47 protein-coding genes and 1 CRISPR repeat array (1 of these 48 running past the window's edge) are annotated in these 57,671 nt (G+C 61.8%); of the genes, 21 read left to right on the top strand and 26 right to left on the bottom strand.

Going from position 1 to position 57,671, the window contains the following annotated elements; all coding sequences use genetic code 11:
• The 4 genes in view from Q7J58_RS16375 to Q7J58_RS16360 are tightly spaced (at most 16 nt apart) and all read left to right on the top strand, a layout consistent with a single transcriptional unit that may run on beyond the window.
• Positions 1-1,101, top strand: partial view of a DUF5691 domain-containing protein gene (locus tag Q7J58_RS16375; protein ID WP_304830353.1) — the end only. It extends 2,127 nt beyond the left edge of the window; only the last 1,101 of its 3,228 coding nucleotides appear in the window; its start codon lies off the left edge, out of view; its stop codon occupies positions 1,099-1,101.
• 12 nt (positions 1,102-1,113) lie between these two features.
• Positions 1,114-2,229 (top strand): AAA family ATPase, encoded by a 1,116-nt coding sequence (locus tag Q7J58_RS16370; protein WP_304830351.1) that lies wholly within the window; start codon positions 1,114-1,116, stop codon positions 2,227-2,229.
• 16 nt (positions 2,230-2,245) lie between these two features.
• Positions 2,246-4,909 (top strand): DUF5682 family protein, encoded by a 2,664-nt coding sequence (locus Q7J58_RS16365; protein ID WP_304830349.1) that lies wholly within the window; start codon positions 2,246-2,248, stop codon positions 4,907-4,909.
• Complete coding sequence (locus Q7J58_RS16360; RefSeq protein WP_304830348.1) at positions 4,906-6,216, top strand: VWA domain-containing protein; 1,311 nt, start codon at positions 4,906-4,908, stop codon at positions 6,214-6,216. The genes Q7J58_RS16365 and Q7J58_RS16360 overlap by 4 nt, the downstream gene beginning before the upstream one ends.
• A 17-nt stretch (positions 6,217-6,233) precedes the next feature.
• A CRISPR array of direct repeats spans positions 6,234-8,483; the repeat unit is 28 nt; unit sequence TTTCTGAGCTGCCTATGCGGCAGTTCGG.
• Positions 8,484-8,623: 140 nt separating this feature from the next.
• Here Q7J58_RS16360 and cas6f read toward each other — a convergent pair.
• Genes cas6f through csy1 form a run of 4 tightly spaced genes read right to left on the bottom strand, consistent with a single transcriptional unit; the run spans position 8,624 to position 12,629 of the window.
• Positions 8,624-9,190, bottom strand: coding sequence for a type I-F CRISPR-associated endoribonuclease Cas6/Csy4 (cas6f, locus tag Q7J58_RS16355; RefSeq protein WP_304830346.1), 567 nt, complete (start codon positions 9,188-9,190; stop codon positions 8,624-8,626).
• 11 nt (positions 9,191-9,201) lie between these two features.
• Positions 9,202-10,251 (bottom strand): type I-F CRISPR-associated protein Csy3, encoded by a 1,050-nt coding sequence (gene csy3 / locus Q7J58_RS16350; RefSeq protein WP_304830344.1) that lies wholly within the window; start codon positions 10,249-10,251, stop codon positions 9,202-9,204.
• Positions 10,252-10,276: 25 nt separating this feature from the next.
• Positions 10,277-11,332 (bottom strand): type I-F CRISPR-associated protein Csy2, encoded by a 1,056-nt coding sequence (gene csy2 / locus Q7J58_RS16345; RefSeq protein ID WP_304830342.1) that lies wholly within the window; start codon positions 11,330-11,332, stop codon positions 10,277-10,279.
• Positions 11,322-12,629, bottom strand: a complete 1,308-nt coding sequence (gene csy1, locus Q7J58_RS16340; RefSeq protein WP_304830340.1) for a type I-F CRISPR-associated protein Csy1 — start codon at positions 12,627-12,629, stop codon at positions 11,322-11,324. Before csy1 ends, csy2 begins: the two co-directional genes overlap by 11 nt.
• A gap of 280 nt (positions 12,630-12,909) precedes the next feature.
• Here csy1 and Q7J58_RS16335 point away from each other — a divergent pair, with 280 nt between their 5' ends.
• Positions 12,910-13,155 (top strand): prevent-host-death protein, encoded by a 246-nt coding sequence (locus Q7J58_RS16335; RefSeq protein ID WP_304830338.1) that lies wholly within the window; start codon positions 12,910-12,912, stop codon positions 13,153-13,155.
• Positions 13,152-13,577, top strand: a complete 426-nt coding sequence (locus Q7J58_RS16330) for a type II toxin-antitoxin system VapC family toxin (protein WP_304830336.1) — start codon at positions 13,152-13,154, stop codon at positions 13,575-13,577. Before Q7J58_RS16335 ends, Q7J58_RS16330 begins: the two co-directional genes overlap by 4 nt.
• A 33-nt stretch (positions 13,578-13,610) precedes the next feature.
• Here Q7J58_RS16330 and cas3f read toward each other — a convergent pair whose 3' ends face one another.
• From cas3f to Q7J58_RS16315, 3 genes are all read right to left on the bottom strand, one after another.
• Positions 13,611-17,012, bottom strand: a complete 3,402-nt coding sequence (gene cas3f, locus Q7J58_RS16325; RefSeq protein WP_304830334.1) for a type I-F CRISPR-associated helicase Cas3f — start codon at positions 17,010-17,012, stop codon at positions 13,611-13,613.
• Entirely contained in the window at positions 17,009-18,019 is a 1,011-nt protein-coding gene (cas1f, locus tag Q7J58_RS16320) for a type I-F CRISPR-associated endonuclease Cas1f (RefSeq protein ID WP_304830332.1), read from the bottom strand. The genes cas3f and cas1f overlap by 4 nt, the downstream gene beginning before the upstream one ends.
• A gap of 546 nt (positions 18,020-18,565) precedes the next feature.
• Positions 18,566-19,453, bottom strand: coding sequence for a prenyltransferase (locus tag Q7J58_RS16315; RefSeq protein WP_304830330.1), 888 nt, complete (start codon positions 19,451-19,453; stop codon positions 18,566-18,568).
• A 358-nt stretch (positions 19,454-19,811) separates the two neighbouring features.
• Here Q7J58_RS16315 and minC point away from each other — a divergent pair, with 358 nt between their 5' ends.
• Genes minC through minE form a run of 3 tightly spaced genes read left to right on the top strand, consistent with a single transcriptional unit; the run spans position 19,812 to position 21,714 of the window.
• Complete coding sequence (gene minC, locus Q7J58_RS16310; protein ID WP_304830328.1) at positions 19,812-20,576, top strand: septum site-determining protein MinC; 765 nt, start codon at positions 19,812-19,814, stop codon at positions 20,574-20,576.
• Between the two features lie 58 nt (positions 20,577-20,634).
• The gene (minD, locus tag Q7J58_RS16305) at positions 20,635-21,450 is read left to right on the top strand and encodes a septum site-determining protein MinD (RefSeq protein ID WP_304830326.1); all 816 of its coding nucleotides are present in this window, start codon (positions 20,635-20,637) and stop codon (positions 21,448-21,450) included.
• A gap of 3 nt (positions 21,451-21,453) precedes the next feature.
• Positions 21,454-21,714 (top strand): cell division topological specificity factor MinE, encoded by a 261-nt coding sequence (gene minE, locus Q7J58_RS16300; RefSeq protein ID WP_304830324.1) that lies wholly within the window; start codon positions 21,454-21,456, stop codon positions 21,712-21,714.
• A gap of 143 nt (positions 21,715-21,857) precedes the next feature.
• Here the strand turns inward: minE and Q7J58_RS16295 are convergent, their stop codons facing one another.
• Entirely contained in the window at positions 21,858-22,232 is a 375-nt protein-coding gene (locus Q7J58_RS16295) for an RNA-binding protein (RefSeq protein ID WP_304830322.1), read from the bottom strand.
• 779 nt (positions 22,233-23,011) lie between these two features.
• Here Q7J58_RS16295 and Q7J58_RS16290 point away from each other — a divergent pair.
• The 3 genes from Q7J58_RS16290 (at position 23,012) to Q7J58_RS16280 (ending at position 27,236) form a co-directional block, all read left to right on the top strand.
• Complete coding sequence (locus tag Q7J58_RS16290) at positions 23,012-24,541, top strand: PAS domain S-box protein (RefSeq protein WP_304830320.1); 1,530 nt, start codon at positions 23,012-23,014, stop codon at positions 24,539-24,541.
• Between the two features lie 9 nt (positions 24,542-24,550).
• Complete coding sequence (locus tag Q7J58_RS16285) at positions 24,551-25,948, top strand: sigma 54-interacting transcriptional regulator (protein ID WP_304830319.1); 1,398 nt, start codon at positions 24,551-24,553, stop codon at positions 25,946-25,948.
• 175 nt (positions 25,949-26,123) lie between these two features.
• Positions 26,124-27,236 (top strand): prolyl oligopeptidase family serine peptidase, encoded by a 1,113-nt coding sequence (locus Q7J58_RS16280; protein WP_304830317.1) that lies wholly within the window; start codon positions 26,124-26,126, stop codon positions 27,234-27,236.
• Between the two features lie 105 nt (positions 27,237-27,341).
• Here the strand turns inward: Q7J58_RS16280 and Q7J58_RS16275 are convergent, their stop codons facing one another.
• The 3 genes from Q7J58_RS16275 to Q7J58_RS16265 all read right to left on the bottom strand — a co-directional run bounded on the left by Q7J58_RS16275 (position 27,342) and on the right by Q7J58_RS16265 (position 29,342).
• Complete coding sequence (locus Q7J58_RS16275) at positions 27,342-28,109, bottom strand: hypothetical protein (RefSeq protein WP_304830315.1); 768 nt, start codon at positions 28,107-28,109, stop codon at positions 27,342-27,344.
• A gap of 175 nt (positions 28,110-28,284) precedes the next feature.
• Entirely contained in the window at positions 28,285-28,686 is a 402-nt protein-coding gene (locus Q7J58_RS16270; RefSeq protein WP_304830313.1) for a ribbon-helix-helix domain-containing protein, read from the bottom strand.
• A gap of 77 nt (positions 28,687-28,763) precedes the next feature.
• A complete protein-coding gene (locus tag Q7J58_RS16265; RefSeq protein WP_304830311.1) occupies positions 28,764-29,342 on the bottom strand; it encodes a DJ-1/PfpI family protein in 579 nt (192 codons plus the stop codon).
• Positions 29,343-29,581: 239 nt separating this feature from the next.
• Between Q7J58_RS16265 and boxB the strand changes: the two genes are divergently transcribed.
• Positions 29,582-31,075: a benzoyl-CoA 2,3-epoxidase subunit BoxB gene (gene boxB, locus Q7J58_RS16260; protein WP_304830309.1), complete on the top strand. Its 1,494-nt coding sequence runs from the start codon at positions 29,582-29,584 to the stop codon at positions 31,073-31,075.
• Positions 31,076-31,739: 664 nt separating this feature from the next.
• Here the strand turns inward: boxB and Q7J58_RS16255 are convergent.
• The 12 genes from Q7J58_RS16255 to Q7J58_RS16200 all read right to left on the bottom strand — a co-directional run bounded on the left by Q7J58_RS16255 (position 31,740) and on the right by Q7J58_RS16200 (position 45,735).
• Complete coding sequence (locus Q7J58_RS16255; RefSeq protein WP_304830307.1) at positions 31,740-33,152, bottom strand: type III glutamate--ammonia ligase; 1,413 nt, start codon at positions 33,150-33,152, stop codon at positions 31,740-31,742.
• Positions 33,149-34,444 (bottom strand): 4-aminobutyrate--2-oxoglutarate transaminase, encoded by a 1,296-nt coding sequence (gabT, locus tag Q7J58_RS16250; protein ID WP_304830305.1) that lies wholly within the window; start codon positions 34,442-34,444, stop codon positions 33,149-33,151. The genes Q7J58_RS16255 and gabT overlap by 4 nt, the downstream gene beginning before the upstream one ends.
• A gap of 42 nt (positions 34,445-34,486) precedes the next feature.
• Entirely contained in the window at positions 34,487-35,746 is a 1,260-nt protein-coding gene (locus Q7J58_RS16245) for a type II toxin-antitoxin system HipA family toxin (protein WP_304830304.1), read from the bottom strand.
• Entirely contained in the window at positions 35,721-36,020 is a 300-nt protein-coding gene (locus tag Q7J58_RS16240) for a helix-turn-helix transcriptional regulator (RefSeq protein WP_304830302.1), read from the bottom strand. Before Q7J58_RS16240 ends, Q7J58_RS16245 begins: the two co-directional genes overlap by 26 nt.
• A gap of 48 nt (positions 36,021-36,068) precedes the next feature.
• Positions 36,069-37,550: an aldehyde dehydrogenase gene (locus Q7J58_RS16235; protein WP_304830300.1), complete on the bottom strand. Its 1,482-nt coding sequence runs from the start codon at positions 37,548-37,550 to the stop codon at positions 36,069-36,071.
• Between the two features lie 121 nt (positions 37,551-37,671).
• Positions 37,672-38,532 (bottom strand): ABC transporter permease, encoded by an 861-nt coding sequence (locus tag Q7J58_RS16230; RefSeq protein WP_304830298.1) that lies wholly within the window; start codon positions 38,530-38,532, stop codon positions 37,672-37,674.
• A complete protein-coding gene (locus Q7J58_RS16225) occupies positions 38,529-39,449 on the bottom strand; it encodes an ABC transporter permease (protein ID WP_304830296.1) in 921 nt (306 codons plus the stop codon). The genes Q7J58_RS16230 and Q7J58_RS16225 overlap by 4 nt, the downstream gene beginning before the upstream one ends.
• A gap of 133 nt (positions 39,450-39,582) precedes the next feature.
• Entirely contained in the window at positions 39,583-40,677 is a 1,095-nt protein-coding gene (gene potA, locus Q7J58_RS16220; protein WP_304830295.1) for a polyamine ABC transporter ATP-binding protein, read from the bottom strand.
• An 86-nt stretch (positions 40,678-40,763) separates the two neighbouring features.
• The gene (locus Q7J58_RS16215; protein WP_304830293.1) at positions 40,764-41,933 is read right to left on the bottom strand and encodes an extracellular solute-binding protein; all 1,170 of its coding nucleotides are present in this window, start codon (positions 41,931-41,933) and stop codon (positions 40,764-40,766) included.
• 142 nt (positions 41,934-42,075) lie between these two features.
• On the bottom strand, positions 42,076-43,515 hold the full coding sequence (locus Q7J58_RS16210) for an aspartate aminotransferase family protein (protein WP_304830291.1): 1,440 nt from the start codon (positions 43,513-43,515) through the stop codon (positions 42,076-42,078).
• Between the two features lie 22 nt (positions 43,516-43,537).
• Entirely contained in the window at positions 43,538-44,905 is a 1,368-nt protein-coding gene (locus Q7J58_RS16205) for a glutamine synthetase family protein (protein ID WP_304830289.1), read from the bottom strand.
• A 32-nt stretch (positions 44,906-44,937) separates the two neighbouring features.
• Complete coding sequence (locus Q7J58_RS16200; protein ID WP_304830287.1) at positions 44,938-45,735, bottom strand: gamma-glutamyl-gamma-aminobutyrate hydrolase family protein; 798 nt, start codon at positions 45,733-45,735, stop codon at positions 44,938-44,940.
• Positions 45,736-45,848: 113 nt separating this feature from the next.
• Here Q7J58_RS16200 and Q7J58_RS16195 point away from each other — a divergent pair, with 113 nt between their 5' ends.
• The 5 genes from Q7J58_RS16195 (at position 45,849) to Q7J58_RS16175 (ending at position 51,504) form a co-directional block, all read left to right on the top strand.
• Complete coding sequence (locus tag Q7J58_RS16195; protein WP_304830285.1) at positions 45,849-47,354, top strand: PLP-dependent aminotransferase family protein; 1,506 nt, start codon at positions 45,849-45,851, stop codon at positions 47,352-47,354.
• A 102-nt stretch (positions 47,355-47,456) separates the two neighbouring features.
• Positions 47,457-48,863: a beta/gamma crystallin-related protein gene (locus Q7J58_RS16190; protein ID WP_304830284.1), complete on the top strand. Its 1,407-nt coding sequence runs from the start codon at positions 47,457-47,459 to the stop codon at positions 48,861-48,863.
• Positions 48,864-49,110: 247 nt separating this feature from the next.
• Complete coding sequence (locus tag Q7J58_RS16185; RefSeq protein ID WP_304830282.1) at positions 49,111-49,626, top strand: transposase; 516 nt, start codon at positions 49,111-49,113, stop codon at positions 49,624-49,626.
• Positions 49,627-49,789: 163 nt separating this feature from the next.
• On the top strand, positions 49,790-50,254 hold the full coding sequence (locus Q7J58_RS16180; protein WP_304830280.1) for a hypothetical protein: 465 nt from the start codon (positions 49,790-49,792) through the stop codon (positions 50,252-50,254).
• A gap of 227 nt (positions 50,255-50,481) precedes the next feature.
• Positions 50,482-51,504 (top strand): hypothetical protein, encoded by a 1,023-nt coding sequence (locus Q7J58_RS16175; protein ID WP_304830278.1) that lies wholly within the window; start codon positions 50,482-50,484, stop codon positions 51,502-51,504.
• Between the two features lie 197 nt (positions 51,505-51,701).
• Here the strand turns inward: Q7J58_RS16175 and Q7J58_RS16170 are convergent, their stop codons facing one another.
• Entirely contained in the window at positions 51,702-51,863 is a 162-nt protein-coding gene (locus Q7J58_RS16170; RefSeq protein ID WP_304830276.1) for a hypothetical protein, read from the bottom strand.
• A gap of 575 nt (positions 51,864-52,438) precedes the next feature.
• On the opposite strand from Q7J58_RS16170, the gene Q7J58_RS16165 reads away from it, so the two are divergent.
• The 3 genes from Q7J58_RS16165 (at position 52,439) to Q7J58_RS16155 (ending at position 55,874) form a co-directional block, all read left to right on the top strand.
• The gene (locus Q7J58_RS16165) at positions 52,439-52,888 is read left to right on the top strand and encodes a hypothetical protein (protein WP_304830274.1); all 450 of its coding nucleotides are present in this window, start codon (positions 52,439-52,441) and stop codon (positions 52,886-52,888) included.
• Between the two features lie 1,501 nt (positions 52,889-54,389).
• Positions 54,390-54,821 carry a hypothetical protein gene (locus Q7J58_RS16160; RefSeq protein WP_304830273.1) on the top strand — a complete coding sequence of 144 codons (432 nt, stop codon included), beginning with the start codon at positions 54,390-54,392 and terminating at the stop codon, positions 54,819-54,821.
• 765 nt (positions 54,822-55,586) lie between these two features.
• A complete protein-coding gene (locus Q7J58_RS16155) occupies positions 55,587-55,874 on the top strand; it encodes a DUF2442 domain-containing protein (RefSeq protein ID WP_304830271.1) in 288 nt (95 codons plus the stop codon).
• Positions 55,875-55,949: 75 nt separating this feature from the next.
• Here the strand turns inward: Q7J58_RS16155 and Q7J58_RS16150 are convergent, their stop codons facing one another.
• Positions 55,950-56,867 (bottom strand): Fic family protein, encoded by a 918-nt coding sequence (locus Q7J58_RS16150; protein ID WP_304830269.1) that lies wholly within the window; start codon positions 56,865-56,867, stop codon positions 55,950-55,952.
• 183 nt (positions 56,868-57,050) lie between these two features.
• On the bottom strand, positions 57,051-57,422 hold the full coding sequence (locus Q7J58_RS16145; RefSeq protein ID WP_304830267.1) for a hypothetical protein: 372 nt from the start codon (positions 57,420-57,422) through the stop codon (positions 57,051-57,053).
• Positions 57,423-57,671: the final 249 nt, after the last annotated feature.

Genomic DNA, 57,671 nt, shown 5'->3' with positions numbered 1-57,671 from the left:
CTGAACCCCGGCGACGAAGCCTTCCTGACCCAGCAACTGCAAAAAGACCGCGCCCAGGACGTGCGCCGCACCGCCGCCGACCTGCTGGCCGCCCTGCCCGACAGCGCCTACAGCCAGCGCATGGTCGAGCGGCTGCGCCCGCTGGTGGTGGTGGAGGCGGTCGCAGCGGCCACCGGACTCAAGTCACTGCTGAAAAAAACCGCTGCGGCTCTGGGCGCAGGCCCGGCACTGCCGGTGACGCTGCACATCGACGCGCCCCCTGAGCCCCCCGCCCCGCCGGACGAAGCCGCCGCCAGCGGCACCGCAGCAGCGGCACAGGGCAGCACGCCCACCCCAGCCGACGACCCGTTCAAAACCGACTGGCCCGATGGCGAACGCCCCCGGCACGAGTCGCTGGGCCAGCGGGCCTGGCTGCTGTTTCAGATGGTGCGCCGCAGCCCCCTGGGCTGGTGGACGCAGCACACCGGCCTGACCCCTGCCGAACTGCTGGCCGCCACCCACAAAAGCGACTGGACCGAAGCCCTGGTGCGCGGCTGGGCGCATGCCGCCCTGACGCAGCACGCCCCCGACTGGCATCTGGCCCTGCTGGCCCACCCGCGCATCGCCCGCTGGGGCGATGCCACGGCCCTGCAAGCCAGACTGAGCACCGAGCAGCGCGAGCAGCACCTGCTGAACCAGTGGGATGCCAGCGTGGGCACGGGCACCGATTCGCGCACCACCTTCACCGCCCTGGCCGAGCTGCTGCGCACCAGCGGCATGGCTGCGCACGCCACCTGGGGCGATGCGGTCGCATCCCGCATGGCCAGCGTCCTCCACCAGCACTGTGCCAATGGCCATCTGGTGAAAGACATGCAGCAGGACTACAGCCTGCGCCAGCACATCACCGACCTGGCCTGCGCCCTGCCGCCCGGCGCACTCGATGCGCTGGCCACCCTGCCCCGTGTTGATGACACCAGCCCCAGCCTGAGCGAACGGCTGCACACCCTCCACACCATCGTGGCCGTGCGCCAGACGCTGCACCGCCTGCTGGCCGACACCGCCTCAGGCAGCCATACCGACCGCACCGCACCCAGTGCCCACCCCACAGCCTCCGCCTCCTGAAAGAACCCCACCATGACCGCCAGCAGCACAACAACCCCAGCCGCCCCCACCACCACCATCCTGCGCCAGCACGCCGAGCACCAATTTGCCGAAGAACTGGCCGCCCTGCAACAGGCCGACCAGCGCCAGCGCCCCACCAACTGGAAGCTCTCGCCCTGGGCCGTCGTCACCTACCTGATGGGCGGGCGGCTGGACAACGGCTTCGAGATCGTGCCCAAGTACATCGGCAGCCAGCGGCTGATGGAAATTGCCGTCTCCACCCTGGCCACCGACCGCGCCCTGCTGCTGTACGGCGTGCCGGGCACGGCCAAATCGTGGGTGTCGGAGCACCTGGCGGCGGCGGTGTCGGGCGACTCCACGCTGCTCATCCAGGGCACGGCGGGCACCAGCGAAGAGCAGCTGCGCTACGGCTGGAACTACGCCCAGCTGCTGGCCCACGGCCCGTCTGAAAAAGCCCTGGTGCCCAGCCCGCTGGTCAACGCCATGCGCCTGGGCAAGATTGCCCGCGTTGAAGAGCTGACCCGCATTCCCGCCGACGTGCAAGACACCCTCATCACCGTGCTGTCAGAAAAAACCCTGCCCATCCCCGAGCTGGGCAGCGAGGTGCAGGCCACGCGCGGCTTCTCGGTCATTGCCACCGCCAACAACCGCGACAAGGGCGTGAACGAACTCTCCAGCGCCCTGAAACGCCGCTTCAACACCGTGGTGCTGCCCGTGCCCGCCACCGAAGATGAAGAAGTCAGCATCGTCTCGCGCCGCGTGAGCGACCTGGGCCGTGCCTTGCAACTGCCCGCCGAGCCGCCCGCGCTGAAAGAAATCCGCCGGGTGGTGCAGATCTTCCGCGAGCTGCGCAACGGCCAGACCGAAGACGGCAAGACCCGCATCAAGTCGCCCAGCTCCACGCTGTCCACCGCCGAAGCCATTTCCGTCATCAACAGCGGCATGGCGCTGGCCGGGCATTTCGGCGACGGCGTGCTGCACGCGCACGACATCGCCTCGGGCCTGATGGGGGCCATCATCAAAGACCCGGTGCAAGATCAGGTGGTGTGGAAGGAATACTTGGAAACCGTGGTGAAAGAACGCGCCGACTGGAAAGAGCTGTACCGCGCCTGCCGCGAGCAACTTTGACCACCCCGAGGATGGCATGACCCTCCCCGAACACGACACCGCCCCGGTGCCAGCGCCGGACACACCGGCCAACGTGCCCGCAGACACCCGCTACTTCGGCATCCGCCACCACGGCCCGGGCTGTGCGCGCAGCCTGCAACGGGCGCTGGCGCACTGGCAGCCCGACTGCATCCTGATCGAAGGCCCGCCCGATGCCGATGCGCAACTGGGCTTTGTGACCCACGCGGGCCTGGTGCCGCCGGTGGCGCTGCTGGTCCACAGCACCGACCACCCCGACCTGGCGGCCTTCTACCCCTTCACTGTGTTCTCGCCCGAGTGGCAGGCGCTGCGCCACGGCACCACCCACGGCGTGCCCACCCGCTTCATCGACCTGCCCCAGGCCGTGCGCATGGCCCAGCAGAAGGCCCGCGACGATGCCAGGAAGGCCGAGCTGGAAGCCGCAGAGAAATCAAGCGAAGCCAACGACGGAGCCACTGAAGCCACGGAGGCCACAGAAGACGCTGAAACCGCCGCCCCACTCGACCCACCGGAATCATCAGAAAACACTGCTGACAACGCCATAGAGGGAAGCGAAGAAGCCGAAATTTCCTCTGAAACCCAAGCCCCCGACGACAACGGCACACTGCCCGCCCACATCGACCCGCTGGATGCCCTGGCCGAGGCCGCCGGGTTTGCCGATGGCGAAAGCTGGTGGAACCACCTGGTGGAGGAACGCGGCCCCGATGGCGACGGGCTGGCCCTGTTCGACGCCATCACCGAAGCCATGACGGTGCTGCGCGACACCTGGCCCCAGGCCTACCGGGGCCACAGCGAAGCAGGCCGGGCCGAAGAAGCCCTGCGCGAAGCCCACATGCGCCAGTGCGTGCGCGAGGCCCAGAAAGCCGGGCACCAACGCATTGCCGTGGTGTGCGGTGCCTGGCACGTACCGGCCCTGAAGCCCGCCACCGTGCCAGCCTTCATTCCCGCCGAAATCGACGCACAGGCCAGCGACAAAGAGCGGGCCCAAGCCGACAAGGCCGAAAAAGCCCGGCTGGCCGCCCACCTGGCTGCCGAGAAGGCGGCAGACAAAGCCGACAAGGCCCTGGCCAAAGCCGATGTGGCCTTGCTCAAGGGGCTGCCCCGGCTCAAGGTCAGCGCCACCTGGGTGCCGTGGACGTATGGCCACCTCACCCGCGCCAGCGGCTACGGCGCGGGCATCACCGCGCCCGGCTGGTACGACTTTCTGTGGCACCTGCCGCCCCAGGCCGACCGGGCCACGGGCTGGCTGTCGCGGGTGGCGCGGCTGCTGCGCGAGCACCAGATCGACTGCTCGTCGGCCCACATCATCGAGGCCATCCGGCTGTCGGACACGCTGGCCGCCCTGCGCGGCCACAGCACGCCGGGCCTGCAAGACATGGACGAAGCGGTGCGCACCACCGTGTTCATGGGCGATGCCACGCCGCTGCAACTCATCCACAGCGCCCTGACGGTGAGCCAGCGCCTGGGCCAGGTGCCGCCCGACGTGCCCGCCGTGCCCCTGCAGCGCGACCTGGAGCAGCAGCAGAAAAGCCTGCGCCTCAAACCCGAGGCGCTGGAGCGCACGCTCGAACTCGACCTGCGCAACGCCACCGACCTGGCCCGCAGCCACCTGCTGCACCGCCTGGGTCTGCTGGGCATGGCCTGGGGGCGGCTGGGCGGTGGCCGGGGCAGCCGGGGCACCTTCCGCGAGACCTGGGTGCTGCGCTGGGAGCCCGAGCTGTCCATCAAGCTGATCGAGGCCAGCCGCTACGGCTCCACCGTGGCCAACGCCGCCACCGCCTGCATCACCGAGCAGTGCCAGACGCTGGAATCGCTGCCCGCGCTGGCGGCGCTGGTCGATCAGGCGCTGCTGGCCGATCTGGAGGCGGCGGTGCATGCCGTCAGCGCCAGCTTGCAGTCGCGTGCGGCCACCACCGGCGATGCGCTGCAACTCATCGGGGCCGTGCCGCCGCTGGCGCGGGTGTTCCGCTACGGCAGCGTGCGCCAGACCGACAGTGCGCTGCTGGCCCATGTGCTTGACGGCCTGATCACGCGCGGTGCCATCGGCCTGCCCCTGGCCTGCCAGGGCCTGAACGAGAGCGCGGCCACCGAGCTGCGCGACCCGCTGCTGGCCGCCCACGAGGCCATTGGCCTGCACGCCCAGACCAAGGACAGCGACGAACAGCTGGCGCTGTGGCACAGGGCGCTGGTGCAGATGGCCCAGGGCGAGCTGCCCCACCCGCTGCTGCGCGGGCTGTGTACCCGCCTGCTGCTGGACGGCGGGCAGTGGCCCGGCGACGAAGCGGCCACCCAGCTCTCGCGCCAGCTGTCGTCGGGCGCACCGCCGCTGGATGCGGCGCACTGGCTGGAGGGTTTTCTGAACCGCAACGCCATGGTGCTGCTGCACGATGAAACCGTGTGGGGCCTGGTCGATGCCTGGCTGGAGAGCCTGACCGACGCCCACTTCATGCAGGTGGTGCCGCTGGTGCGGCGCAGCTTTGCCGCCTTCTCGGCCTCGGAGCGTCACGATCTGGGCCAGCGTGCCCGCCGGGGCCGACAGTCCGGCCTGGGCACCGCCTCTGCCGACACCGGCAGCATGGCGGGCATGGGCACCGATGTCGATGCCGAACGCGCCGCCCTGGCCATCCCCCTGCTGCGCCTGATCCTGGGAATCCCCGCATGACCACCGCTCCATCCGCTCCCGCACCCACCCCTGCATCGACATCAACGTCGGCACCCGCCAACAGCCCATCCGGCCCAGCCACCGACCCCGCTGCCGACCCGACCGCACCCCCCACCAACCGGCTGCAGCGCTGGCGGCTGGTGCTGGGCGAGCAGGCCAAAAACAGCTGCGGCCAGCCCACCACGGCGCAGGAAGCCATCGAACGCGCCCTGGCCGCGCTCTACGACCCCGACGGCCCCAACGGCCTGAACAACCGCTCGCGCCAGACGGGTGCCGGGGCCGGGCCGCGCAGCGCGGGCCGGGGCCAGTCGGCCCCCACCGTGGCCCGCTGGCTGGGCGACATCCGCACCTACTTCCCCAGCTCGGTGGTGCAGGTGATGCAGCGCGATGCCCTGGAGCGCCTGCACCTGCGCCAGATGCTGCTGGAGCCCGAGATGCTGGAAAACACCCAGCCCGACGTGCATCTGGTGGCCAGCCTGGTGGCGCTGTCGGGCGTGATCCCCGAAGAAACCAAGGCCACGGCCCGCCAGGTGGTGCGCCGGGTGGTCGATGAGCTGATGGCCAGGCTCAACGAGCCGCTGCGCAGCGCCATCAGCGGGGCGCTGGACCGCAGCCAGCGCAACCGCCGCCCGCGCCTGAATGAGATCGACTGGAACCGCACCATCCGCGCCAACCTGCGCCACTGGCAGCCCGACTACCGCACCATCGTGCCGCAGACGCTGGTGGGCTATGGCCGCAAGGCCCGCCGCCCGCAGCGCGAGGTGATTCTGTGCATCGACCAGAGCGGGTCGATGGCGGCCTCGGTGGTGTACTCCAGCATCTTCGGCGCCGTCATGGCCAGCCTGCCCGCCGTGGCCACCAAGCTGGTGGTGTTCGACACGGCGGTGGTCGATCTGACCGAGCAACTGCAAGACCCGGTGGACCTGCTGTTTGGCGTGCAGCTGGGCGGCGGCACCGACATCAACGGGGCCGTGGGCTACTGCCAGGGCCTGATTCAGGAGCCGCGCAACACCATCCTGGTGCTGATTTCCGACCTGTACGAAGGCGGTGTGGAAGCCGGGCTTCTGCGCCGCGCCAACGAACTGGTCGAGTCGGGCGTGCAGTTCATCACCCTGCTGGCGCTGAGCGACGAGGGGGCCCCCGCCTACGACCGCGCCCTGGCCGCCAAGCTGGCCGCGCTGGGCGTGCCCAGCTTTGCCTGCACACCCGATGCCTTCCCCGGCCTGATGGCCGCCGCCATCCGCCGCGACGACATCAACACCTGGGCCGCCGGGCAAGGCATCAAGACCAGCCGGGCGGCGGGGTGAACATCCACGCTCTGGCCTTTCTGAGCTGCCTATGCGGCAGTTCGGGCCACAAACTGCGGCCACGTGGGGCACTTGGTTTTCTGAGCTGCCTATGCGGCAGTTCGGGAGGCGCAGCCCATGGCAGAGGTGGCGCGCATTTTCTGAGCTGCCTATGCGGCAGTTCGGGGGTTTGTTTGTCCCAGGGTGCAAGCGGGCCAGTTTCTGAGCTGCCTATGCGGCAGTTCGGGGAGAGTGTGAGAGACATTTGATTTCCTTGGTTTTCTGAGCTGCCTATGCGGCAGTTCGGTTCGATGATCTCGGGGAGACCGTTTTTAAAACTTTCTGAGCTGCCTATGCGGCAGTTCGGCAGCGCATTGACACGCTGGACACCCGCATGGATTTCTGAGCTGCCTATGCGGCAGTTCGGGTCCCGCTGGAGCACAGAGTTATGCCCTGACGTTTCTGAGCTGCCTATGCGGCAGTTCGGACAAAGGCTGCCGCCCAGTTCATCATCCGCACTTTCTGAGCTGCCTATGCGGCAGTTCGGGATGTGCGTGGCGAGCAGCGCGCTGTCATCATTTTCTGAGCTGCCTATGCGGCAGTTCGGAACCTGGCTGCCAAGCTGCCCAACGCGGGCAATTTCTGAGCTGCCTATGCGGCAGTTCGGTGGCTTGCCGTCTCCCCGCAGGACCGCCGCAATTTCTGAGCTGCCTATGCGGCAGTTCGGCGCGCGGTGATGACTTGCACGAGCACGATGCTTTTCTGAGCTGCCTATGCGGCAGTTCGGGGTGGAAGGTGCCAGGATATTGCCTCTAAGCTTTTCTGAGCTGCCTATGCGGCAGTTCGGCCAGGTCATGCCAAACAATGAAATGGTCTTTTTTTCTGAGCTGCCTATGCGGCAGTTCGGGCGGTGCGGTATTTGCCGACGACCTTGCGGCTTTTCTGAGCTGCCTATGCGGCAGTTCGGGGCCTCACGAGCGGATATACACCCTACATCCTTTTCTGAGCTGCCTATGCGGCAGTTCGGACCGTGGGCCGCATGGACACGCAAGACGTGCATTTCTGAGCTGCCTATGCGGCAGTTCGGTCTGCAACGCCGCTGCGGCAGTGGACCGTGGTTTTCTGAGCTGCCTATGCGGCAGTTCGGACCGGTGAGCCGGTATATGTCCAGCTCAAGCATTTCTGAGCTGCCTATGCGGCAGTTCGGGCGGCGCGGCCACGGGGGCAGCGGCCACGGGATTTCTGAGCTGCCTATGCGGCAGTTCGGTCGCAGTCATCGGCACGGGCATCACGATCGATTTTCTGAGCTGCCTATGCGGCAGTTCGGGCTCAGACGTCCCGGCCGTGCCCTGCCTCAGTTTTCTGAGCTGCCTATGCGGCAGTTCGGGACCTGAGGACTCAGGATCAGGAGGCTCCAGATTTCTGAGCTGCCTATGCGGCAGTTCGGGCCGCCGCGCTTGCCGGACTTCTGTACATATTTTACTGAGCTGCCTATGCGGCAGTTCGGATGGGAGGTGTGGGCCGCGTAGTCGCCAAGATTTTCTGAGCTGCCTATGCGGCAGTTCGGGCGCACGCCACGTCGTACAGCGCGGCGGGGATTTTCTGAGCTGCCTATGCGGCAGTTCGGATAGTTCAAGGGGTCGCTTTCATAGTGCAAATTTTCTGAGCTGCCTATGCGGCAGTTCGGCTCAGCTGCTGCAGCGTGAGCGGCTTTGAGCATTTCTGAGCTGCCTATGCGGCAGTTCGGGTTTTGACAGCGTCCTTGCTGACTATGAATCTTTTCTGAGCTGCCTATGCGGCAGTTCGGCAGCTGCGGGGCTCCATCCGCAAAATCCTTCTTTTCTGAGCTGCCTATGCGGCAGTTCGGTGGCCCCAGGCCAGCACCAGAACTTTGCGCATTTTCTGAGCTGCCTATGCGGCAGTTCGGGGGGACGAGAAAACGACCGGTTGATTTGGATTTTTCTGAGCTGCCTATGCGGCAGTTCGGACCGGCAAAAAAATCAGCTGGACGACGAAGCAGTTTCTGAGCTGCCTATGCGGCAGTTCGGCAACCTCCGCCGACGGAGCGTCTTGCGGTGCATTTCTGAGCTGCCTATGCGGCAGTTCGGGCTGCACAGCGGGCGCCTTGGCAGGCGGGGGCTTTCTGAGCTGCCTATGCGGCAGTTCGGAACTACGCGCGCATGGGCTGAGTTATTCGCCTTTTCTGAGCTGCCTATGCGGCAGTTCGGTGATGATGCGTATGACAAAAAGTTTTCGACAATTTCTGAGCTGCCTATGCGGCAGTTCGGTAGACAGATAGGTTCCTAAGTCCTTGTCAGCGTTGACGAAATCGGCAAATCAAGGCCCAGCACCTATTTTCGCGCCACCGTCACAAACCGTTGATTTTTAAAGAACTTTTTCACCCCTTCCAAAAAGGGGCAAAAAAGGGTCAGAACCAGGGAATGGAAGCCCCTTGGCTCAGGCCGTAGGCGTTGAATGCGCCCGTTGCGCCCGAAATGGGCTCTTCGCTCAGCGGGCCGTGCTGAATGAACAGGCGAAACGCCTGGCCTGTGCTGCTGCTGCGCACCCACACCGAGGGCAGGGCGGCCAGTTGGGCGGCGGTGTCGGGGATGCGCTCAGCGGCTTGGGCTTCGGTCAGGTTGTGGCGTTTCATCAGGCGGCGGCGCAGGCGCTCGGGGCTGCTTTGGGTTTGCACCCGCTTCACCTGCCGGTGCCTGGCGTGGGTGGGCACGGGGCTGGCGGGGCTCAGGTCCAGGTGGTCGCGCATGCCCTTGAGCCAGTCTTGCGCCATGAGTGCGGCCAGCGCCTGCTGGCTGCCGTGCAGGCGCAGGCGGTTGCCCAGGCGTTGCGCGTTGTGCTCGGGAAAACTCACGCCGATGTCGCCCGCGCCGTGGGCCACCAGCGCCCGGTGCAGCCGAATGACCAGCGCACCCATGAGCTGGCTGGCCGGAAAGTCTTCGTCCGGCCGCACGCACATGTCGATGTAGTGGTTCATGGCCTGCCCGTTCACTCTTTGCCCGCGTCGCCAAACACGCCGCCCCGGATCAGGGTGGCGATGACGAAGTGCTGCTGCTCGGTCGCGGGGGCCTGGCCTTTGGTGACCCAGTGGTCGAACAGGGTGTAGAAGTCTTCTTTGGCCTTGGGCTGGCGGTAGGCTTTGCCCTGGGTGGTGACGGAGCCGTAGGGCTCGACGGCGATGGGGCCGTTCTCGGCTGCGCCGGTGTACCAGGTGTCGATGGTGCGGATGGCGTTGCCCAGCTTTTGCGAGTGCATGCCCGCCACGCCATTGACGGTGTACAGGGTTTTGCTTTTGCCGGCCTTGTCTTTGTCCAAGATCAGCTCTTGCGAGGGGTACACCTCTTGCCCCGCCCCCACGCGCACAAAGGCGGTCACTTGCAGCAGCACATGGCTTTGGCCTGCCAGCCCCTGGGCCAGCACATCGGCCAGCGGCTTCAGGCCAGGCGCTGCGGATTCTGGAGCATCAAAGTCCCGCAGGGAAAGCGCCAGGGCATCGAACGTCCAGGTGGTTTCGGGCTGACCCTCGACGAGGCGGGCCACCTGCACTTCAATCTGCTCGGCCCCCAGGCGGTTGCGCCACAGGAAGCGGCCATTGGCCAGGTTGGTGGCGTAGCGGCGGGCCAGCTCGGCGAAGCCGTTGGCGGCTACGTAGGTTTGCACGGCGTCTTTCAGGGCGCTTTGGTACTCGGCGTTGTTGCAGGCCGACGGGGTGCCGGTGCCGCCGAGCACGCGCAGCGTGAAGCTGACTTTGAGGGTGTCGGCCTCGGCGGGCAGCATGGCCACATCGACGGTTTGCAGGTTGGGGTTCTCAATGGCGGCATCGAGCTTGGCGGGGTCCTGGTCTTTGGTTTTGAGGCGGTTGCTGATGGTGCCGCGCACCGACTTGGCCCGCACCACCACGGGCTCCCAGGTGGCGCTGTTGCCACGGCTGGCCCAGGTGCCTGCGGCAAACAGGGCATCGGAGGGGTCAAGCTTGCGCTCGAACGCGAGCACGGAGGCGGTTTTGAGGGGGGTGGCGGTTGTGTTTTTGGTGGCCATGGGGTTGCTCCTTGGGGGTGGGTTTTCAATCTGCAATCGACAGGGGGACGTAGGTTTCAGCTGGGGTTGCCGCTGCGGCATGCTCGGCATAGGGGTTGGTGCAGCGGTACAGGCCGGTGTCGGGCGCGTAGGTGGGCTGCCACATCAGGTGGGTGCAGTCGCTCAGCCGGTGGGGGCTGATCCACTGCCCGATGGAGTACACGCTTTCCACAAACCGGAAGGGCACGCGGGGGTCGCGTGTGCCGCTCACCGTGCCCGCCGCGTGAAGTTCGGACAGGGCGGCAAAGCCCACGGGCATGGGGACCAGCCAGCCGGGCCGGGCGTCGGGCTTCCATTCCACGGCCTGGGTGTCTGGGTGGAGGCTGGCGCGGATGTTCAGGCGCGCCACGTCCAGCCAGGCATCGAGCAAGGTGGGCGCGGGTGTGCCGGGTGCGGCGCTGTTTTGCATGTCGGCCAGGCGGGCGTGCAACACGTCGTCGCGCGACACCAAGGCAAAACCCGGCAACCATTGGCGGCTGAGGCGCTTGAACTGTTTTTCTCGCTGCTCAAAACCGCTTTCCTGGCGCACCAGCTTGGCTTTGGGGCTGCGCTGGCGGGTCTGGGTCATGGATGGCATGACGCTGCCCCCAGCCAGGCGCATGCCCGCCACCTGTTGGGCAATGGCGTTGGCACAGGTTTGGCGCTGGGCATCGTCCAGCAGCGCATCGCTGATGGACGCTTGCAGCACCAGGGTGATGTCGAGGTGAACGCGCCCCTCTTCCACGATGGCCGCTGTGCTGCCATCTTGCAGCACGGGGTTGCGCGTGAGGGCAAAGCTGCGGGTGTAACCCCCTTGCGTCACTTGGGCCTCAAAGCCGTGGCAGATGATGCCGATGGCCGAGAAGCGGATGCCCGCATCCGGCCCCAGCTTGCGTTCCAGCGCCGTCATGAAGCCGGTGAAGGCGGTGACGGACGGAAACCCCCAGGTCATGGGGCTGGAAATGGCGTTGGCGTTTTGCACGCGCAGGCGCGGCAAGATGAGCCAGGCCGCGTGGGGGGTTGCGGTGGTGTCGGTGGCAACTGGGGTGGCCTCAATCGGCATGGCTGCTCTCCCGTTCAAAGGCATCAATTTCGTCGGTCATGCGCCTGCGCCAGGCCACAAACTCGGGGTCGCCCACGGGCAGTGCGGCATGCAACTGGGCGTTGAGCCACCCGGCAAAGTCCCGGCTGATGGTTTCAACCCGATCCAAGGGCGCGGAGGGCGCCGCACCCAAGGGGTCCAGCCAATGCGCTTGCGCCATGCTCAGGTCGCAATCGGCGTGCTGGCTCCAGCCGGGCTCCAGCTCGCGCAGTTCGGCGGTGAACTGGAAAAACTCGTCCAGCAGGCTGTCCACGTAACCCGCCCGCTGGTTGCGGGTGGCTTGGTTGGGGTGGGGGTCGGTTTTAAGAAAGTCCAGCAGGGCTTTCACATGCTGGCGCACCAGCGGGCGGCGGCTGTAGCGGTGAAACAGGGAGTCCGTGTTGAGCACAGGCTTGACCGCCACCGATTGCCACACCGGCGGCAGCGAGGCCAACAGGTGGTTGTTGCCCCGGCGCTCGCTGTTGAGCTGGCTGATGTTTTGCGGCTTGGTGCCGCCCAGTTGCTGCACGGCCATGTGCCGGTATTCGCGCACCGGGCGCTCGCTGAAGGTGTCGGCCCGTTTGGCCTCCCGCGCGGCTTTGGCTTCATCGCTGAAACGGTCGTCCTGCAACTGCCCGTACACCTTGTGCGCCAGTGAGCTGGCGTACAGCGGGCTGAGCACATGAAAACCGTCGTCGCGGTGCGGGTTGTCGGTAACCGGCCAATAGAGTTGCTTGGCCAGGGTGTGCGATGCCAGTTGTCCGCGCGGTGCGGTCAGGCTGGCAAAAGCGTCCATCCATGCCTGCGCCGTGGCTGCGTCATCGCTCAACGCAGCGGCAAAATCGGCATCGTTTTGAAGACACAGCGCCAGCAGAGACTGGGACGAATGCTCCAGTTTCAGGAACTTGTACACATCCAGCGCAGCGGCATTGCCCACCACATCGCCCGCAAAGTCAGCCCCCAAACAATGGCTACCCACCAGCGGCAAGCAGGCCAACTCGGCAGGCGGGCAATACAGGCTGGTGCCTTTGGCATCGGGGTGAACAGGCTTGAGCGAGTGCGTGACCGCCTGAATCTGGCTGGCCCGGCGGGCGGCATCTTCGAGCCAGGTGGCGGGTTGGAACTGCTGGTGCAATTCGGTGCGCCGTTGTTGCCGTAGCGGCTCGTCTTCGGGGTTGTCGCCCTTGATGCCGTCGAGCTTGTCGGCCAGCCGCTTGTTGAGAAATTCAACGATGACCGCACGCAGCTCGGCACTGCGTTGCGGATGGTGTTTTTGCATCCGGTTTCTCCCTGTTGTTGCACAGCACAGATTCCTTTTGTATCTGTAGGCTCATGTTATTGCGTTTTTCTGAGTTCGAAAGTTCGGCCGCCCCAACCAAATCCCATGACTCAGGCCGCCGAGGTACGGCTATGACCAACTGATCAAGTTGTGTTGTGCCAGCCTTGCCAGCACCGCTCGCAGTTCCGGCTTTGGCGCGGATCTTCTCCCGCAGAGACAAGTTGCCCGCCTGCTCCGACTGGTCTAGTATCTGGTCTACACCAACCACAAGGAGCCCATCGTGAACATCGAAGTCGGGTCTTACGAAGCCAAAACGAAACTGCCGGAGTTGCTGCGTGGCATACAGGCGGGCAGCCGTTACACCATCACGTTGCGGGGCGAGGCGGTGGCCGATCTGGTGCCAGCGCAGGGCAACAAACAATCCGCAGCGACAGCAGCTGTGGATGAGATGCACGCCTTCATGCTGTCCCGCAAACCGGTCGGTGCCCTGGACCTCAAGGCCCTCATCGATGAAGGCAGGGCATGAGGTTTGTGCTGGACGCCTCGGTGGCCTTGCTCTGGCTGGTGCCAGGCACCAACCCGGCTGGCGTCGATTACGCGGAAGCCACTCTGATGGCGCTGAAGGATTCACAGGCGGTGGTTCCCTCGCTGTGGGCGCTTGAAGTGGCCAATGTGGTGGCCAAAGTGGAAGCCAAGGGGATCGTGACCGAGGCCGAATCACAGCGCTACGTTGCCCTGCTGGGCCAGCTCAACATCGTGACCGATCCGGCCACGGCCACACACGCCCTGGGAGACACATTGAACCTGGCCCGGCGCTACCGGTTGTCTGCCTACGATGCGGCGTACCTGGAGCTTGCACTGCGCACGGGCTTGCCGCTGGCCACGCTGGATGCCGGTCTGGCCAAGGCGGCTGCAACAGCGGGCGTTCAGATGCTGGGCACCCACTGAAGGTGTTTGATGAGGTCGGGCGGCCGAAGCCGCTCACGACGGCACCTTGCTGAACCCCAAAGCCGGGTGAAACCGCCAGGGCCTGGCTTCACCCGGGGCGTACACCGGTAAGGTGACCGTGCCGAAGCGTTTGGCGCATTTGGTCAAGTCCATGGCATCCATGTCAGACGCCAATTGCGACAGGGCCTGCATGTAGTCGGTTTCTGCCCAAGGGCTGATGCGTTCGCCTTGCACTTGGCTGTCGGGAATGCGGACAACCCTTTGCTCTGCCGAAACCCACATTTCTTCGCCCCGGCGGCCCTGGGGGTTGTCGCGGCGCTCCATCACGCGGAAATCGTCTTCGTTGTCCTCGTCGGGCAACAGCACGAGTTCGATGTCGTCGTGGTTGTCCTGGCGAAAGGCTTGCTGCCGCGGAATCACGCCGGTCAACAGCGCCACGTCGGGCGGCAGGCTCCACCAGCTGGCGGCGTTGAGTTCGGCCGCCGGGTGCGCCAGCATGGTGTGTTGCATGCGGGCGTGTTCCAGATCGACCAGCGATTGGCGGGCGTTCAGGCTGGGGCGGGCCAGCAGGCGCGGGATCGCGGTGATGGGCATGCTCTGGGTTTTGGCATCCAGCTCCTGAGCCAGCAACTGTTCCATGGCGTGCGTGCTCAGCGGGAACTGCCTGCTCTCGAAGCCGGGCTGGCAAAAGGCGATGTTTTCAACGCCCCTGTTTTTGAAGTACCGCAGGTTGCTTTGGAACACCCGCACATTGGGCGCGGTGACGGCACCCTTGCGGTGGCGGCGCACGCGCCCGGCCAGTTGGATGAGCGAGCGCATGGACGAGGGCTCCACCACCGCCCAGTCGTAATCGTGGTCGCGGCCCACTTCGGTCACGGGAGAGCCCAGCACGATGAACACATGGTCGGGCTCGGGGTGGGCATCCAGGCGCTGGCGGATGTCGGGCAGGCTGAACACGGGGTCGCTGCCGTCGGGCCGAGGACGGCGGTTGAGGGCTTGATCGAGCCGCTTTTCAATGTCGGAGCGGATGAACAGCGGGTATTGCGAGTGGTACACGCACATATGCACGCGCAACCCGGCGGGCCATTCGGTGGCGGCGTACAGCGCCAGCGCCACGCTGACCAGTGGCTCGATGTTGGCCATGCGCACCAGCCCGAAACTGACGCGCTTGCCGCTGACAGGATCGGGGTTGTGGTGCCTGCCGTGCAGCGCCGCCGCCAGGGAGATGATCCGCGCGGCAAACAGGCTGGCGTGGGTGGGGTTGCCCTGGGCCTTGCCTTTGGGGAGGCTCAAGGCGGCGAGTTGGGCGATGCGCCGCACTTCTGCGCCCTTCAAGCGGCCTGCACGGCTTTGTGCAAAAGCGGTGTGCGCTGCTGAAAACGCTTCGCCATCGGCGCAGTCGCTGTGTTCGCGGTTGAATTCGTCCACCCACAGGCAGCACACCTGGGGTGCCGCGCCGGGCGCATTCCCCCGGTTGCGCTGGTGGTGCGCACGGCCATGGCGGTAGGCATCGAACAGGCCGCGCACCAGATCTGGCGGCAACGTGGCCGATGACAGCAGCACGCGAGCGCCCAGCAGCCCGGCCCAATGCACCAGCCGGGTGAGGGCAGGCAGGTCGGCCATGTCGAAGTCGTCGGGTTCGTCCAGCACCAGGTCCCCGCTCATGAGGCGCAGCATGGGGGCAATCTGGCGGCCGCCGCGCTGGCTTTCGGTGGCCGGGGTCAGGTGGTCGATGGTGCAGACCAACAATGGCGCGGCCAGCAGTTTGCTGATGGCGGGATCGTGCTGGATTTTCTTCAGCAACACATGACCGTCGGTGTTGCCCTCAAACACGACATCGCCCTCTTCGTCGAACAGGCTTTGTACCGATGCCGATCCGGTTTTTTCGGCTTCTCGTTCGTGGTGCTCGAACAGCGCCCGGCTGGCGCTACCGCCCACGCGGATGGCCAGTTCGTCGTCTCCCAGACCCAGCAGGTTTTTGAACGAACGCCCGGTTTGCAGCGTGAGGGTGCGCAACCCCATGGCAAAGGCGCAGCGCATGCCCTGTGTGGGGTCGGCCAGGGCGTACATGATGCGGGCGTTGGCCAGGGTTTTGCCGCAGCCGGTGGACGCCAGGTTGACGATGAAGGCGCCCTGGGTATGGGCCCGCTCGCGCACGCTGGCGGCCAGGTCGGCGGCCTTGTCTTGCCACCGAAAGTGTTCGTGTGCGGCCCGTTTTTTGAGGGCTTTGCAATCGCCCAGGCCGGGCAAGTGGTGCTCAAAGCCGGGCAAGGCGTGGGCAATTTCGCTGCTGTGGCGGGCCACGCCCAGCAGGTGTTCATCCAGCTGCTGATTGGGCTTGCCCGAGGGTCTGAGGGTGTTGGCATACACGGCAAAACCTTGTTGCCCTTGCACACGCCCGGCTGCGGGCTGGCCTTTGCCGTCCAGCCCCAGGCTGGAATAGTGGTGGTCGGCCAGCATCAGGCACAGGCGCGACACATGCATCACGTAGGGGTTCGACAGCCACGCGCCTTTGTCGGGTTGCTGGCACAGGGTCAGCAAGCGCTGGGCCAGGCGGGCGGCACGTTTGCGCCACAGCGCGGTGGTGGTGGGCAAATGGGCCGGTTCAATGTCCCAATACAGGGCGGTGTTGCCAGGATGGGTTGCTGTGTCGCCGCCAGAGCCACTCTCGTTCCAGTCGGCACGGATGCGTTGCAGCGCTGTGCGCAGGGTGGCCGCATTCTCTTTTGCATCTTCACCGTGAGGCGGTGGAACGGGCAGGCGGTGGTGTGTGACAACCAGCCAGCCCACGGCCTGGGCCAGTGGCGCGTGGGCCAGGCTGGCAAAGGGGGCGGGCACAGGGTCGTCCATGCCATCGCGGTGCAAACGCCCCCCTGGCCAGTCCAGCCAGGCAGCATCGTCATCAGCCGTGGGGTTGGCCAGCCGGGCCAGCCAGGTGGCATCGTCGTCGTGGCCGACAAAAGCTTCAAACAGCCGCAGCGACACCCATTCGTGCCGGACTTGGTTGCGCTCGGTCAAGTCACCACGCAGCCGCATCTGAAAAGCGCGGCTGGCTTTGCCCAGGTCGTGCAGCAGCGCGGCCAACCCGGCCAGCAGGTGGATGTCCTGGCCGGTGTGCCAGTCGTTTTCATCGTTGCCGCGCAGGATGTTGCGCTGTGTGGTGTTGGTGGGCACCGCGCCATGCGCGTTGAAGCGTTTGCGGTCGCCCACCACCCAGACCAGTTCGGAATGGTCCAGGCCGCGTATCCAGTGGCAGGCCACGGCGGTGTTCTTGCGCGCGGTCTTGCGCAGCAGGCGACGCAGCGTGTCCAGTCCGTCTTGCGTGATCGGGGTTTGCCAGGTGCGGTCGCCGCGCCGCTCGGCAAACTGGTCCAGGATGCGCCGGGTTTCGGTCAGCGCGCGTTTGTCGCATTGCGAAATGATCAGCACGTTCACAGCGGTGAGCCCTCTGTGGGGGCTGATGCTTGTTGCGCCTGGCGCCCCAGAGCGAGCGCTGTCGCTTTGAGGGTGTCGATCATGAAGTCGAGTGCTTCGGTGCGGGTCAGCGCTTCAATGCAGGCTTGGCGGAATTCCTGTTCGCTGTGGCCCTTCATGGCCGAGATGAACGCCTGCGGCAAGATGAGCGCATCCTTGATCAGGTCTGCCACATCAAACACCAACCCGCCGCGCCGGGTTTTGCCGTGCAACACCGCAAGCCCATGCGGTATGCCCAGCACCCAGGTGGCGGTGGCGCCCAATCCGTAGGCCAGGTAGTTGCCGTGGTCCAGAAACTGGTTGGCCGCGTCGGTGCTGTCGCCGCGTTTGGATCGGGTGAACTCGCCATAAGACGTGGCCCGACAAGCCAGTTTGTAAAGCTGCTTGGTCAGACGCGCTTCTTCGGTCATCAGGTTCGTGTGATCGACCGCGCGGTCCATGTTGGCGGCGGCCGAAACCAGCAGCGCATCCAAGGCGTCGGCATCGACATGGAAACCCTGTTCTTTCAAGACACGGCTGCTGCCCCAGTGCTGACGCAGGCGGGTGAGCCGCGCCTGCTGAAAAGACTTGGCTGCGGCCAGCCTCAGCGCATCGTCAAACCAGAAGCGCACCCAGTGCTGCAGGTATTCGGTGGGTCGGTATTCGCTTTGTGGCGGTATCCAGGCCACCTCAAGCACCTGTTCCATGCCCGCAAACAACGGCGTGCCACCGCCGCCGCAAAAACCCAGCATCACGCCAGCCTTGGCCAGCTCGCGCACCGCGGCTTGGGTGATGGAAGTGCCGGTGCCCAGCAGCACCGTTGTGGTGTTGGCGATGGGAATGTTCCAGTACAGCGACTGTTTCCCTTCTTCGGTGACGTATTCGACGCGGCCACCGTTGACCAGCACCCTGCAGTGTTCTAGGTAGTAAAGGTTGGCACGTTTTGAGTGCAGGATGGTTTTGAGATCACCGGCGTGTATCGAGTCCAAAGACAAACTCCCTGGTTGCTGTTGATTTGTCGTGGCCTTGTGCCTGTTCTGGTGAGTGAACAGGACGGACTTGAGCGCACAAACCCAGTTTAGGTGCGCAACGAAGCCGTGTGGTTCTCTTTGCCGTGGTTCGCGTGCGACAAGCCGCGAAAAACGCACGGCGGAACCGCGGAGGTTTTTTTAAAACCGCCCCCAAAACCGCTGATCGCGGTTCAGGACGGCGCAAAAACAGGGGGTTTCGGTTCCCGCTTTCTATCTCTCTATAGCTTTAATACAAATTAGTAGCAGTAGTAGAGGGGCCCTTTTTGTGTGGACAAGCCGATTTTTTCCAGTGCTGACAAGCACTTGGGTCCTGCAAAAGCCTGTGCAGAGGGCCCTGTTACCCGGCGACAGAAACGGGGACAACTCGAGATGCAGCCGTTCTTCTGTGGATAAGTGTGTGGTTATTAAAAAGTTATTCACAGTGTTGTGATTAACTGAAGCCGGGGGTGGCTGTAGTGCCGTCGCTTCCACAGGCCACAAGGAAAACGCCCAGCCGCGGGGGGATCAGTGCAACCTGGCCAGTTGGGCAAACCCTGCGGCCAGACCCAGGCCGTGCAGCAGCACCGCTGCCACGCTGAGCACCAGCGCTGGTTTGAGCCGTGCTGGCTGGCGCACATACCAGGCCAGCCAGGCAACCGCTGCCAGCGAAAACGGCAACGAGACCAGCCCCCACAGGGCTTGGGTGGGAGGGACCAAAAGCCAGACCCCAGCCACCAGCCACAGGTGCGCGCCCAGCACCAGCACCGCGTACAAGGCGCAGGCGCGCACCGGCCCCAGACGCACCACCAGGGTGCGTTTGCCCACCTGCGCGTCGGCATCGGCGTCCGGAAATCCGTTGATCAGCAACAGCGCGGCCACCAACTGTGCAAAACCCAGTGCCACCCAGGCGGGTATGGGGAAAAAGTGGAGCCGCTGCACATAGTCGGCGCCCACCACCACCAAAAACCAGACCAGGGCAACGGTCAGTTCACCCAAGCCGCGCGACACCAGTTTCAGTGGGGGCGCCGAATACGCCCAGGCCAGCGCCAGCCCCACCATGCCCAGCAGCAACACACCACCGCCGGCCTTCACCGCCAGCAGCAGGCCGCCCGGCACCAAAAAAACCAGCAGCGCGGTGGCCAATTCGGCGGTTTGCCGTTCGCTCACCACGCCGGTTTGTATCAAGCGGGAGCCACCCGTGAACGGGAAAATGCCTTGTTGGTTGGCCGCGTCGGCGCCGTTGCGCGCGTCGTGCAGGTCGTTCAGCACATTGCCGGCCGCATGTGCCAGCACCGCCAACGCGGTGGCGCCCAGTGCCAGCGGCACGTCCAGTCCGCAACCGCACGCTGCCGCGGTTGCAGTGCCCAGCACGCAAGCCACCACGGTCAGCAGCAAGAACGCTGGTCGGGTCATGCGCAGCCACACCAGTGCCTGCCGCCATCCCCGCGAGACGCCGGGGGCTGTTGACGGTGGGTGTTCGGGTGGACACCCAGGCTGCGTGTCGGTCAATGGTTGGGATTGAGTTTTCATGCGGTTATCAGTATGCGGCGGTGAGGCTCGGCCTGTCTTGTCCAATCGCAAGCCGATTCAGCAAGGCTGTGCCAAGACGGGTCTGAAAACGCCTATGGGGGAACACACTTGGGTACAAGTCCTTGGCGCTGGTACCGTTGCCCGCTGTTAAGATGCCGTGGCTGGTGGCGGGCTTGAAAGGGATTCGCGTCCGTTGCTTTTTCCCTTGTCGTCCTCGGTTTTTGAGTCTGTTGCCCCACCCATGTCCGTTGCCCTCGCTGCCAACGCGCCCACCACCTTCGAGATCAAGAGCGCCAACTTGCCTTTGGTGGCCCTCTTGCTCAAATCTGCTGATCTGGCCCGTCTCAGCACAGAATTTGCGAAGCAATTTGGGGGCGTACCCGATTTTTTTGACCACGATGCGCTGGTCATTGATCTTTTTTCCCTGCAAACCGTTGAGCCCGGTGCCAACCTCGATTTTGTGGCACTGATGCAGATGCTGCGCCAGTACCGGCTGACACCGTTGGCTGTGCGGGGTGGCGACGAAGCACAAATGGCCCAGGCCATGGCCGCCGGTCTGATTTCTGCCCCCGACGCTACGCTGCACCGCGGGCCAGCGACTCCTGCGGCCAGTGAGGCGGCACCCGTTGCGCAACCAACGGTGGCACCTCCGCCAGCGGCTGGGGCCCTGGTCATTGACAAACCGCTTCGTTCGGGCCAGCAAGTCTATGCCCGCGGGCGCGACCTGGTGTTGATGGCCATGGTCAATCCCGGTGCTGAAATCATGGCCGACGGTCACATCCATGTTTACGCACCGCTGCGCGGCAAGGCCATTGCAGGGGCCCGCGGCAACACCGAAGCCCGCATTTTTGCCCTCAATATGGCGCCCGAACTGGTTTCGGTGGCGGGTATTTACCGCACCAGCGAAGTCCCTTTTCCCAATGCGGTGCTGGGCAAACCAGCCCAAGTGCGCCTGGTCATTGGGGAGGACGGAGAAAAGCTTGTGATTGACCCTTTGTCTGTGTGATGCCGCAGTCCATCCGATGGGCACCACACACTACCGTGCTTCTGAAAGAATTTCCTTCATGACCAAAATTGTTGTTGTTACCTCCGGCAAAGGCGGTGTCGGCAAAACCACCACCAGCGCCAGCTTTTCTACCGGACTCGCGCTGCGCGGCCACAAGACGGCTGTGATCGATTTCGATGTTGGTTTGCGCAACCTTGACCTGGTCATGGGCTGTGAACGCCGTGTGGTCTACGATCTGATCAATGTCATCCATGGTGAAGCCAATCTGAACCAGGCGCTCATCAAAGACAAGCAGTGCGAGAACCTCTTTGTGCTGGCTGCCAGCCAGACGCGCGACAAAGACGCGTTGAACCAGGAAGGTGTTCACAACGTATTGATCGACCTGGCCGCCATGGGTTTTGAGTACATCGTGTGCGACTCGCCAGCCGGCATTGAAACCGGTGCGCTCATGGCCATGCACTACGCCGATGAAGCGCTCATTGTGACCAACCCCGAAGTTTCCAGCGTGCGCGACTCCGACCGCATTCTGGGCATGCTGGGCAGCAAGACGCAGCGCGCCATAGAGGGCAAAGAGCCCATCAAGGAGCATCTGCTGATCACGCGCTACAACCCCACGCGTGTGGCTGAAGGGCAGATGCTCTCGCTGGAAGATATTCAAGACATTTTGCGCATCAAACTTATCGGTGTCATTCCCGAGAGCGAAAGTGTGCTGACCGCGTCCAACCAGGGCACACCAGCCATCCACCTCAAGGGCACCGACGTGGCCGAGGCGTACACCGACGTGGTTGATCGCTTTCTGGGCACCGACAAGCCACTGCGCTTCATCGAAGCTGAAAAAGCCAGCTTCCTCAAGCGCATGTTCGGAAGGAAGTAAGGTATGTCGCTCCTGTCATTCCTGCTAGGCGAAAAAAAGAAAACCGCCAGTGTCGCCAAAGAGCGGCTTCAGATCATCTTGGCGCATGAGCGCGGTGGGCGAAAGACAGACGAACCGGATTATTTGCCTGCACTGCAGCGCGAGTTGATGGCTGTGATCAGCAAATACATCAAAATCAATCCAGAAGATATCAAGGTCATGCTGGAACGTGAAGACGATCTGGAAGTGCTTGAAGTCAAGATCGAGTTGCCCGAGCGGAAATAGCGCATTTGGTGTTTTTCAGCGCTGTGCGGTGCCAAAGCAAAAAGGCTTCAAAACCAAAGTTTTGAAGCCTTTTTACGACTCAACACCAAGTTGAGTCAAATGGGGTGCAACGGCATGGCTGCCGTTGACAGACGTTGCAGGGCTTAGTAGCCGCCGCGACCGCCACCACCACCGTAGCCGCCACCGCCGGAACGGTCGCCACCGTAACCACCACCACCACCACCGCCCGAACGGTCACCGCCGTAACCGCCGGTGCGGGGAGGACGTGCCTCCATGGGGCGTGCTTCGTTCACGGTGATGCTGCGGCCGCCGAGCGACTGGCCGTTCATGCCGTTGATGGCCGCTTGGGCCTGGGCGTCATTGCCCATTTCAACGAAACCAAAACCTTTGGAGCGACCCGTGTCGCGCTCCATCATGACTTTGGCGCTGCTGACAGATCCGAATTCGCTGAATGACTGTTGCAGGTCTTCGTCGCGAACGGTGTACGGCAGGTTGCCGACGTAAAGTTTATTGCCCATGGGGACTCCTCAAAAACACATAAAACAAAGCGATGGGGTCCCGAAAGCACAACAAACCAAAAAAGTACCGCCGTAGCGCGCGAAACTGACCGATCACCTAACCTGTGCGACCAGTGAAACTGATCGAACGTTCGGATTATGCGCCTTTAAAACCGGTCTGATGAAATTCCTTGTACATCGTTGCTGATGGGATAAAACCAAAAGCAGCAGTTGAACAACACAACATCCCGGTGGAGTTGTCCAAAGGCCGCCAGCGGGTAGGCGCTGTTGGTCACCAGCACCGCTGAAAGCCTTGGCCTTGCGACTCAGCGCCCACCCCGCACAGGCGAACGCTTGGCCCTTGGTTTGCACTTGTTCGTCTGAGCAATGCAGCAGATGGATAAAGGCTGTCTGACGCATGTGTCTCTGACGCATGTGTCGGGTGCGCAATTGGAGCCGGCTGCGGTTTCTTGGCTGTCCGCCGTTGTGGCATACAAGGGCCTCAACCGTTATCATTCAATCATTGATTGCTTGCGCCTGATGAGATCAGCGGATTTTTTCACTTCCGCTCTCACAAATGCGGCGGTTTTTCATGTTTTATGGCAAAACGGGTCGCCCGGGTGCCAAACAATCTGAAAAAGTCGTGTGGTGATAAGCCCCTCCTTTTCCACCCAGTTTGTCACCCGACAGAGCGCTGCCACACCCGAATCCGGAAAGTGGAAATAAGTCGATACCCATCAACCACTGGCTATCACATCACACGGATCTGTGAGTGAAGTTTTCGGCGCACCGGAACAGCCATGAATACACCCCCCCAAGCAGACCTGCTGGCTGAGATCGCACGGCTTCAGGCGCGCGAACAGCAGCTGAAGCATTTGCTCAACTCTGCGCGCGATGCGGTTCTGGGCATCACGGCACAAGGACGTGTGATCGAATGGAACCTGGGTGCCGAGCAGCTGCTTGGCTGGACTGCCGAACAGGCTCTGGGCCAGCCGCTGGCTGAGCTGATCATTCCGCAGGAATTCCGTGAGGCCCACACCCGTGGACTGAACCGTTACCTGGCCACCCAGCAGTCCACCATGCTCAATCGGATGATTGAGGTCGAAGCGCTCAGAAAAGACGGCACCCGCATGCCTGTTGAGCTCTCGGTCTGGCCCATCCTGTCGGATGAGGGGGTGAGTTTCGGGGCCATCTTGAGGGACATTTCCGAACGCAAACGGCTGGAGCAGCAACTGGCGGCGACGCTGCAAGAGCGTGAAACCATCTTGAACAGTTCGGTGGTGGGCATCGTTTTTCTGACGGCCGCCGGCCGGTTTCGCTGGGCCAACCCGGCCATGCTTGCCTTGTTCAGGAACGATCCGGCCCAACCCCTGCACAGCATGGAGCAGGTGTACACGAGCCGCGAGCAATATCTGCGCGTGGGGGGCGATGTGGCCGCCGCCATTGCGCGGGGCGAGGTTTACCGCGCCGAGTTGCCCATGCGCCGACTGGACAACCAGCCCATCTGGGTCTCGCTGTCGGGCCAGGCGGTCAGCCCGCGCGATCTGGGTGAAGGCACGGTATGGACGGTGCTGGACATCACCGAACGCAAGCAGGCCGAAGAGGACACCCGCCATGCGCTGGCGCAGCAAAAGGAGCTCAACGAAATGCGTGCCCGCTTCGTGGCCATGATCAGCCATGAGTTCCGCACGCCGCTGGCCACCATTTTTTCTTCGGCCGAACTGTTGGACGATTACGGCCACGACTTCCCCGAGCAAGAGCGCCATGAGGTGCTGGGTCTCATCAAAGGGGCGGTGGCCCGCATGAATGCCATGGTCGATCAGGTGTTGCTGACCAGCCAGTTTGATGCCGGCGGGTTTCGCTGTGGCCCAGCCCCGTTGCCGTTTTCGGAGCTGCTGACCCAGCTGGCGGAGGAAATGATTCGGCTCGATGCCCGCAGCCACGCTTTGCATTGCGAGTGCACCGGGCTGGAACAGCCCCGCCAGGCCGATGCCCAGCTGGTGCGGCACATCGTCACCAATCTGCTGGGAAACGCACTCAAGTATTCGACCCAAGGCAGCCAGGTGTGGCTGAGGGCACGGGCTGATGGTGAACATGTGCAGCTGGAGGTGCAAGACCAGGGCATCGGCATTCCGGCCACCGATCTGCCACGCCTGTTTGAGCGTTTTCACAGAGGGGCCAATGTGGGCAATGTGCGCGGCACGGGCATGGGCCTGCACATCGTGCAGGAGTGTGTGGCCCTGCACGCGGGCCGCATGGAAGTGATCAGCGAAGAAACCAAAGGCTCCACTTTCCGGCTGTGGCTGCACGCCCCGGTGGTGGCGACATAGAGACACAACATGGCACGCATTCTGATTGTTGATGACGATCCCGCCCTGTTGCGGCTGCTGGCGCTCAGGCTCAAGCACGAAGGCCATGAGGTCGTGCAGGCCGACAGTGCCGAAATGGCCCTGGCCCGCCTGGACCATGCTTTGCCGCAATTGCTCATCACCGATCTGCGCATGGGGGGCATGGACGGCCTTGCACTCTTTGAGCTGGTCCACAGGCGCAACCCGTTGCTGCCCGTGCTGATACTCACGGCCCATGGCAGCATTCCGGACGCGGTGCGTGCCACGCAACGCGGCGTGTTCGGTTATCTGACCAAGCCATTCGAGGCGCGTGAGCTGATGGCTGAAGTTGACAGGGCTTTGCACGCTGCCCAGGCTTTGGGCGTGGACCACGATGCCCACCCCGACCAGCAGGTACCCGCCGATGCATGGCGGGCGTCCATCATCACGCGCAGCCCGCGCATGGAGCAACTGCTGGCCGAGGCCCATCTGCTGGCCCAGAGTGATGCGTCTGTCCTGATCCACGGGGAAAGCGGAACAGGCAAGGAGTTGCTGGCGCAGGCCATCCATGCGGCCAGCCCGCGCCGCGCCCAACCCATGGTGGCGGTGAACTGCGGGGCCATTCCCGACAACCTGATCGAGTCCGAACTGTTTGGTCACACCAAAGGGGCCTTCACCGGCGCGGTCCGGGACCAGCCTGGTCTGTTTGTCAGTGCGCACCGGGGAACGCTGTTTCTGGACGAGATTGGCGATTTCCCGCTGGCCGTGCAAGTCACGCTGCTGCGGGCACTGCAAGAACGGGAAGTGCGGCCCGTGGGGGCCGGTCGGGCTGTGAAGGTGGATGTGAGGATCATTTCCGCGTCCCACAAGCGGCTGGAGGACGAGGTGGCTGCGGGCCGGTTCCGGGAAGACCTGTTCTATCGGTTGAACGTGGTGTCCCTGCATCTGCCCGCGTTGTCCGAGCGGCGCGAAGACATTGCGCCACTGGCGCTGCATTTCAGGCAAACCCTGGCCAGGCGCTACGGCAAAAACGTGACAGGTTTTGCACCGGGTGCTCTGGAACTGCTGAGCACGGCGCCCTGGGCGGGCAATGTGCGCCAGCTGCACAACGTGGTGGAGAAGTGCGTGGTGCTTTCCACCACACCGCAGGTTCCGCTGGCGCTGGTTCAGCGGGCTTTGTCGATGCAACAGGGGCCATTGGCCGAGATGCGCTCTTTTGACGAGGCCAGACGCGAATTTGAACGCGATTACCTCAGCCAGTTGCTCAAGATCACCCGGGGCAACGTGACCCAGGCTGCCCGGTTGGCCCAACGCAACCGGACCGATTTTTATGCGTTGCTGGGTCGCCATCAGATGGATCCGGCGAATTTCAAATCTGCCTCCGGAACTGTCGGTGAACACCGACAGTGAAAGTTGGTTGATTTTCAAGGGTTTTCCTGAAATGTGGCCAAAGGCTGTCGGCAAACGCCGACACCTTCCGCGCCGTCAAAACAAAAAGATCCTTGATTCATAAGGGTTTTCGGCTTGGCACACCCTGTGCAATAGAGAAGGCATCCAAACACTGTTCACGTCCACTGGAGCCTTCATGAATCCGACCATCCGCCCAACCGGCATGCTTGCCACCTCCGCAACCGCAAATCCCCGTCCCCATGCCCGCGCCTGTTCGCGCCGCCTTTTCACAGCGCTTGCCTGTGCGGTGGGCAGCCTGGCGTTGGCGGCCTGCGGCGGTGGCGACGACGAGACAGGCGGTGTGGCCACTGAGCAAGCCCAAGCGGTGAGCGCAACCAACGCACGGGCCACAGGCACCGGGCCAACCCTGATCACGCTCCATCCCACACCCGATACCAGCATCAGCGCCTATCTGGTGCGCAGCAGGGGCGTGATCTCCAAAAACGCCGCGGTGGTGTTGTTGCATGGTTGCGCCGGTCTGTGGTCCAACAGCAATCCCGACAGCCAGACCATGTCCCACATCCATCTGCGCTGGTCCAACCAGTTGGCCAATGCGGGCTACGACGTGCTGCTGGTGGACAGTTTCACCCTCCGCAACGTGGCCAACCAGTGCAACGCCACCGTCGCCAAATACCCGTCCAGTTTCGAGGGCACCGTCAGCAAAGTGAACGAGGTGACGGAGCGGGTCGAGGATGCGCTGGCTGCGCGCAATTACCTGGTTTCGCAAGGGGTGGCCCAAGCTGGCCGCGTGGCACTGCTGGGCTGGTCCAACGGTGCCACCACCGTGCTGTCTGCGCTGGAGAAGTCCCATGAAGGCACCTCCGGCTCACGCCCGTTTGCCGAAGGGTTTGCCTACTATCCCGGCTGCGGCATGGGCAATGCCTACAAAAACCAGAACACCAACCCCTGGAGTTCCACCTGGCTGCCGTATTCGCCCGTGACGATTTACCACGGCTCGCTGGATGGTCTTTACAAAGACGGCGAGTGCAACAAGCGCATCACCAACGCCATGGCGCTGGGCGCAGGCGCGGCCACCAGCAATGCGGTGGCCCTGGTGCTCAAGGATGGCGCCAAGCACAGTTTTGACCAGATTGACGTCAGCAAATCGCTGGCCGACATCAACAAAAACATTGCCGATGTCAACAAACAGTTCACCCAGGATGACATCGATGCCCAGAAAGAAACCGACTCCCTGGTGATGCAACGCCTGAATGCTTTGTTCCAGCCGGCACAACTGGCGCAGCAGTGATCAGCCCCGTTCATGCGCTCCAACACCTCGTTGAAGCGTTCGGGTTGTTCTGCCGGGTGCTGCACCAGCAACCGTATCGCGCCGGTCATCGGGTAAGGGTCGGATTCAGGGTTGCCCGGCCTGTTGCACAAAGGCCGCCATGCCGTCGAGCACGGTGCGCAAGCGCACCAACTCGCGCGAGCTATCCAGCCGGCTGGACCAGGCGGCCATGCGCGACACCCGCAACAAACGCGGCAACAGCCGGCGCAAGAAACCCGCCAGATCGGACGCGGGCTGCGCGCGCCCTGCCGAAGCCTGGCTCGCTGCGTGGTAGGCGTTGAGCACAGCCACCACCGATGGCGGCCCCAAGGCATCCAGGTAGCGGGCCAGCGACAACACCAGTTGCAACACGTCGTACATCTGCACCGTGGCCAGCGGCAGGCCCGGTTGCAGGCGTTCTTCAAAATCCAGCCGGGCAAAGTGCTGCCCATCCCAGGTCAGGTTGCGCGTCTGGGCGCCACCGTGCCACTGTCCCCGCGCATGAAACCCCGCCAAATCGGCGCTGGCCGCACACATCAGCGCCAGTCGCTCGGCCTCGGGCGTGCGGTGCAACACATGGTCCAGCGTGGGCCCGATGTCGCCCGTCTCCAGCGTGTAGCCGTCAAAACCCAGCACCGGCGGCACCCGTTCGCCCGCTGCGGCCAGCGCCCTCAGGCGCTCATGCTCAAAAGCCAGCAGTGCCGCGCCGTCCGTCTGCCGCACCGCGCGCCACGGCACCGGCACACCCACAAAGTGGGCGAACAACCAGATACCCAGCGACTTGGCAGCGCTGCGCAGCGGCCGGTCGGCGGTTTTGGTCCAGGTTTTGGCAGTGGTTGAGGTGGTGGAAGTCAAGCGCTGCATTATCGCGAAACCGCGTCAACCGCCCCTCCGGCGCGCATTTGCAACGCAGAGCGGATGCGATGAGCGAAAGTCTTTCAAGTCGTTCGTCCTACGTGATTGATTTTCATGAGTATTTCTGAACGACATTCGGACGATTTGCGGCGCGGGCGGGCCGATTACGTTGCTCTCAACCCTTGCGGCGCAGCGCCACCACCGTGCCGGACGCCGCGGGCGTCGGCAGCGCCCAGTGCGCCGGCAGCGCATGCAGCACGGCGCGCGCGTCGAGCGAGCGGATCGGCACCGCGTTGTCCATGGGGATGCGGTGATGGGCCTGCAGCGCCATGTAGCGCAGCGCGCTCACGCGCAGGAAGGACGCGAAGTTGCCGACCTCGCCGCGCGCGGCCACCAACTCGTCGTACAGCTTCTCGATCAGCGCGACCACCGCCATGCCGTCGCGCGCGCCGATCTCGGTGAGCACGTCCCAGTAAAGGTTCTCCAGCCGGATGCTGGTCACCACGCCGTGCAGCCGCACCGAGCGGGTGCGGCTGGCGTAGCTGTCGGGGTTGGCGCTGATGAAGACTTCACACATGGCAGCACTCCTGCGTTGGAGGACGATTTCGCGGACGAAGCCGCATTGTCGGCGGCTTCTGGCGCGGGTGATTCACATCAATGCGTGATCTTGGTGCCCAGCACCACCAGAAACTGTGCGATCCACGCCGGGTGGGCCGGCCAGGCGGGCGCGGTGACGAAGGGGCCGTCGGTCACGGCCTGGTCCACCGCGATGTTGGCGTAGGTGGCGCCCGCGAGCTCCACCTCCACCTGGCAGGCCGGGTAGGCCGAGATGGTGCGGCCCTGGATGTCGCCCGTGGCCGCCAGCAGCTGCGCGCCGTGGCAGACAGCGGCCACCGGCTTGCCACTGCTGGTGAAGTGTTTGACCAGCGCCATCACGCTGGTGTGCATGCGCAGGTACTCGGGGCCGCGCCCGCCGGGAATCACCAGGCCGTCGTAGCTCTCGGGCTTCACGTCGGCAAAAGTGGCATTGAGCGTGAAGCGGTGGCCGGGCTTTTCGCTGTAGGTCTGCGCACCCTCAAAGTCGTGGATGGCGGTGTGGATGAAGTCGCCGGCTTTCTTGTCGGGCGCGACGGCGTGCACCGTGTGGCCGACCGCCTGCAGCGCCTGGAACGGCACCATGGTTTCGTAGTCTTCGCAGTAATCGCCACAGATCATCAACAGCTTCTTGCCCATGCGTATCTCCTGGTGGTGGGGGGGTGTGGAGACGATTGTTGGAGCGCGCTCGGTGGCCGGGGTAACAGCCCGCTGCTGCAGGCATGGGGGTTTGCCCTGATCGGCGGCGGAGGCCCGGCGGTGATCTGAACGCCTTTTGATCTAGCGCAAATCGCTGCCTCAAATAAGCAAGATACTGCACTTAACCGTCCGTGACGACTTGCATTAAAGTGCATAAATCCCCACCCAGGAGACCCCCCATGAGCCAAGAAGACACCCTTGTCGAAGCCCCGGAATCCGTGAGCAACGACCGCTTTGTGGAAGTGAACTACGACGACGCCATTCCCAACAACGTGGACCTCTCCAGCGACCGCCAGCTGCTGCGCGCGCTGGAAAGCTGGCACCCGAACTACATCGACTGGTGGAAGGACATGGGCCCGGACGGTTTCCAGAACGCCGAGGTTTATCTGCGCACGGCCGTGGGCGTGGACCCGGCGGGCTGGGCCAAGTTCGGCTACGTCAAGATGCCCGAGTACCGCTGGGGCATCCTGCTGGCGCCGAAGGTGGAAGGCCGCACCATCCCGCACGGCAAGCACAAGGGCGAGCCGGCCTGGCAAGAGGTGCCCGGTGAGTACCGTTCGCTGCTCAAGCGCCTGATCGTGGTGCAGGGCGACACCGAGCCGGCCTCGGTCGAACAGCAGCGCCACCTGGGCGCCACGGCCCCCAGCCTGTACGACATGCGCAACCTGTTCCAGGTCAACGTGGAGGAAGGCCGCCACCTCTGGGCCATGGTCTACCTGCTGGTCAAGTACTTCGGCAAGGACGGGCGCGAGGAAGCGCAGGCCCTGCTGGAGCGCCGCAGCGGCCACCAGGACAACCCGCGCATCCTGGGCGCCTTCAACGAGAAGACACCCGACTGGCTGAGCTTCTTCATGTTCACCTACTTCACCGACCGCGACGGCAAGATGCAGCTCGCCGCGCTGGCCGAGAGCGGCTTCGACCCGCTCTCGCGCAGCTGCCGCTTCATGCTGACCGAAGAGGCGCACCACCTGTTCGTGGGTGAGACCGGCGTGGGCCGCACCATCGAGGCCACCTGCGCCGCCATGAACAAGGCCGGCATCACCGACCCGTACGACGTGGAACGCATCCGCGCCCTGGGCGTGGTCGACCTGCCGCTGCTGCAGCGCAAGGCCAACTTCCACATGAGCGTGACGCGCGACCTGTTTGGCTCGGAGATCTCCAGCAACGGCGCAGATGCCTTCAACACCGGCCTGAAGGGCCGCTTCAACGAGGCCAAGCTCACCGGCGACGACCACCAGCTGCAGGACGCCACCTACCAGGTGCAGCGCGTGGTGGACGGCCAACTGGTGTGGGAAGACGTACCGGCGCTGCGCGCCATCAACAGCCGCCTGCTGGACGACTACATCGCCGACTGCCAGGGCGGCATCGACCGCTGGAACAAGAGCATCGAGAAGGCCGGCATCCACTTCAAGATCACCCAGCCGCACAAAGGCTTCAACCGCAGGATCGGCGAGTTCGCCGGCCACCCCATCAGCCCGACCGGCGAGCTGCTGAGCGCCGAAGCCTTTGCCGCCGCGCAGGGCGAGTGGCTGCCCAACGATGCGGACATCGCCTTTATCCACTCGCTGATGACGCCCAACCACGCGCCCGGCCAGTACGCCAGCTGGATCGCCCCTCCCCGCATGGGCATCAACCAGCAGCCGGTGGACTACGAGTACGTGAAGATCGACTGATTGCAGGCCAGGGCGGCGCTGCGCGTGCAGCGCCGCCTGTGATCATCGGTTGCAGGCAGTGGCCGAGAGCTCGTCCCGCGTCACGTGTCCTTTGGTTTCCCGAAAACCTTGAGAAATGCGGTGTGTTTGACCTTCTGCCACGACGCCGGCAAATCACCGCTGCCATCGAATCGATGGGACTCCAGTGCCGCATAGATCTCATTCCGTTTCCAGATCCATCGTGAACGCGAAGGCGAAGCGCAGACAGTACAAACGTACGGCAAGCGAAGCCGACAAAGTGCACGGTTGATAGGGAAATGGAATCACGCACCAGATCGCTGTCGATCAGCTTGGCTGTCAACATCTTCTTGAGCAGTTCGTGCATGGCCAGGTCATCGGTCACGACCACGGCGGGTCGGATCTGCCCGAACGCCAGCACGCGGCAATCGGTGTACGAGGGTGGCGAGCGCCGATGCTTTATGAACCGCCCCGGGTCCATTTGCACGATCCCGTGCAAGGCGCTGGCCGCCGCATCCAGGGTTGCCTTTTCGTCCTTGCTGAGTCGGAGGGTGTTGCTCAATCGCTCCTGCGCCAGCCACTCGTCCGCATCAAACCATGGGTAAAGAAATTGCAGCCTGGGCTGGCTCGGACGATTTTCGGCGCGGGCGGGCCGATTACTTCGCTCTCAGCTCGCATCCGCGTAGCGCTCCAGCTCCCAGCCGCTCACGTGCTGGCTCCAGGCGTCCCACTCGGCCTGTTTGATGGTCAGAAACTGCTCGCAAAACGCCGTGCCCACGGCTTCGCGCAGGCGGCTGTCTTGGCGCAGCGCGTCCAGCGCGCGGCACAGATCGCGCGGCAGGCGCGCGGGCATGGCCTCGCCCCGGGCCTGGCGCTGGTACAGGTCTTCGTCGCAAGCCTCGACCGGTGGCAGCGCCAGGTCGATGCCCGACAACCCGGCGGCCAGCGTGCCCGCCAGCGCCGCGTAGACATTGCACGACGGGTCGGGCAGGCGCCATTCCAGCCGGTTGGCCACGGTGCGCACCAGGCAGGTGCGGTTGTTGTCGCCCAGGGTTTTCCACACCGGCGACCAGGTGGTGCCCGAGGCGCTGGCGCTGCTGGCCAGGCGCTTGTAGCTGTTCACCGTGGGCGCGCACAGCGCGGCCAGCGCATCGGCGTGGTGCAGCAGGCCGGCCGCAAACTGGTGACCCAGGGTGCTCAGACCCAGCGCGCCCGCCGGGTCGGCCATCACCGCGCGGCCTTGGGCGTCGGTCAGGCTCAAATGAAAGTGCAGGCCACTGCCCGGCGCATGCGCCAGCGGCTTGGGCATGGTGGAAAACACGCATCCATGCTGCTGCGCTACCGCGTGCGCGGTCAGCTTGAACAGTTGGTAGCGGTCGGCGGCAGCCAAGGCGTCGTCAAACCGGTAGTTGATCTCGTACTGGCCGCAGGCGTCTTCGTGGTCCATTTGCTGCAACTCGAAACCCAGGTCCGTCAGGTGGCGCCGCATGCCGTCCAAGAACCCCAGGTTGCGGCCGATGGCGGCCAGGTCGTACGACGGTTTGGCGTGCCGGTCGTCGGCGTCGCCCACCTGCCAGGCGCCGTCGGGGCCGCGTTTGAGCAGGAAAAATTCGGGCTCAATGCCCACCCACAGCGTGAGGCCACGTGCACGCAGACGCTCGACTTGGCGCTTGAGCACCTGGCGCGAACAGGTGTCCAGCGGCTCACCACCGGCAAAACCGTCGCACACCGCATGCGCCACGCCGGGCATGAAGGGCAGCGGCCGCAGCGATGCGGGCACCACCCGCCCGAAGTATTCGCTGCGCGCGCCCATGCGCGGCAAGCCGGTGCCCCAGATGCTGGGGCCAGCGAAACCCGCGCCCACCTGCACCACATCAGGCAACGCGGCCAGCGGCACCAGCTTGCCTTTGGGCGCGCCGTGCAGGTCGGTGAAGGTGGTCAACACGGAATGCACGCCTTGCGCCTGCAAGGCGGCCATGCGCTCGCTCAGGCTGGGGCTACCGTCTGGGCTCGGGTCCACGCCCGCCCTGACGCCCTCATGAACACCCTCCTTCACGTTCTCGCTGACGCCCAAGCTCACGCCATCACCTCGGCCATGGCCGCGTCCAGCATGGCCAGGCCTTCGGCAAACACGGCGTCTTCAATCGTCAGCGGGAACAAAAACCGGATCACGTTGCCGTACACGCCGCAGGTCAGCAGCAGCAGACCGCGTTTCAGCGCGGCGGCTTGTACCCGCTTGGTCAGGTCGGCGTCGGGCGCGCCGTGGGCGTCCACAAATTCGCAGGCCACCATGGCGCCCAGGCCGCGCACATCGCCCATGCGCGGGTACATCGTCTTCGCAGCCGTCAGGTGTGCGATCAATTGGTCACCCAGCAACTGGGCGCGCTCGGGCAGCTTCTCTTCAGCCATCACGTCCAGCACCGCCAGCGACGCTGCAATGGCCAGCGGGTTGCCCGCGTAGGTGCCGCCCAGGCCGCCCGGTGCCGGGCCGTCCATGATGGCCTTGCGGCCCGACACGGCAGACAGCGTGGTGCCGCCGGCCATGCTTTTGGCCATGGTGATCAAGTCCGGCTTGGCGCCGTAATGCTCCATGGCAAACATCTTGCCGGTGCGGGCAAAACCGGTCTGCACCTCGTCGGCAATCAGCACAATGCCGTGCTGGTCGCACAGCTCGCGCAGCCAGCGCACGGCAGCCGGCTGAATGGGGTTGAAACCGCCCTCGCCCTGCACCGGCTCAAAAATGATGGCCGCCACCCGACTGGGTTCAATGTCGCACTTGAAGAGCTGCTCCATGGCGTGCTTCGTGTCGTCCAGCGACGCACAGTGGCACGGAAACGGCACGTGGTAAATCTCGGGTGGGAACGGGCCAAAACCCGCTTTGTAGGGTTGTACCTTGCCGGTCATGGCCACGGCAAACAGGCTGCGGCCATGAAACGCGCCGCCAAACGCAATCACGCCGCTGCGCCCGGTGCTGCTGCGCGCGATCTTGATGGCGTTTTCCACCGCCTCGGCGCCGGTCGAGAAAAACGCGGTCTTGGCCGGGCCGTCAATCGGCACGATGGCGTTGATGCGCTCGGCCAGCTGCACGTATTCGGTGTACGGAACCACCTGGTAACAACTGTGCGTAAAACGCTGCAACTGAGCCGCAATGGCGGCCTGCACCTTGGGGTGCACATGCCCGGTGTTGAGCACCGCAATGCCACCCGCAAAGTCAATGAAGCGCTGGCCTTCGATGTCCCAGAACTCGGCGTTCTTCGCGTGGCTGATGAAAAAATCGCCCATCACGCCCACACCGCGCGGCGTGGCGTCAAGCCGGCGCTGGTGCCAGGTGGCGTTGGTGTGGTCGGTTTTCAGGTCGGTCATGGCGTTCATAGGGGTCTCCAAAAGGGGAAAGAAATCAAACCGTGCAGGCACTCAAACCCGCGCCTGCGAGCGGGACATCTCGCTGGCCAGCGCCAGACCAGAAGCCCAGGCTGCACCCATCTGCGCGTGCAAAGCGGGCGCTACGCGGGTATCGGTGCGGTGCTGGGCCAAGGTTTGCACCATCGCATCGGCGATGCGCTCAACCACCCGTGCGGGGTCGGCCACACCGCACACGCGGCGGCCAAAGTCCAGCAACTCGTCGGGCAAGGGGTACGTCCGAGTGGCTTTGGGCTTGGCAAACAGTTTCAGCGCCATGGTCTGGTCTTCCAGCTCAGGGCTGCCCTCGTAGCGCTGGTATTTGTAGATGGCGGTGGTCACCACATCAAACATCGGCGCCAGGCGCACATCGTCGTTGCAGGTGTAGAGCACACCAAAATTCTTCAAATGGCCATCGCCGTTGCGCACCATGACCATGAAGGCCACCTGTTCAAAAAAACGTGCCAGCTCCGCACCGGGCAAGTTGATCAGCTTGAGCGCTTGAGCGATACGCTCATAGCTGCCGTGGTATTTGCGGTCAGACAGGGTGTCGCGTACGCGCTGCCCCATGAGCGCGGCGGCATCTTCAAAGCCCAGGCGCGTGCCGTCGGGGGCAATGTCAAAGCGGTCGATCACCAGCAGCGAACCGTCTTGCGACAGGTCGAACGGGGCCACCTCAATCTGCGCGGCACGGGCCGCGCTCAGGCACAAGAATTCGTTGGCCGAGAGCCCGGGGTAACGCTCTGCCGCCATCTTCACGATCAGCGTGGGCACAGGCACCGTCACCCGGTCGGGCACCATGATCTTGGGTTGCACACCCGAAATGCCCGCACCGGTGGACAGGTAAGCGCCCATCAAGTCCTGAAACAGCGCGGGCCCGTTGCCATGCGACAGCAATTCGGCCCGGCTGACCACACCGGACGGCGCGGGCGGGGCCGCGCCCGGCAACTGGTAGCCCAGGCGGCCGATGCCGTTGTCGCCCATCAGCGCCAGCAAATGCATGGGCGTGATGGACTGCTTGGGAAACAGCGCCCGTATCTGCATGAACAAATAACCCTCCGGCAGGTTCATGTCCATAGCCGGAAACAGTGCCCCGCCACCATCGAAGTGCAGCGCCGACGGCGGCATCAGCAGCGACACACCAGGCTGCCGCGCATCGTCGGCGTGGTAATCGAAGGTGTAGGTGGATGCGTGAGACAGGCGGCCGCTGGGCTGGCCGTTGACCGCCACGTCCAGCAAACGGATGCGCTCAGGCAGCATGGCCACCGCTTTCATCACCCGCGTCGCCGTCCCCATCCTCCTCAGCAAAGCGGCGCTGCATGTCGGCCAGGGTGGGCATGCCCGCTTTTTCCAACGTGATGCACAGGCCCATGGCCGCCAGCAGCGCCAGCAGCGAAGACACCGTCACGTCCTGCCCATGCTCCAACTTGTGCAGCACCGTGCGGCTGCGGCCCGCCTTGCCAGCCACGGCCACCGTCGACAGCTTGTGGTCCGCACGGTGGCGGGCAATGGCTGTGCCCAGATCGGAGAGGAGTTTAATTTTGTCCATGATAGTGGACATTGTTGTCAAAATTTAACGAAATGTCCACGAAGATGGTCACACCGGCGAATCAATCCGAATCCACGTCGTCTTCGTCTCGGTGTACTTGTCAAACGCGTGCAGCGACTTGTCGCGCCCCACGCCGCTTTGCTTGAAGCCGCCAAACGGCACCGTGATGTCGTCCTCGTCGTACTGGTTCACATGCACCGTGCCGGCGCGCAGCGCGCGGGCCACGCCGTGGGCTTTGTTGATGTCGCTGGTCCACACCGCAGCCTGCAGACCGTAGATGCTGTTGTTGGCCTCGCGCACCACACTGGCGGCATCGGTGAAGCTCAGCACGCTCAGCACCGGGCCAAAAATCTCTTCGCGGGCAATCGTCATCTGCGGCGTCACGCCGCCAAAAATGGTGGGCTGCACATAACAACCACCCGCCACCGGCGCGGCCAGCGCGCCACCGGCCAGCAACTGCGCGCCCTCGCTCTGGCCCAGTCCGATGTAGCGCATCACGTTGTCGAGCTGCACCTGGTCCACGATGGCGCCCATCACCGTGCCCTTGTCCAGCGGATTGCCGGGCTGGAAGTTGGGCACCAGCTTCAGGGCTTTTTCTAAAAACGCGTCCTTGATGCTTTCTTCCACGAACAGGCGCGACGGCGCATTGCAGCTTTCGCCCTGGTTGAAGAAGATGCTGCCCACAGCGGCTTCCACGGCGCGGTCCAGGTCGGGGCAGTCGGCAAACACGATGTTGGGCGACTTGCCACCCAGCTCGGTCCAGGCGCGTTTCAGGTTGCTCTGCCCCGCCATCACATGGATCTGCTTGCCCACGCGCGTGCTGCCGGTGAAGGCGATGCAGTCCACATCCATGTGCAGCGCCAGCGGGCTGCCCGCCTCGGGGCCGTAGCCCGGCACCACGTTGAACACGCCGGGCGGAATGCCGGCGGCCAGCGCCAGTTCGGCCAGGCGCAGCGCGGTGAGCGGGCTTTTCTCGGACGGCTTGAGCACAACCGAATTGCCCGCCGCCAACGCAGGCGCGATCTTCCAGGCGGCCATGATCATGGGGTAGTTCCACGGCACGATCACGCCCACCACGCCCACCGGCTCGCGCGTGATCAGCGCCAGCGCGCTGCGGCCCGTGGGTGCGATCTCGTCGTACACCTTGTCCACCGCCTCGCCGTACCAGCGGATGCAGTTGGCCGCGCTGTTCACGTCCACGCCCTTGGCGTATTTGATGGGCTTGCCCATGTCCAGCGTTTCCATCAGCGCCAGTTCGTCGGCATGCGCCAGCAACTGGTCGGCAAACTTGATCATGATGCGCTTGCGCTGCGCCGGCGCCATGCCGCTCCAGCGGCGCGACTCGAACGCCGCCCGGCCGGCGGCCACGGCCGCGTCGATATCGGCCTGGCCGCAGCGGGCCACGGTGGTGAGCAAGCGGCCATCGACCGGCGACAGGCAGTCAAAGGTCTGGCCGTCCAGCGCGGCCACGCGCTCGCCGTTGATGACGGCACGGCCGTCGAAACTGGGGGTAGGGTTGGTGTCGGTCATGGGCCAGGTTCCTCGTGTGAATTGGCCCCATGCTACGCCGGTTTCAAGCCATTTACCCCATCCACTTTGAAGGCAAATCAGCCATCCAGTCGGGGTATACCGACCGTCTTGAGACCCGCGCTCAATTCGTCGACAACGCCACCGTCTCCGCCCGCATGGCCGCCGCAATCTCGCGGTCACGCCGGCGCGTGGCGCGTGCCACCCACACCGCATAGGCCACGATCACCACCGTCACGGTGACGATCAGCAGCGTGGCAGCGGCGTAAATGGTCGGGTTGATGCCGCGCCGCGCATAGCCAAAAATCACCTGTGGCAGCGTGTTCACGCCGGGGCCGGAGAGGAATTCGGCGATCACCACGTCGTCAAAACTGAGCGTGAAGGCCAGCAAGAATGCCGCCAAAATGGCCTGAAAAATATTCGGCAGGGTGACCAAAAAGAACACCTGCATGGGCCGTGCGCCCAGGTCCATGGCGGCTTCCTCAATGCTGCGGTTCATCTCCAGCAAGCGGCTCTGAATGACCACCATGCCGTAGGCCATGCCCAGCAGCGTGTGGCCCAAAATGATGGTGCCCATGCCGCGCTGCGGAAAGCCAAAGAAGTTTTGCGTGCCCACAAACAGCAGCAGCAGCGACAGACCAATGATCACCTCGGGCATGACCAGCGGGGCGTTGACCATGCCCGAGAACACGGTGCGGCCCAGAAAGCGCCGGTAACGCACCAGCACAAACGCCGCGAAGGTGGCCAGCACGGCAGACAGCATGCCGGTGACGGTGGCGATTTTGAGCGAGAGCCAGAAACCTTCGACGATCTTGGTGTCGCGTGTGAGGGCTTCGTACCAGCGCAGCGAAAAGCCGGTAAAGCGCGCATCCTGCCGGGTGCTGTTGAACGAAAAGACGATCATGAACAGCAGGGGCAAATACAGAAAAGCGAACACCAGCGCCAGCCAGAACTTGCCAAAGTGTTTTTCAAGCAGCTGTTTCATGACTTCGCTCCTTCGTCGCGTTCACCGGTGTAGTGGTAGTAAATGGCCAGCGGAATCACGATCAGCGCAATCATCACCACCGCCAGCGCGGTGGCCTTGGGCCAGTCGTTGGCGGTGAACATTTCGTCCCACACCACGCGCCCGAACATCAGGTTTTCCGGCCCGCCCAGCAGCGACGGAATGACGAACTCGCCCACACAGGGAATGAACACCAGCATGAAGCCGGCAATGATGCCGGCCTTGGACAGCGGCACGGTGATGAGCCAGAACGCTTTGAATGGTGTGGTGCCCAGGTCGTAAGCCGCCTCCAGCAAGCGAAAGTCCATCTTCACCAGGTTGGCGTAGAGCGGCAGGATCATGAATGGCAGGTACACATAGGTCATGCCCACCAGCATCGACACGTTGGTGTAGAGCATCTGCATGGGCTCGCCGATGATGCCGATGCTCATCAAAAAGCGGTTGATCACGCCCTGGTCGGCCAGCAGGCCCTTCCAGGCGTAGACGCGCAGCAGGAACGAGGTCCAGAACGGCAGCATCACCATCAGCAGCAAGGCCGGGCGCACGCTCTCGGGCGCACGGGCAATGAAGTAGGCAAACGGGTAGCCCAACACGAGGCACAGCAGGGCCGTGATCAATGCGTAGCCGATGGAGCGCAAATAAGCGTCCACATACAAGGTTTTGAACAGCGGCGCGCCCTCTTCCGTGCGCAAGATGGAGAGGTAGTTTTCGTACTTGAGCTTGAGCACGCCGGCGGTGGAGTCCCACAGCGGCTTGAACGGGTGGATGTCGCTGCCCATGTCCACAAAGCTGATGTAGAGCAGGATCAGAAACGGCAGGAAAAAGAAAACGAACAGCCAGACAAACGGCACGCCTATGACGAAGCGCTTGCCGGGCATGGGGATCGATGAAATGGCCATCAAGAACCTCCAGAAACTTTCAACCTGTGAGCGCAGCAACCTAAAACCAAGGATGCGGTGGAACCGGCTTTGCCGGGCCACTCGCATCGCCCCCCTGGGGGGCGGGACGCGAAGCGGCGCGGGGGGGAACTTGTCAATCCCTGAGAACCACCGCCGCCTTGTCGTCCCACCAAAAATACACCTCGTCTTCCCAGGTGATGTCCGACAGGTCTTGGCGCGAAGTGTTGGCCTCGGTCACGCGCACCCGGGAGCCGTCGCGGGCTTTCAAGATGTAGTTGGTGTAAGAGCCCAGGTAACCTATTTCCAAGACACGACCCTGGAACAGGTTCACGCCCACGCCCTCGGGTCGCGCCTTGCTGATCTCGATCTTCTCAGGCCGTACTGCAATGGACACGGGCATGTTCAGGGTGCCACTCACGCCGTGGCCCACCACCACCTCGCCAATCGCGGTCTCGGCAGCGCAGCGGTCGGGTTCGTCCACCGTGAGCTTGCCGGCGAACAGGTTCACGTTGCCAATGAAGTCGGCGACAAACTTGTTGCGCGGGTGCTCGTAAATTTCTTCCGGCGTGCCCACCTGCAGCACGCGGCCCTTGCTCATGATGGCGATGCGGCTGGCCATGGTCATGGCCTCTTCTTGGTCGTGCGTCACCATGACCACGGTCACGCCCACTTTTTCAATGATGTTGACCAGCTCGAACTGGGTTTGCTCGCGCAGTTTTTTGTCCAGCGCGCCCAGGGGTTCGTCCAGCAGCAGCAGCTTGGGCCGCTTGGCCAGGCTGCGCGCCAGGGCTACGCGCTGTTGCTGCCCGCCCGAGAGTTGGTGCGGCTTGCGCTTGGCGTAAGGCGTGAGCTGCACCAGGGCCAGCATTTCGTCGGTGCGTTGCTGCACCTCGGCCTTGGGCAAACCTTCGCGCTTGAGGCCAAAGGCCACGTTTTCCCAGATGTTCAGGTGCGGAAACAGGGCGTAGCTCTGAAACATCATGTTCACCGGGCGCTCGTAAGGCGGCATGGCCGCCACGTCTTGCCCGCCGAGCATGATGCGGCCCGAGGTGGGCTTTTCAAACCCCGCCAGCATCCGCAGCAGGGTGGACTTGCCGCAGCCCGAGCTGCCCAGCAACGCGAAGATTTCGCCTTTGCCGATGGAGAGCGACACCTCGTCCACCGCCACCGCGTCGTCAAAGCGCTTGACCAGCTTCTCGGTGACCAGAAAACCTGCTTCAGCAGCCATGGGAGTTTCCGTTTCTTGTTCGGTTAACCAACAAAAAAGGGCTGTTCAACCCGCAAGCAGAACAGCCCTGAGCCCGGTGAAAGGCTTTACTTGCCGCGTTTGAACGCGTTGTAGGTGTCGTTGACCACGCTGGCCATCTCGTTCGAGAAACCACCGGTCGGGATCAGGCGGGCGGTGTCTTCATCGCTCAGAAAAATGGTCTTGTTGTCCTTGATCTCGTCCTTGATCAGGGGCAACGAGGCCTTGTTGCCGGTGGGGTAGTTCATCTCGTTGGCCATGGAAGCGCCGGTTTCGGCACGCAGGTAGAAGTCGATGAACGCATGGGCGTTGTTCACGCGTTTGGCGTCTTTCGGAATGGCCATGGTGTCGATGAACACCAAACCGCCGCCGGTGGGCAGCAGCGGCACAATGTCGTCCTTGCCCCCGGTTTCCTTCACGCGGTCGGCGGCGATGTTGATGTCGCCCGACCAACCCACAAAGGCGCAACCCTTGCCACCGGCAATGTCGTCGATCATGGTGCTGGAGAACAGGCGAATGTCTTTGCGCACCTTGGCCAGCATGGCACCGGCTTCCTTGAAGTCTTCGGCGTTTTCGCTGTACGCCGGCTTGCCCACGTAGTGCAGCGCCAGCGGCAGAATTTCGCTCGGCGAGTCCAGGTAAATGATGCCGCACGACTTCAGCTTGCTGGAATACTCAGGCTTGAAAACCAGGTCCCAGGCGTTTTCGGGCATGGGCATGCCGCCCAGCGCTTTTTCCACCTTCTGCTTGTTGATACCCACGGTGGTGAAGCCCCAGGCCCAGGGCACAAAGTGTTTGTTCTCGGGGTCTACACCCGCAATTTTTTCCATGAACTCGGGGTCCAGGTTGCCGTAGTTCGACAGCTTGCTGCGGTCAATCGGCTGGTACAGGCCGCCGTCAATTTGCTTTTTGCCAAAGCCTGCGGTGGGTACCACGATGTCGTAGCCCGAGTTGCCTGCCACCAGCTTGGCGTGCAGCGCTTCGTTGTTTTCAAAGGTGTCGTAGTTGACCTTGATGCCAAACTCTTTCTCGAAGTCGGCAACCATGGTCTCGGTGATGTAGTCGGCCCAGTTGTAGATGTTCAGGACTTTTTCATCGTCCAACACCGGGCCAGCCGGTGCCGCAGGCGCAGCCGCAACCGGTGCAGGCGCGGCAGGGGCCGCCACCGGCTCTTCTTTTTTGCCGCAGGCGGCGAGCAAAACGGCCGTGATGGCCAGCGCGAGAACATGCTTTTTCATGGTGAAGAACACTCCAAAAAGGGGAGACAAACCGAAGAACCGGGCGCAACGCCGGAGCCCATGCCATCCGAAAAAGCTAGCAACAAACGGGCCCGAATGCGCCCCACATTGGGGAACGCGTTCACTGTATCAAAAAATGGCCTCAAGCCAACTGGCCAGCGGTGCGCAAATCGGCCAGCGTGGCGTCCAGGCAGTACACGATCAGCGCCATCATTTCGTCGATCTGGGCGCGCGTCATCACCAGCGGCGGCGCAATGATCATGCGGTCGCCCACGGCGCGCATGATCAGCCCGTTCTTGAAGCAGTGGCCGCGGCAGATCATGCCCACGCCCAGGTCTTCGTCAAACAAGGCTTGGGTGTCCTTGTCTTTCACCAGCACCAGGCCGGCCACAAAGCCGCAGGTCTGTGCCTCGGCCACCAGCGGGTGCTGGTTCAGCTCGGCAAAGCGTTCGGCCAAATAAGGGCCAATGTCGTCGCGCACCTTGCCCACCAGGTTCTCGCGCTCCATCAGTTCAATATTGGCCAGCGCCACCGCGCACGCCACCGGGTGGCCGCTGTAGGTGTAGCCGTGGTTGAACTCGCCGCCTTGCTCAATCAGCACCTTGGCCACGCGGTCGCCCACCATCACGCCGCCCAGCGGTATGTAGCCACTCGTCACGCCCTTGGCGAAAGTCACGAGGTCGGGCCGGTAGCCGAACTTTTCATAGGCAAACCAGTGGCCCAGGCGGCCAAAGGCGCAGATCACTTCGTCGGAAATCAGCAAGATGCCGTACTGGTCCACGATGCGCTGGATTTCGGGCCAGTAGGTCTCGGGCGGAATGATGACGCCGCCCGCGCCCTGCACCGGCTCGGCAATGAAAGCGGCCACCTTGTCGGCGCCTACTTCCAGAATCTTCGCTTCCAGCCAACCCGCCGCGCGGCGGCCAAAATCGGCCCGGCTTTCTCCGGGCAGCGCGTTTTCAAAAAAGTACGGCTGCTCGATGTGCGTGATGTTGGGAATGGGCAGGTCGCCCTGCGCGTGCATGCCGCTCATGCCGCCCAGCGAGGCGCCCGCCATGGTGCTGCCGTGGTACGCGTTCTGGCGGCTGATGATGACCTTGCGCTGCGGCTGGCCCAGCAGGTCCCAGTAACGGCGCACCATGCGCACATTGGTGTCGTTGCTTTCCGACCCGCTGCTGGAAAAGAACACATGCTCAAAGCTGCGCCCGCCCACCTTGGGGGCCAGCGCCGCCAGCTTGGTGGCCAGCTGCACCGCCGGCACGTTGGTGGTGTTGAAGAAGCTGTTGTAAAACGGCAGCGTCATCATCTGCTGGTAAGCCGCGTCGGCCAGCTCTTTGCGGCCGTAGCCCGCGTTCACACACCACAGGCCGCTCATCGCGTCCAGAATTTTCTTGCCCTCGGAATCCCACACATAAATGTTGTCGGCCCGGGTGATCACCCGGGCACCGCGCGAAGCCAGACCCGCGTGGTCGGTGAACGGGTGCAAAAAGTGCGCGCTGTCTTGCGCCTGAATGGCCTGGGTGTCTTGCTGCTCGGCACGGCGAACCAGGGCGGGCGGGGCGATGAGGGTGGAGGGGTTCATGGTCGGTCCTTGGAAGGCTTGTTCAGACGTGAAGGAGGAGATGCTCGCGTTCCCAAGGCGAAATCACCTTCATGAACTCGTCGAACTCCAACTCCTTGATCTCGGTGTAAATGGTGATGAACTCTTTGCCCAAAATGTCGTGCAGGTCGGTCTCGCGGCGCAGCCAGTCCAGCGCCTCGCCCAGCGAGCGCGGCAGCGAATACGGGGCCAAATAAGCATCGCCCTTCATCTCGGGCTTGGGCTTGATCTTGTTTTTCATGCCCAGGTAGCCGCAGGCCAGCGTCATGGCCATGGCCACATACGGGTTGGCATCGGCACCGATCACGCGGTTTTCTACGCGGCGCGCTTCGGGGCTGGAAATGGGCGAACGGATGCCCACCGTGCGGTTGTCGTGGCCCCATTCGATGTTGATGGGCGCGGCGGTGTGGCGGCTCAGGCGCCGGTAGCTGTTCACGTACGGCGCCACCAGCACCATGGCCGCCGGAATGTAGCGCTGCAGGCCGCCGATGTAGTGGTGAAAGGCGTCGGACGCACTGCCGTCGGGGTTGCTGAAAATGTTCTTGCCGGTGGCCTTGTCCACAATGCTTTGGTGCACGTGCATGGCACTGCCGGGTTCGCCGGCAATGGGTTTGGCCATGAAGGTGGCGTACATGTCGTGGCGCAGCGCGGCCTCGCGCACCGTGCGCTTGAAGAAGAACACCTCGTCGGCCAGACCCAGCGGATGGGCGTGGAAGAAGTTGATCTCCATCTGCCCCGCGCCCACCTCGTGGATCAGCGTGTCCACGTTCAGCTCCATCTTGTCGCAGTAGTCGTAAATCTCCTCGAACAGCGGGTCGAACTCGTTCACCGCGTCAATGGAGTACGCCTGGCGCGAGGTCTCGGCCCGGCCGCTGCGGCCAATCGGCGGCTTCAGCAGCGTGTTCGGGTCGGTGTTGCGCGCGGTCAGGTAAAACTCCAGTTCGGGCGCCACCACCGGGTCCCAGCCCTCGGCGTCGTACAGGTCGCAAATCTTGCGCAACACGCTGCGTGGGGCAAAGGGCACCAGCTTGCCGGCGTGGTCAAAGCAGTCGTGGATCACCTGCGCGGTCGGGTCGGTGGCCCAGGGCACGATGCGCACGGTGCTCGGGTCGGGGCGCAGCTGCATGTCCTTGTCGGTCGGGTCCACCACGTCGTAGTACGGCCCGCTTTCGGGAAACTCGCCCGTCACGCCCATGCCCACAATGGCTTGCGGCAGGCGCATGCCCCGGTCTTCGGTGACCTTGCCACGCGGCAAAATTTTGCCCCGCGCCACACCGGTCAAGTCAGGCACCAGGCACTCCACTTCGGTCACGCGGTGCTCGTTGAGCCAGTTCTCCAGGTCGTTGAAAGTCATGTTTTTACGGTCTGTCATGGGCCGGTTCCTCGGTGTTGTGTTTGTCTGTGTCAGAGCGTGTGGCGGGCCAGGTCGGCGGCCTGCAGGCGCAGGCTGCGGCGCTGGCGGCAGGCGTGGCCAAACGCCTCAAAGATGGCGGCGTAAACCGGCGTTTCCCAGCAGCGCCATTCGGGGTGAAACTGCACCGCGTAGGCGAAGGTGTGGGCACCCTTCACGGCAAATGCCTCCACCACGCCATCGGGCGCATGGGCCAGCGCTTCCAGGCCGTCGGCCAGGCGGTTGATACCCTGGCCGTGCAGCGAATTCACCTCGGCCTGCGGGCCCCCTGCCCAGGTCTCGAACACGCTGCCGGGCTTGAAGCGCACGGCGTGGCGTGGGGCGTATTGTTCTTCATACGGCGCGCCTTTGGGCTCGCGGTGGTCCATCAGGCCGGGCACTTCGTGCACCCGCTGGTGCAGCGTGCCGCCCAGCGCCACATTGATCTCTTGAAAGCCCCGGCACACGCCCAGCAGCGGCACGCCCTCGTGCACGCAGGCCTTCACCAGCGCCAGCGTGAGGATGTCGCGCGCCGGGTCCAGCGGCAGGCTGGGGTCGGCCACGTCTTCGTCAAAATGCGACGGGTGCACGTTGGACGGCGAGCCGGTGAGCATGACGCCGTCCACCAAAGACAGCAATTCGCTGATCTGGTCGGGCTCGGCCAGCGGGAACATCACCGGCTGGGCCTGCGCGCCCACTTTCACGGCGCGGGCGTATTTGTCACCGAGCAGCAGAAACGGCATCTGGTGCCCGTGGTCGCCCATGAGGCGGTGGTCGGCCGGCAGCCAGACCATGCAAGGCGGTGGGTTCATGTTGTCTCCAAACACGTTGAGGCATTGTGCCGCCCGAATTGGATCACAATAAGGGCCATTTGACGCCACCATACGGTGCCACTTTCGAAAACCACTTCTGTTTACCACCGCCCATGCTGTCTGAATTTTTGCTCAGTGAAATGACCCGCCTGGGTGAGCAAGACGCGCTGCCGCTGCACCGCCAGCTGTACGAAGCGCTGCGCCGCGCCATGCTCGACGGCAAGCTGGCCGCCGGTGAGCGCCTGCCGTCCAGCCGCGATCTGGCGCAAGACCTGAACCTCTCGCGCAACACGGTGGTGGCCGCCATCAACCAGCTCAGCGTGGAGGGCTACCTGGCCAGCCGCGTGGGCAGCGGCACCTATGTGAACGACAGCGTGCCCCGCGCCCTGCCCGGCCAGGCCAGCCGCCGCGCCGGTGGCCCGGCCCGCGCCAGCGCGCCCGTTGGGCGGCTCTCGGCACGCGGCGTGGCCCTGTCCACCACCTTTTGCGCCACCGAACTCGAAGTGCAGCCGTTCACCCCCGGCATCGCCGACTTCAGCGCCTTTCCGCTCACGCTCTGGCAGCGCCTGCAAAACAAGCACTGGCGCATGACCTACCCCGACATGCTGGACTACGCCAGCTCCGGCGGCCACGCGCCGCTGCGCCGCGCCGTGGCCGATTATTTGCGCGTGTTCCGCAGCGTGCAGCTCGACGCCGACCAGGTCATCATCACCACCGGCACCCAACAATCGCTCGAACTCTGCGCCCGCCTGCTGGCCGACCACGGCGACACCGTGTGGGCCGAAGACCCGGCCTACTGGGGCGCCGTCAAAGCCTTCATGGCCACCGGCCTGCACATCCACCCGGTGGAAGTGGACGTGGAAGGCATCCGCCCCACCGAAGCCGACAACGCCCAGCCACCGCGCCTGATCTACCTTACCCCCTCGCACCAGTACCCCACCGGCGCCGTGATGAGCCTGCAGCGGCGCCACCAGCTGCTGGCCACTGCCCGCGCCCACGGTGCCTGGGTGCTGGAAGACGATTACGACAGCGAATACCGCTTCAGCGGCCCGCCCATCTCCAGCCTGGAAGGGCTCGATACAGACGGCCGCGTGCTCTACATGGGCACGTTTTCCAAGGTGCTGTACCCCGGCATCAAGCTGGGCTACCTGGTGGTGCCCAAAGCCCAGGTGGCGGCCTTCAAGCAGGCCCACTACGACCTGAACCGCCCCGGCCAGATGCCGCAACAGGCCGCGCTGGCCGAGTTCATTGAAATGGGCCACTTCAGCAGCGCACTGCGCCGCGCGCGGCAAAGCTACGCCGAACGCCGCCACTGCCTGCTGCAAGCGCTGGCGCCGGTGCTGAGCGAACACAGCGACGGCCCGCGCATCACCGGCGCCGAACAGGGCCTGCACCTGTGCCTGCGCCTGCCCAGCCAGGTCAACGACCAGGCCCTGGCCCAGCGCCTGGCCCAGCAAGGTCTCACGGTGCGCCCGCTCTCGGCCTACTGCCTGGCCCGGCAAGACCTGCGCGGCCTGGTCATTGGCTATGGCTACGCCCCGCTGGCCGACATTGCCCGCTACGGCCCGGTGCTGGCGGCGGCGGTGCGGCACGAGCTGTCGGATACACCGACCCGCTGAACAGGCGCGGTGGCTGGCGCACCCGCCGCGTGCGCCATCGCACAGACAAACCTCGGTACAGGGTCCCATGCTCCGGTGCATCAACGCACAGGAGAGATTCCCATGAAAACCCCCATCAAAAGCCTGCTGGTCATCCTGGGCATGGCTTTCGCCGCCCAAGTCGCGGCACAGGCCACCTTCTATGAAAACGAGCGCTTCGCCGGCCGCTCCCTCACCGCCACCGAACAGGTGCCCAGTTTTCAGCGCTACGGTTTCAACAACAGCACGTCGTCCGCTGTGGTGGTGGGTGAACGCTGGGAGGTGTGCCAGCAAAACGATTACTACGGCCGCTGCACCGTGCTGCGCCCGGGCAACTACCCGTCGCTCGCCGCCATGGGGCTGAACGACCGCATTTCGTCGGCCCGGCTGGTCAGCGCCAACACGCGCATCGACAACGACCGCTACGCCCCGGCGGCTGAGGCCGCGGTGGTGCCACAGGTCACGTTTTTTGAGCGCGAACGCTTCGATGGCCGTTCCTTCGTGGCCACCGGGCAGGTGGCCAACTTTCAGCGCCAGGGTTTCAGGGACCGCGCCGCGTCGGCCGTGGTGGTGGGCGAACGCTGGGAGGTGTGCGAAGACAACCGCTTCCGCGGTGCCTGCGTGGTGTTGCGTCCGGGGCGCTACCCGTCGCTCGCCGCCATGGGGTTGAAAGACCGCATCTCGTCGGTGCGCGCCATCGCGCCCAACGTGCGCATTGCCGACAACCGCTACGCACCCGCGTCCGTGGCGCCACAGGTGACCTTCTTTGAACGCGAAAACTTCGCTGGCCGCTCGTTTGCCACCGAAAAACCGGTGCTGGATTTGCAGCGGGCCGGCTTCAACGACCGCGCCTCGTCGGCGGTGGTGGTGGGTGAGCGCTGGGAAGTCTGCAACGACGCCCGCTTTCGGGGCGCCTGCGTGGTGTTGCGCCCGGGGCGTTACCCGTCGCTTGCCGCCATGGGGCTGAACGACCGCATCTCGTCGCTGCGCGCCATCCCACCCGGCGACCGCGTGGCCGACAACCGCTACGCGCCCCTGCCGTTGCCGGTCTACGACAACCGCCGCCGCAACGGTGAGCGCCTGTTTGAAGCCACCGTCACGTCTTCCCGCGCCGTGCTCGCCACCTCGGGCCAGCGCTGCTGGGTTGAAAGCGAGCAAGTGCCGCCAACGCAAAACAACACCAACGTGCCCGCCGCTCTGGCCGGCGCCCTTATCGGTGGCATTCTGGGTCACCAGGTGGGTGGCGGCAGTGGCAAAGACATTGCCACGGTGGGCGGCGCCGTGGCCGGTGCCGCGCTCGGCGCCCAGGTGGGCCGCGACAACCCGGCCGCCACGCAAGATGTGCAACGTTGCGAAAACGTCCCCGGCGGTGCGCAAGCCGCGTACTGGGACGTGTCTTACAACTTTCGCGGCCAGGACCACCGCGTGCAGATGACCTCGGCGCCCGGTGCCACCATCGTGGTCAACGAACAGGGCGAACCGCGCCAGTAAGCGCAGGCGCTCGGTTCTGAGCGCGTCGCGCAAGCGGTACCACAGCATGCCCAGCGCCAGGCTGGGCGTGCGCAGCAGCGTACCGCCGGGATAGTCACAGTGCCCGCGCAGACCGCTTCAGCGACCCGCCCACCTCAAGCTAGGCTGTGAGGCGTGGCCCAAACTACAGTGCCCGCCTTCAAGCAGGCCCACTACGTCCTGAACTTAGGCGTTCACATCCACCTGACGCCATCATGGCCTGTGGGTGTTGGGCCAGGGCCAATGGCACACGCCCGTCAGAAAGTCCGACTACCTGTTCCCCACGCGGGCGCTGTCCAAGGTGTGGCGCGCCAAGTTCATGCAACACGTCTTGCCCAGCGGGCTCAAACGCATTCGGCACTACGGCCTGTTGGCCAACCCCACCGGGGCCAAACTGGCACAGGCCAAAGCGGCGCTGCACATGCCCGTGCCCAACCCAAAGGCGCAGGCATGCGCGCAAGACTTCATGGCGCGGGTGGCACGGGTGGCACGGGTGAACATCCACCAGTGCCCGGTGTGCCAGCAAGGGCGCCTGGGTGTGGTGCAGACCTTGGCGAGAGCCAAACACCTGCCAGACCCGTTTGAGTGCAGCACCAGAAAAGCCAATAGCCGGGCTGCCCGATTGCGCCACTCACGGGCTGGGAAAAATGTGGCGGTGGCCGCGCAACAGACCGGAACTGTGGCCCGAAAAAGGCCTTTGCAGGCGCCCAGTCAAGTCATAATGACTTCCCATGGCGGGGGGTGAAATCATCAATCCCCTATTCCGTTGATTTCCACACCACCGCCTCTGCTGCGGTTTAGCTCAACATGGTTCATCTACCGCGAATGATGTCACCGCCGCTGGCTGGCTTGGCTGGTGCGGTAGATAAATAAGTGTTATGTGCTCTTGAAGCCACGGAGGCGCATCAATGGAACACAACTTTGAGAGACTGAAAGCTCACATCCTTCCGCTATCAATCTCCCAGGACTTCAACACCGCTAGGACTGAATGGAGCCTCATAGGAATTGAGGTCAGCGAAGAGTTTGATCATTGCCCGTGTGGGAAAGAGATCAAGGAACACTGCTACATCCAGAATCGACACAGCGGCCACACGACCTATGTCGGCAATGTCTGCGTAAATCGCTTCATTGGCATCGAAACCGGAAATCTCTTCGCTGGGCTAAAGCGGATTGCGGAAGATGACACCGCGAATGCCAATGAAGACCTAATTCAGCATGCGTTCAGGTTTTGCTATATATACGAGAGCGAGTACAAGTTCCTTCTTGAAACTAGGTTTAAGAGGAAGCCCTCCGCGAAGCAGGTTGCGTGGAAAAAGAAGATAAACCGAAGAATTATCAACAAAACGGTAGTGCAGAGGCGCAGTCGCACATAACGAGTAAGGATAGACAATATGCGGAATTTGCCTTATTGTGAACCCACTCTCGAGCATTTTTATTAATTCGATCTTTACTGCAAACGCCTAGGGAGCCTCTGCAAAACCCTGTTTTTTAAAATCTTGGTCTATATAGATCAATGACCTACAAGCGCAAAACCAAAGTCTTTAATTGGCATTCTGGAAAATTATCTTCGTGCGTGGATGATTGAAACAAGGAGTTAATCTTGAGCTGCAAGAAGATATCGGTAATGCTTAGTAATTTTATACGATTGCTGCTGATCTTAGCTAGTACATCAAGCAGCATTGTTCTTGCTGGAAATAATTTTGATTTTCAGGCAAAGAACATCTTAAATCAGGAGTTGCAAAAGGCTGAAGCGGAAGAAAAACGGTATCGCAATTATTGTCTTGCATATTTTCATTCAGACAGAATGGCTTGTTTTAGCAATAGTACATATGGGTTTCAAGAGCAATTTTGCTATGCGACAGGAATAGCGTTGGGTTTCGAAAAAGAAGTTGCTCACCTAAAAATAAATGCAAAAATCAAATTCTTCAAAGTAAGTGAGGCAGAAGCTTTTTCGGCACAAGTTGTTGCTGATGATTATTCGATGCTTCAAACTGCACTGAGAAACTTAATTCCCAGGAAAAAAGATGAAATAGCACAGTTTTGGAATTTAGATTGTGTTGGGAGACATGGGATTCAAGGGGCGCATTTTGCCACTATAAAAAATAGTTTTTTTCGCTATGATCCAAAGTCAGCACAATTAGAAATTCTTGGCGATATAGATAAAGAATATTCAAAAAAAATCGCTCTAGCAATAAATTCATCACCAGGTGTTAAAACTATTTTACTTAGTAGTGGTGGGGGTTTTGTTTATGAAGCCATGAGTGCTGGTAGACTAATAAGATCTCTTAGGTTGGATACTCAATTAAGTGGATCATGTTATTCAGCCTGTCCGTTAGTATTTCTTGGCGGTGTTCATAGGATTGTGTTTAGAGAATTTCCCATGTTGGGTTTTCATCAAATATCGCTTAATGGCATGGCATTGCAAAAAAATGATAAAACTTATCATGATGTATATAGATACGTATTTGATATGGGGGCGAGCGCCCCAATATTTATTAAACTAATGCATAGTGCATCACCATTAAGCATGACAAATATCCAAGCCGGAGATGACTTGTTTTGTCGTGGAAATATTGTTACTTGGGCGCAGAGAGGATGTGATTCAAGGCAATATGGTTGGTAAATTGAGGAGCGTGCAGAATTTTTCCTGAAGGTGGCCTGATGCCATCGCGGTGTTGAAATTATCAGCACACAGACGACATCAAAGTTACCCAAGCGCGTTACGGCATCGGTTTCCCATGTTTTGGCGCAATCCCACCCCTCGCAGGTGACTGCGATTTGAATTTGAATTCATTTTGATGCGAGCGTTGCGGTTTCGCATCACAGCAGCAGCCGCGTGAATTGGTCAGCACACAGGGCGGGGACTCCCAGCATCAGCTGGAACATCACCTTGGCGTGTCCACGCACCTGCACGTGGCGGGCACCGAACTCATTCTTGAGGCGGGCATTGCAGTGTTGGGCTTCATGGGGGGGTGAACTCACGCTTTTCTCCCCTGCGCGGGTGGTGATGAATCAGGGGGACACGCCCGGCGGCTTGGATGTCTTGGCGGATGACGCTGCTGCAATAGGCACTGTCCATCAACTCGTAGCAGGCAACGACGCGCTAGGCGCTGATGCGCGACAGTGGCCGGTTCAAGGTCTGGCCTGCGAAGCACAAGACCCGTATCCAAGCTAGACAGCACCCGAAAGAAAAAATTGGGGTCAGATTTCAATTTTAGTACTCAAAATCAGATTCGCATGAATCCCGGGTTTTGCCCCCTCCCCCGCTGGGGGAAGGTTGGGATGGGGCAGGTGCCCGACGGCCAAACCACCCAAAAAACCCAAGTTTGGAGAATTAAGGGTTCAAACGGACTGTTACTTGGGCCAAGCGGTAGGCATAATGAAGCGCATGGTGGGGGATTAAAGCATCCATCCCCTATATCCACCACCGCTGCTTCGGCGGTTGAGCTCAACATGATTCATCTGCCGCGAATAACGTCATCGCCTCCGGCTGGCTTGGCTGGCGCGGTAGATAAACGCTAAGTGTTAGACCGCATAACCACTAGCCTAGTACCCCCATGTACAAACCGCTCATTGCCATTCTTGCCATCGCTGCCGGTGCCACCTGTGCGGCGTCGGCGTACACGCCAGACCAAATTCGCTCTGTTATTAGACAATTCGGAGGTCCTGAGCGCTTCTTAGCAGCAATGGCTACCAGAACTGCAAAGGCATCTGGACAAATGATCGATGCTCAAACGCAAATCACTGGCGCTGCGGCTATTCGAAATACCATCGTTTACTACATGCGTTTAGTCAACTATGAGAAGGCGGACATCCCTGACTTGTCTGCTGCCCGTCGTAGCATAGCAAGCACACTTTCACCCTCTATATGTACAGATCCAGTTGCATCTATTCTGATTCATGAATATGGCGCCGAATACAAATACATGGCCTATTCAAAATCTAGGGTATATCTATTTGATTATTCTTTTAACCGATCCACCTGCGTGCCAGGCTATCGGTGGTAGCACAGAGGGAGAGATCTAAGCATGGCACCAAGTTTTTAATCCAGGGAGTAATTGATATTTAAAGCTAAAGAGGGTCTGCAAAATTTCACTTCTTAGGGGTCTTGCGCATGTGATTTATTGATTTATATAGGTCAAAATTTCGCAAAACAGGGTTTTGCAAAGGGTCCATAGGCGTTTACAGTAAAAATCACATTAATCAAAATTCTCGAGAGTGGGTTTACAACAAGTCACATTCTGTATATCTGTACTAAAAAATTTGGAATGTTTATTTACATAAATTTTCCAGTCGCCTTGAAATTGATTCATACAAATCAATAACTTACAGATAAATTTTGTGAATCAATTTACCTAACGCCTTAAGTGCTGTAGCGCTACTGCCTTTACTTTTTAAGCGCCGTAAGTTCTTGTTTTGTATAGAAAAATGTGGTTATTAAATTTATAATCGGTTGCACCTGCTTGCTTAGCAAGAAAAATACTCTTTTTATCACAACTGTAGAAGAGACTTGCGTAGCTGTATATTCTAAGGCAACGCGCTTTTATGAGTAAATTTCTCCTTATCTATCAACGGTGTGGCCTAACCCCTCGTGTTAGAGGATCGCCAACAGTAGGCTATCTGGCTCGGGCTGGTGGTACGCGGTACGCCCGGATAGGATCGTACATAACTTATTCATAGGAATTACACAAAGCAAATATTAGAAATCTAACCCGCTTTATGTAAATCAACAACTTACGTAAATTTTGGCTTTCTAGCACTCATAATTTTCTCACAGAGTGAAAAAATTTGATCTGTTTGCGAAAGTCCTAATTCAGAAAACCACTAGCAAATGCAACCTACTTTCGATCAATACCACAAAGGCTTCGGCGCTGAACTCAAATGTCCGAGCTGCAACGAAAACTATCTGCGGCATGTGAAGGTTGAGGTATTCGACAGAACTGAGGATCAGAAAGATGGAATCCATGTCATTATTGGCAAGCAAATAGTTCACGTCGATAAAGATCTAAACGGCAACCCTAGCGATAGACGACATGGCCTTAAGATTTACATGCAATGTGAGAACTGCGATTGCGAGCCAGTTCTAATCATCTCACAACACAAGGGACAAACCCACGTCGATATGCGTTGTGAGAGTGAGTCCTAATTGTCAAGCTCTGCTTGTTCATATTCGATCTCTAGGCTAAACGCCGGTCAAGCGATGCAAAGAAGATGAGTGCTACAGCTCAACCGCCTTTACTTTTTAGGCTCTGTAAGTCATTGATTTATATAGAAAATGTGACGCTTAAATTTATAATCGATTGTAATTACTTATTTAGGAAAACCTCTGCAAAATCCTGTTTTGTAAAACCATGGCCTATATTAACTAATATCTTACATTCGAAAGACCCCTGAAAATAGGGTTTTTACAGACCTTCCTTAGCTAGCACGGAAATTAAACTCTAAATATTAAAAATCATGATGCGCACGTTCGGCTCACTCCAATTTTATACAACCTGAAATTCACCCATGTATCGAACAAACATTATTATTCTCTCATCCCTTTTGCTAATTCTCACATCAATCGTAGCTGTACCGGTAGTTCCGGGAATATTTTCCATTTCACTCTTCTTGGCAGCACTTATGCTCGTGCAATTAGGACTAATCAACGGGCGAATCAAATTTCTCTATGTTGCATCTGTTGCCATTATTTGCATCGTGATTGCCCTCCTGGCTTGGTGGGCAGAACTTGAGGCGCTAAAGACTTTTAATGATAATTCCCTGCAGGAAGAGTTACGTAAATCTATTGGAAACGAAGCAGCTTCAGATTTCTTTATCGGTCAGGCTTCTGCTGCAAAGTATATGGCGACTATAAATAGCACCGCACTATTTGAAGCATTTATTCTTGCTATATACTCTGCATTTTTATCAACCAAAAAATCGGGATCAGATTCCAATTAAAGCTACAAAAGGTGAAGCTATACCGCGTGTAAGTGCCGACATAGATTTGCGGCTGTTTGAGGCATTGGGCACCAGCCCCGGCCACGGGTTGGCCTTGCAAACGCAGCGTGACCTGTGGCGTGCGCGCTAACTCGCCAAAGATCGCCCACCCACCATGCGTAGAAAAAATTGGGGTCAGATTCCAATTTTAGTACCCACAATCAGATTCGCATGAATCGCAAGTTTTGCCCCCACCCCCGCTTAGGGAAGGTTGTGATGGGGGCAAGCATCAGCCTGCCAAACCACCCAAAAGACCAAGCCTGATTATGGAATTTCTACCATTTTTAGGGCTATAGTGCAGCTAACGCATACGTTCCCGGAACTGGTTCAGAAAACGGGTAAATCGTAGAACGGGTATGCCGATTTTCATGGTTTTTATACCTATTTTTTAGATGGCATTCGGGTTTTAAGTTTTGATTTGAGATTATTATTTATGGATAACCCTAGCCAATTTATACGGCATTGTCCAGTTTATTTAGCGGGGTTTATGCTGTAAATTACGTTGATAAAAGATAAAATGTTCAATATGCCAACCATTTCGATGTTCTACGGAATCCTAATCTTGATGTAATTCTACGACAAATAGAAGCACAACGTTCCTCATATCCATGCAGAGTATGGCGAATACGAAGCTAAAATTCACCGAAAAGATTTAAGGGTCGATTGGAAATTGGCTGTTTCTGGCGAATCCGTCTTCAAAATTGACCCATTGCGATAGAGGATTTTATGGATAAGATCATCAAAGCCATTCCTCTCGACAATTACCGGATCGAGATTCAGACAGCCAGCGGTATTTCAGGCATCTTTGATGTCAAGCCCTATCTAGGCGGGGGTGCATTCAAAGAGCTTTTGAATGAATCCTATTTCCGCCTGGTTCATCCTCTGCATCACGGTATTGCTTGGCCGCATGAACAGGATTTCAGTGCGGATACGATTATTTTTGATATTCAAAACGCCCAACAAAACCCACCAGCGGATTCTGTTACACATCCATCAAGTTACGCAGGTCTATAGAAAAATCGGGGTCAGATTCCAATTAGAGCGACAAAGGGTGATGATGCGCCGCGTGTTGAACGGTCATACCGCAGTTCAGCGCAGGAACCGGCTAGCCAGCGCATCCGCCGGGCGCTGGCCCGTCAGCACATGGTGGGTCAGCGTCTGCACCAGTGGCCCTACTTTGAACCCGGCTCCCCGCATGGCCACCGGCACCACGCTGCTGCGCACGATGGAATGGATGTAACCCTGCACAAACACCTGGGCCAGCACATCCACCAGACCCAGCTCGTAAAACGCCGCCATGCCTCGGATGTAACTGGCTTTGTCCATGTCGGCAAATGAAATGGGCGCATAACCCTGCGACACCAGCAAGGCGTTGGCGGCCAGCCGGGATGTGCGCTTGTTGCCGTTGGCAAACGCCTGAAGGTACGGCAGGCGCGACATCAGGTACACCGCTGCCTGCACCGGATGCAGGGCGTTGGCCTGTTCGAGGATGCGCACCAGCGACTTGGCGATGTACCCCGTGCCCGGTCTGAACGGGGGCAGATAGGCACTTCCACCCAGGTTCACGTCTTCATACTCGCGCGGCTTGCCGCGCTGGTGCGCAGGCAAAAAATGATCGGATTCGGCCACCTCTTCCAGCCCGTGATCGGAGGTCAGCAGGGCATGCCATTGGCACACGTTGTCGAGCGTCAAGGCCGGGTTGGCCCACAAAGCCTGCGCGGCCTGGCGGTGGTTGAGCGCCAGCACCGCGTCTTCCGTGGGTTTTTCGGGGTGGCGCTGGCCGTAGAGCAGCAGCGCTTCGGTGTCCAGCATGGAATAGGTGCTGCCTTCCAGCACCGATGAGCCCCACGACAGATCGACCACAAAACTGGCGAGAAATTGGGCATCCAGCCTGGGCACCAGCGCCTGGATGGCGGTGAGCCGCTGTGCCTGCTCCACCGACTGGGCCTGAACCTCGGTGTGTTGCAGCACAAATTCGGCTTCGCTCATGTTGTCTTGGGTCTGCATGTCGGTTAAAGCACATCCCGCAACCGGTACCACAGCATGCCCAGCGCCAGGCTGGGCGTGCGCAGCAGCGCACGCACTACCGGGATAGTCACGGTGCCCGCGCATACCGCTTCAGCGACCCGCCCATCTCAAGCTGGGCTGCGAGGCGGTACCCAAACCACAGGTGCCCGCCTTCAAGCAGGTTCACCACGACCTGAACCGCCCCGGCCAAATGCCGCTGCAAGCCACGCCGAACGCCGCCACTGCCTGCTGCAAGCGCTGGCCATTGGCTACGGCTACGCCCCGCAGGCCGACATTGCGCGCTACATAGCCCGGCGCTGGCGGCGCGATAGGCGCGGCCAGCGCAGTGGAGGTGGTGTGGCGATGTTCAGCGGTCACCAGCGACGCGGCACGCGGCTGGTATTGCCCCAGTTTTCGCAGCCGGTACTCCATGGATACGCCCCAGCTTCTGCCCGTCAACTCCTTGATCCGGTGCTTGAAGTCCGCCAGCGCCTTATCGGTCCAGCGTATCTTCTTGCCCTTGATCGTGAAGCCCAGGAAGGCGCATTCGCTCATGGGTGCAACTTGGCTTTTGGCCACGTTGACTTTGAGCGCAAACTGTCTATGCACAAGCGCCGCATTTACCGTAGGTGTCGAACCGGTGGGCTTTGCCGTCATGTGCCTGCTTGCCTCGACCCCCTCGGCCTTGTATGCGGTTTCTGTCCGTCGCCTCGCACATTTGCACTCGGGCTTCCTCCAGACAGGACCTCGCGGGCCTGCCCTTGCCGTCGGCTAGTGGTTAACATGGCTCTCTATGAGTCCCAT

Source organism: Hydrogenophaga sp. (assembly GCF_030656115.1).
In the GTDB taxonomy this organism is placed as follows: Bacteria; Pseudomonadota; Gammaproteobacteria; order Burkholderiales; family Burkholderiaceae_C; genus Hydrogenophaga.
Note: the sequence above shows the minus strand (reverse complement) of the source record. Positions and strands in the feature narration are given on the sequence as shown.

Bases quoted from the DNA above. Each gene is read 5' to 3' on its own strand.
- Q7J58_RS16165 (WP_304830274.1), top strand. From the start codon at position 52,439: ATGTACAAACCGCTCATTGCCATTCTTGCCATCGCTGCCGGTGCCACC.
- minD (WP_304830326.1), top strand. From the start codon at position 20,635: ATGACCAAAATTGTTGTTGTTACCTCCGGCAAAGGCGGTGTCGGCAAA.
- boxB (WP_304830309.1), top strand. From the start codon at position 29,582: ATGAGCCAAGAAGACACCCTTGTCGAAGCCCCGGAATCCGTGAGCAAC.
- cas6f (WP_304830346.1), bottom strand. From the start codon at position 9,190: ATGAACCACTACATCGACATGTGCGTGCGGCCGGACGAAGACTTTCCG.
- Q7J58_RS16285 (WP_304830319.1), top strand. From the start codon at position 24,551: ATGGCACGCATTCTGATTGTTGATGACGATCCCGCCCTGTTGCGGCTG.
- Q7J58_RS16200 (WP_304830287.1), bottom strand. From the start codon at position 45,735: ATGAACCCACCGCCTTGCATGGTCTGGCTGCCGGCCGACCACCGCCTC.
- Q7J58_RS16270 (WP_304830313.1), bottom strand. From the start codon at position 28,686: ATGTGTGAAGTCTTCATCAGCGCCAACCCCGACAGCTACGCCAGCCGC.
- Q7J58_RS16145 (WP_304830267.1), bottom strand. From the start codon at position 57,422: ATGAGCGAATGCGCCTTCCTGGGCTTCACGATCAAGGGCAAGAAGATA.
- Q7J58_RS16280 (WP_304830317.1), top strand. From the start codon at position 26,124: ATGAATCCGACCATCCGCCCAACCGGCATGCTTGCCACCTCCGCAACC.
- minC (WP_304830328.1), top strand. From the start codon at position 19,812: ATGTCCGTTGCCCTCGCTGCCAACGCGCCCACCACCTTCGAGATCAAG.
- Q7J58_RS16365 (WP_304830349.1), top strand. From the start codon at position 2,246: ATGACCCTCCCCGAACACGACACCGCCCCGGTGCCAGCGCCGGACACA.
- Q7J58_RS16240 (WP_304830302.1), bottom strand. From the start codon at position 36,020: ATGGACAAAATTAAACTCCTCTCCGATCTGGGCACAGCCATTGCCCGC.
- Q7J58_RS16155 (WP_304830271.1), top strand. From the start codon at position 55,587: ATGGATAAGATCATCAAAGCCATTCCTCTCGACAATTACCGGATCGAG.
- Q7J58_RS16180 (WP_304830280.1), top strand. From the start codon at position 49,790: ATGGAACACAACTTTGAGAGACTGAAAGCTCACATCCTTCCGCTATCA.
- Q7J58_RS16245 (WP_304830304.1), bottom strand. From the start codon at position 35,746: ATGAAAGCGGTGGCCATGCTGCCTGAGCGCATCCGTTTGCTGGACGTG.
- csy1 (WP_304830340.1), bottom strand. From the start codon at position 12,629: ATGCAAAAACACCATCCGCAACGCAGTGCCGAGCTGCGTGCGGTCATC.
- gabT (WP_304830305.1), bottom strand. From the start codon at position 34,444: ATGAACGCCATGACCGACCTGAAAACCGACCACACCAACGCCACCTGG.
- Q7J58_RS16215 (WP_304830293.1), bottom strand. From the start codon at position 41,933: ATGAAAAAGCATGTTCTCGCGCTGGCCATCACGGCCGTTTTGCTCGCC.
- csy3 (WP_304830344.1), bottom strand. From the start codon at position 10,251: ATGGCCACCAAAAACACAACCGCCACCCCCCTCAAAACCGCCTCCGTG.
- Q7J58_RS16160 (WP_304830273.1), top strand. From the start codon at position 54,390: ATGTATCGAACAAACATTATTATTCTCTCATCCCTTTTGCTAATTCTC.
- Q7J58_RS16205 (WP_304830289.1), bottom strand. From the start codon at position 44,905: ATGACAGACCGTAAAAACATGACTTTCAACGACCTGGAGAACTGGCTC.
- Q7J58_RS16190 (WP_304830284.1), top strand. From the start codon at position 47,457: ATGAAAACCCCCATCAAAAGCCTGCTGGTCATCCTGGGCATGGCTTTC.
- Q7J58_RS16360 (WP_304830348.1), top strand. From the start codon at position 4,906: ATGACCACCGCTCCATCCGCTCCCGCACCCACCCCTGCATCGACATCA.
- Q7J58_RS16290 (WP_304830320.1), top strand. From the start codon at position 23,012: ATGAATACACCCCCCCAAGCAGACCTGCTGGCTGAGATCGCACGGCTT.
- Q7J58_RS16295 (WP_304830322.1), bottom strand. From the start codon at position 22,232: ATGGGCAATAAACTTTACGTCGGCAACCTGCCGTACACCGTTCGCGAC.
- potA (WP_304830295.1), bottom strand. From the start codon at position 40,677: ATGGCTGCTGAAGCAGGTTTTCTGGTCACCGAGAAGCTGGTCAAGCGC.
- Q7J58_RS16315 (WP_304830330.1), bottom strand. From the start codon at position 19,453: ATGACCCGACCAGCGTTCTTGCTGCTGACCGTGGTGGCTTGCGTGCTG.
- Q7J58_RS16230 (WP_304830298.1), bottom strand. From the start codon at position 38,532: ATGAAACAGCTGCTTGAAAAACACTTTGGCAAGTTCTGGCTGGCGCTG.
- Q7J58_RS16210 (WP_304830291.1), bottom strand. From the start codon at position 43,515: ATGAACCCCTCCACCCTCATCGCCCCGCCCGCCCTGGTTCGCCGTGCC.
- Q7J58_RS16235 (WP_304830300.1), bottom strand. From the start codon at position 37,550: ATGACCGACACCAACCCTACCCCCAGTTTCGACGGCCGTGCCGTCATC.
- Q7J58_RS16195 (WP_304830285.1), top strand. From the start codon at position 45,849: ATGCTGTCTGAATTTTTGCTCAGTGAAATGACCCGCCTGGGTGAGCAA.
- Q7J58_RS16225 (WP_304830296.1), bottom strand. From the start codon at position 39,449: ATGGCCATTTCATCGATCCCCATGCCCGGCAAGCGCTTCGTCATAGGC.
- Q7J58_RS16370 (WP_304830351.1), top strand. From the start codon at position 1,114: ATGACCGCCAGCAGCACAACAACCCCAGCCGCCCCCACCACCACCATC.
- Q7J58_RS16150 (WP_304830269.1), bottom strand. From the start codon at position 56,867: ATGCAGACCCAAGACAACATGAGCGAAGCCGAATTTGTGCTGCAACAC.
- minE (WP_304830324.1), top strand. From the start codon at position 21,454: ATGTCGCTCCTGTCATTCCTGCTAGGCGAAAAAAAGAAAACCGCCAGT.
- csy2 (WP_304830342.1), bottom strand. From the start codon at position 11,332: ATGCCGATTGAGGCCACCCCAGTTGCCACCGACACCACCGCAACCCCC.
- Q7J58_RS16265 (WP_304830311.1), bottom strand. From the start codon at position 29,342: ATGGGCAAGAAGCTGTTGATGATCTGTGGCGATTACTGCGAAGACTAC.
- Q7J58_RS16330 (WP_304830336.1), top strand. From the start codon at position 13,152: ATGAGGTTTGTGCTGGACGCCTCGGTGGCCTTGCTCTGGCTGGTGCCA.